Origin of the sequence: Mucilaginibacter sp. (assembly GCF_036568825.1) — a bacterium.
Classification (GTDB): domain Bacteria; phylum Bacteroidota; class Bacteroidia; order Sphingobacteriales; family Sphingobacteriaceae; genus Mucilaginibacter.
Genome location: NZ_DATCRU010000080.1, coordinates 1 through 57,671, shown reverse-complemented (window position 1 = coordinate 57,671; position 57,671 = coordinate 1). Strand labels below are relative to the sequence as shown.

The following is a 57,671-nucleotide window of genomic DNA, read 5'->3' as shown; positions in this document are numbered from 1 at the left end:
TCATTTTTTACGGCCCGTACACCCGCATATCAACTAACTATTGACCGTGAAAAGGCAAAAAAGCTAGGTGTCGCGATCTCGGATATAAATTCAGCCCTGCAAACCTATATGGGTAGTTATTTTGTAAATGATTTTACCGTTTACGGCCGTAACTTTCACGTAGTTGCACAGGCTGATACTAACTATCGTACTAATATTGAGAGTCTGGGACAATACTTTGTGCGTAACCAGGCCGGGCAAATGGTGCCTTTAAGTACGGTTACTTCTTACAAATTGATTGAAGCTGCACCGTTAATATCCCATTATAATCTCTTTAGGTCGGCTGAAATAGACGGTAACTCTGCAGAGGGATATAGTAGCGGTGATGCCATTAAAGCTTTGCAGGAAGTGGCGGCCAAGACCTTACCCGAAGGATATGGTTATGAATTCTCAGGCTTAAGTCGTGAGGAAATTTTATCAGGATCAAAAACGGTGTACATCTTTATGTTGTCAATTGGATTTGTGTTCCTGTTCCTTGCAGCCTTGTACGAAAGCTGGTCGGTTCCATTTTCCGTGTTATTGGCGGTACCATTGGGTGCATTTGGAGCGATATTGTTTTTGAGTTTACCTTTTAATAAAACGCTGGATAATAACATATACGCACAGATCGGTTTGATCACGCTGATCGGTTTGGCGGCAAAGAATGCGATCCTGATCGTTGAGTTTGCCAAAGAGCGTGTGGATAGGGGAATGGAGCTGGAAAAAGCGACCCTTGAAGCAGTACGCCTGCGTTTACGCCCGATCATAATGACGTCTATGGCATTTATACTGGGTGTTGGGCCATTGCTGGTGGCGTCGGGGGCTGGTGCGCAAGCAAGGCAAACTATCGGCTGGACAGTATTCGGAGGTATGCTTGCAGCAACCTCATTGGCCATATTTATTGTGCCAGTATTGTTTTACCTGATAACAAGAGCTGCATATGGTAAAAAGCAATTAGCCGAACTGCAGAAGAATTATCAGCCTGATCCTGACCGCGATAAAGAAGTATAACAAATTGCTGCAGCGATTTTTATATGTCATAAAAATGCATTTTATCTAGTTTGAAGGCCCTGTACAGGGCCTTTTTCATTTAGTGGCACTATTATAGGTTGAAAATATGCCTTGCAAATAGAACACAAAGCCTCTGAAATACTGTACAAAAGGCTTTTTCCATCATCTGTTTATAAAGAAATTATTAATCAGGCATTTAATTTTTTGTGATTTTATACTTGATCCGGCAAAAAACTGTCCTACAATATTTTAACATATTAACATTTGTTAATAATATATCTTAATAACTTTCGTTACTTTGCAATAGTATGCCCAAAAAGATCATAATGGCAAAATATTTGTAAAAGGGGCATTAACATAAACCATTTAGTTTAACCAAACACAACAACAACAATGAAAAAAGTAACTAAACTGATGGCTATCGCTGGAACAGCCATAGCTATATTTTTCGCATCGAATGTGAAAGCACAAACCGTAGACAAAAGCGCATGGCGTTTAGGAATCGGTGTTGAAGGCGGTTTGCCAACTGGCGATATTCATAACGCCTATGGTTGGGATTTAGGCGGTACTGCGCGCTTACAGTATGGAATAGATAAAAATGTAGCAGTAATGTTGACATCAGGATATTACAATTTCTTCGGCAAAAACATTACTACAGTGGTGCCTAGTGGAGCTACTGTTATAACAACTACTACTAAAGCGCCTAGTTTCGGTGTTATACCAGTTAAGGCAGGTGCTAAAGTGTTTTTTAATTCACCAATTTATGTGAGCGGTGAAGCTGGTGCCGGATTTGAAACTGGTAACGGCAGTGGAACGGCCAGACTTCTTTTATCACCAGGTTTGGGCTGGGCTAATCACTCATGGGATGTAGGTGCACGTTATGAAAATTTTTCAGGAGGTGGTGTAAACTACGGCCTTGTAAACTTACGTGTGGCTTACGGTTTCACACTGTAATCAGGAAAATGACTTTAACAAAAAGCCCTTTACGGTACCGTAAAGGGCTTTCTTATTTTCCAGCAAGCTGTTCTTAGCTTAGTTTCGCCAAAGCGGTTTTTATTCTTTTCATTGCTTCTACTAATTTATCTTCGGCAGCAGCGTAGGAAATGCGGATCGATTTAGGATCACCGAATGAATCGCCGCCTACAGTAGCTACATGTGCTTCTTCCAGCAGGAATATGCTTAGTTCGTCAGCATCTTTAATAGTTTTACCATTATAGCTTTTACCGAAGAACGAAGTTACATTAGGGAAGAAGTAAAACGCACCATCCGGCAGATTTACGTTAACGCCCGGGATATCTTTTAATAACCCGTATACCAGGTCACGGCGTTTTCTGAATTGCTCGCGCATTTTCAGGACGCTTTCCAAACCACCTTCGCTTGCGGCAACACCAGCTTTCTGGGTGATTGAGCAGGTGCCTGAAGTGACCTGGCCTTGCATTTTATCACAGGCAGCAGCGATTTCTTTATTTGAAGAAGTATAACCAATTCTCCAGCCGGTCATTGCAAATGCTTTAGAGAAACCGTTGATGATGATCACCCGGTCTTTAATGCTATCAAACTGAGCGATCGACTCATGTTTGTCAACAAAGTTGATGTGCTCATAGATCTCGTCAGACAGGATATAAACGTTTGGATGTTTTTCGAATACTTTGGCTAAGCCTTCCAGTTCTGCTTTACTGTAAACACTGCCGGTAGGGTTACAAGGCGATGAGAACATGAACAATTTGGTGTTAGGGGTAATAGCAGCTTCTAATTGCTCAGGAGTGATCTTGAAATCCTGTTCAACAGTAGTATCTATGAATACACTTTTACCTTCAGCTAATTTTACCACTTCAGAGTAAGATACCCAATAAGGAGTAGGGATAATTACTTCTTCGCCCGGGTTAACCAAGCAAAGTACAGCATTGGCAATAGCCTGTTTAGCGCCGGTAGAAACAACAATCTGGCTGAAATCATAATCAAGGCCGTTCTCGTTCTTAAGTTTAGCAGAGATCGCCTTTCGCAGCTCAGGATAACCTGAAACCGGTGTGTAATAGGTGAAATTTTCATCCATGGCCTTTTTAGCTGCTTCCTTTACGTACTCAGGGGTATGAAAATCAGGTTCGCCAAAACTAAGGCTGATCACATCAACACCTTTAGCAGCAAGCTCACGGCCCAATTTAGCCATTTTGATAGTTGCCGACTCAGCAAGATTGTTGATTCTGTTACTTAATGCGCTCATAATTAACTTATTTTTATTCCGGGCGCAAATATAGGAAATAAGGTGAAAGCTGAAAGGCGAAAGCAGAAAGCTATACAGGTTTTTTATAAAAAAAATGCTCAAAACACACATTATCATATTTCGATAAAAAGCTTTCCGCTTTCGCCTTTCAGCTTTCAGCTCCAAAACCTAACTTTGCCCGCAAATCCTGAATATTTTGCAAGAACAACGACGGATCATATTAATATCCCTGATTACAGGCACCGTCCTGATGATGGCAAAGTTCGGGGCCTATTTTCTGACAGCCTCCAATTTTGTACTGACCGATGCCGCTGAAAGCATCGTCAATGTGTTGGCCAGCTCATTTGCTTTTTTTAGTATTTATCTGGCTTCGCAGCCGCGCGACGCTAATCATCCTTATGGACACGGTAAGGTAGAGTATTTCTCCGTATTTATAGAAGGTGCATTGATAGGCATAGCGGCCATCACGATTATTATAAAGGCTGTTTACGGATTATTTTACCCTGGTAATATCCATTCGTTGGTGACGGGTGCTATCATAATTGGTGCGACCGGATTGATCAACGGATTATTAGGTTATTACATGATCCGTAAAGGCAAATCTCTGCCCTCTATGACTATAGAAGCTGACGGTCATCATCTCCTTACTGACATGTTTACCAGCGGGGCGTTAGTTGTTGGATTGTTACTGATTAATTTTACCAGGATCTTATGGCTGGATAGCGCGTTATCTATCGCAGTAGCGTTATATATTCTATTCAGCAGTTATAAATTGGTGCGTAGATCAGTTTCAGGACTGATGGACGAGGCCGATTTTGATATGGTAACCAAAGTGGTTAGTGTATTAAATAATAAAAGACGAGATCCCTGGATCGATATACATAATTTTCGTGCACAGAAGTACGGTAATGACCTGCATATTGATTGCCATTTAACTCTGCCTAATTACCTTGACCTGATACAAGTACATGACGAGGTGAAGAGGGTAGATGAGCTGATCAATAAACAGGTAACAAAAACGGAGTTGTTTATTCACACCGATCCCTGTGTGCCTCAATGCTGTCATTATTGCCGCATGCCGGATTGCCCGATACGGTCGGAAGCAAAAACTGAAGATATAACCTGGACACTTGAAAAGGTGATCCGCAATAAAAAACATTTCGAATAATGTATCCATTCAATGTACGCGTATATGGTTTGCTGATCAATGACCGTAATGAGATACTCATCAGTGATGAACAGGAGTATGGTATGCGTTTCTCAAAATTTCCGGGCGGGGGATTAGAACATGGCGAAGGGTTGATCGACGGTTTAAAAAGGGAGTTTGTTGAAGAATGTAATGTTGAAATAGAAGTACTGAGCCATTTTTACACGACCGATTTCTATGTTAAATCAGCTTTTAATGATTCGCAGATCATCAGTGTATACTATATGGTGAAAAATATCATCCCTCTGAATTTGGCATTTAAAACTACTGTGTTCGACTTTGATAGCGAAGGCGAAGTGCTGCAATCTTTTCGATGGGTGAGTATGAATGATATAACCCATGAAGACGTAACCTTTCCGATAGATCAACATGTAGTAAAACTTTTAATAAATAATAAATGAGTCTGGTAGAGAGAGATTTAAAAGTTATATGGCACCCATATACTCAAATGAAAACGGCTTTGCCACCTGTGCCAATAGTACGCGGTGAAGGAGCTTGTTTGTATGATGAAAATGGTAAACGCTACATCGATGCGGTATCATCATGGTGGGTAAATATACACGGGCATGCTCATCCTTATATTGCTAAGAAAGTAGCTGAACAGCTAAATAAATTGGAGCATGTAATATTTGCTGGCTTTACACATGAGCCTGCGATAGAATTGGCTGAACGGCTCTTAGCCATATTACCCTCTAACCAGCAAAAAGCATTTTATTCAGACAATGGATCAACTGCGGTTGAAGTCGCAATAAAAATGTGCTTGCAGTATTGGCATAATCAAGGTGTTAATAAAACTAAAATACTGGCCTTCAAAAACGCCTATCACGGCGATACATTTGGTGCAATGGCTGTGAGCGGTAGGAGTGCTTTTACTGCTGCTTTTGATAACTTATTATTTGAAGTTGAGTTTATCGATACGCCAAACGAATCAAATATTGAAGGTCTCAAATCTCACATCTCAAATCTCAAATCCGAACTAAGCTGTTTTATCTTCGAGCCCTTGGTTCAGGGATCTTCAGGCATGGTGATGTATGAGGCAAAGTACCTGGATGAATTGATGGCACATTGCCGAAAAGAGAATGTTCTATTAATTGCAGACGAGGTATTTACCGGCTTTGGCCGTACAGGAAAACGTTTCGCCTGCGATCATGTATTGGTTCAGCCGGATATTATGTGTTTTTCCAAAGGATTAACAGGTGGCACAATGGCCCTGGGTTTAACTACCTGTACCCAACAGATTTTTGATACCTTTTTGTCAGAGGATCGTTTAAAAACCCTGTTTCATGGCCATTCTTATACGGCAAACCCGGTAGCGTGTTCAGCGGGCTTGGCTAGTCTCGACTTGTTTTTAGATCCATCCACTCAGCAAAATATTGATCGCATTGCGAATTCACATAAACGGTTCGTTATAAAAATCAAAGATCATCCAAAGATCCGGGCAACACGACAAACAGGAACCATCCTGGCGATGGAATGGGAGACAGGATCAAATACATCATACTTTAGCTCATTGCGCGACCGTCTTTATCAATATTTTCTTGAAGCTGGCATTATACTCAGACCGTTGGGCAATATTATCTATATTTTACCTCCATATTGCATCACCGACGAGCAACTCAATTATATTTACGCCAAAATTGAAAGTGCACTTGACGAACTTTAGCAAATGGAATTCAATAAACTACTATCTGCCATAATTAATAACGACCAGCTTCACGCACGCTGGCTGAATACGCTCTCGCTAATGGAAAATACAGGCGCCCGCAAAATATCGGCCTGTGAAGATCCCGAAACGGTTACCTATATTATACTAAAACACGCGGCTGAAGAACATCGTCATGCTTTTTACCTGAAAAAGCAGATCGAAAAAGTGAAGTCGTATTGTCCGACATATAGGAGCGACTACCTGATCGCACCAAAAAGCAGCAAATATTACCTCAATCAATTAGATGTTGATGTTTGCAGATACTTGAAAAAAGAGTTAGGCTTATCCGGTAAAGAATTGCGTTTTGCAGCTTATCTGTTGGTTACTTATGCTATAGAAGTTCGGGCAGATGAGCTTTACCCGGTTTACCAGGAAGAATTGGATAAAACAGGCAGTAAAGTTAATGTAAAATCGATTATTCTGGAGGAAGAGGGCCACCTGGAGGAAATGATCAACCAGCTAAAAACCTTTTCACCCAATTGGCAATTACATGCTGATAAAGCAGTTGAAATGGAAACCCGGTTATTCAACCAATGGGTAGATCAATTAAATAAGGCAGTAGCTAACTGATCAATAGAGACCAATAAAAAAAGCGATCCGATTTTCGGATCGCTTTTTTTATGATAATGAGAAGGATTAATGGCCTCCACTCATAGCTTTTAAGTCATCCAGTGTGATCTTATCAAAATCCCCTGCTATCGCAAATGTACCCGCCGGAGCCTTAGTATCGGTAATACCTGTAACGGTCACATTTGAGGTTTGCCCCTGGCTAAAACTTGTATACTGAATTGGCACTCCTCCAATAGTCGAATAGAAGTCAGGTATAACACTAGGAGGCAGCGTTACATCATTGGTTATCCACACATCGTAAGTCTTATTGGTCTTGGTATCTGTTGCAACAATTTTCTTGCAATTGAAACCTGATATTTGCTTAGTTTCAGTAGTAGGAGCATAGGTGAATTTTGGCAATCCGGCCATCGCCTGTTCAATTTCATCCGGGTTAGCAATAGCCGCTTTCTTTATAGAAGCTACAGCTACATCAACTAGAACAGCGAAGTAAGTTCTTTTAGCATTTGACAATATTCTAATATTGGCTGGTCCAGCTGCGAATGTGTATGCAGAAGAATCAGGGGTGAAATAAATTTTACCATCAATTGGCTGACCTCGCATATCAGAGCTCAAGGAAATTGTACCTTCAGAGTAGGTTTTTTGCGCATTTGCGCTTAATGCTACTACCGATAGCGCGATACCAAGAGCTGCGCTTAAAAATTTAATGTTCATACTTTGGATTTTATTTAACACAATTTAGATATTAATTGTATTGGGTGCAAATGTTTTGTTAATTTCTCAATTAGATGATACCACCATTGATTTGTTACGCAATAATGTATTATAATTGACATGTTGCGTCTTTGCTTCTTCCTGCAGCTTGTTAATCAGGTAGCTTGAATTTGTATTATCGATAATTAAGGATTTATAGTCATAATTTTTATTAATAAAAGCAAGGCCGGCTGAGGCGGAAGAACCCGCAACGTACAGATAATCGGTCTTTAATTTTTGAGGCAGCTGCATTGCCGATAGTTGTTTATTAAAAAGCAATAATCGTTTATCTTGAAATTGCAGGTAGTTATTTTCTTTCAAAAAATAGGATAAGCGAATGTTTTTATCGGGAGATAGCAATTGAACACTTTCAATCTGACTGCTATCCAAATAAGGCTGGATAGAATAGTGAAAAGTTTTATCAGTGTCAGACAAATCTGTTAATACTACCGCATCATTTCCTTTCTTAAATGCAATTCCCGTGTGTTTTCTTAGGCTCAGAAAAGCGATTTGATTGGATTGAGAGTTATTCCATCTTTTATAACTAACGTTGATTGCCAATAAAAGCGTACATGTAAGGCTCAACCTGAGCGACCATATTTTGCGGTCATACAAAAAATAAAATACAGCGATGATAATAATATAAAGCAACAGATATTCCACAGGTGTGATCCATATTTTATTGATGCTGGAGTAGGGGAAATGCTCTATTGCCGATAACACTCTGTCCATTAATAATATTGATTTCTCCAATATCCATCCCAAAGCAGATGAAACAAACGGAATATCAGGCATAACCAGGTAAGCCAAGCCAGCGATCATAATGAGTTCAGAAGGGATAATGATAAACAGGTTGCTGATCAAAAAGTAAACCGGGAACTGGTGAAAATAGTAGGCACTCAACGGAAATGTAATTACCTGTGCAGCAATGGATATGGAACATGCTGCCCATAATTTGTCGAGCCATTTGTTATCAATATTTATCCATTTATAAACTATCGGCTGGAATATCACCAGTCCTGCTACTGCCAGATAGGATAATTGAAAACCGACATCGAGAATAAAATAAGGGTTGTATAGCAGTAAACCAAAAGCTGAAATAGCCAATATATTTAAAGTATTAATATACCGGCTATAAGTTTTGCCGATAATGATCATGGATATCATAACTGCAGCCCGGCAAACAGCAGGCGAGAAGCCTGTAAGCAATGAATAGTACCAGATAATGATGATTACCAGTACTGCTTTAATAGTTTTACCATACCTAAACCTATTGAGAAAACCCAGCATGAAATCCAGTACCAGGAAAAGAATAGCCACGTGAGCGCCTGAAACCGAAAGTACATGGATAGTGCCTGTCTTGGAATAGGCCTGCAATACATCGTTACTCAGATCGGCTTTGTAACCTAATATTAAGGTTGATGCCACGGTGACAGCTTCTGGAGTATACATATGCCGTTTAAATTTCTCCACCAGTCGCTGCCTTAACCCAAGCGAATAAGAAATCAATCCATTGCCTTTGCTTTTTGCGATGACATAATATTGATGTGCATTTAAAAATACCTGGTAATGAATGTTCTGATTGGCAAGGTATTGCTTATAATTAAACTCAGCCGGGTTATATGGCGGATCGACAGGATGATAATTGGCAGGTATTAATAATTCATCGCCATAATATAAGTTCCTGGCTGCGTTGTCTTTTATGGTGATCAGCAAATTGCCTGATGTTGAAGTTGCTTTTCTGTTTTGGAGATTATTTTCAACGGTTGCTGTAAATTTCAGCAGGTCGCTATTTAGTTTTGGCTCATTACTAATCTTCACTAAAAGGTAATCCGCGGGTTTTTTTGAGAAACGATCTTTGTCGTTTAGCTCGTTGTATTTTAAAGTGGCGGTCCAGCCTAAAAGGAATAGTATGCTGTAAATCAGCGCTCCTCCCGTCCATTTGAACTTATGGAGATTGAACTTTTTATAAAGCAGGTTCAGGCTGATAAATAAAACGATCAAGCCTGAGAGTATAATTGTAAGAGCTGTTGTAAAGGAAAATACAGGGAACCAAATGCCCGAACCGATTCCGGCTAAAAAAGGGAGAAGCAGTATTGCAAACGGGATTTCGCCTTTATGAGCGGCTATCATATCAATTTTACAGGTTCAGGTACAGACAAGGTCAGTACAGTATCCGGAAATAAAGATATGATTTCAAAGAGAAAACTCTTAAAATTAACGAGGATTTATTAAGTACCAGGAATTTTAAGTCCTCTCCCCTGGAGAGGATTTAGGTGAGGCTGACGGCTTTATAACTGTTCGCGAACTTCCAGCAGAAATTTCTTAATGCTCTCAAGCGAATCGATCACACGCTGATGGTCTTTAGACTCATCCATATTCTTTTTCAGATGTTCGCGTGCGCCGTTAATGGTATAGCCTTTATCTCTAACTAAATGGAAAATAATCCTTAGATGCTCGATATCTTCGGGAGTAAAATAGCGGTTGCCTTTTTTATTCTTTTTAGGCTGTAGTACGTCAAATTCTTTTTCGTAAAATCTGATCAATGACTGGTTTACATCAAAAATAGCAGCCACCTCACCCATGGTGTAGTACATTTTACTAATCTCGTGCTCTTTGTAAGGCATAGTCCAAAATTAATTTCAATTTTTCTTTTTAACGCATATTAACATTATAATGTTCCACAAATTGCAAAATGTGGAAAAGTTTTACTCTTGTTAACACCTGTAAAGTGCTCATTCTCATGATAAACTTGTTTCTGGCGCTGTTTTCGCACTTTGAAGCGAATAATTAACTTTGCGAACTATTTAACATTTCATGACTTCTTCAGAGATACGTAAGGCTTTTTTGGATTTTTTTGTTTCCAAAGGTCACACCATAGTGCCATCGGCTCCAATTGTTGTAAAAAACGACCCGACGCTGATGTTCACCAACGCCGGGATGAACCAGTTTAAGGACATTTTCCTGGGCGAAGCACCGGCCAAATACCCTCGTGTGGTTGATACGCAGCGTTGTTTGCGTGTTTCGGGCAAGCATAACGACCTGGAAGAAGTGGGTATCGATACTTACCATCATACCATGTTCGAGATGCTGGGTAACTGGAGCTTTGGCGACTATTTTAAAAAAGAAGCCATTGCCTGGAGCTGGGAATTGCTGACCGAAACATTAAAAATTGATAAAGAACGCCTTTATGTAACCATTTTTGAGGGCGACGAAAAAGAAGGACTGCCTAAAGACCAGGAAGCCTACGATTTTTGGGCATTGCATATTGCCCCAGAGCGCATCCTGATGGGTAACAAAAAGGATAACTTTTGGGAAATGGGCGAAACTGGTCCATGCGGTCCATGTTCGGAGATCCATTATGATAACCGTCCTGCAGATGAGCGTGCTAAAGTGCCCGGTGCAAGTTTAGTGAACGGCGACAGCGACCAGGTGATTGAGATTTGGAATAATGTATTCATGCAGTTTAACCGCTTGAAAGATGGTTCATTACAACCACTGCCTGCCAAACATGTGGATACAGGTATGGGCTTTGAGCGTTTGGTGCGCGTAATACAGGATAAAACCTCGAATTACGATACAGATGTTTTTCAGCACCTGATACAGTTTATCGCTGAAAAAAGCGGAAAGAAATACAATGCCGCAGCCAAACCGGGCGAAGAAGGCTGGAATGAAGCTGTGGCCATGCGTGTATTAGCTGACCACGTTCGTGCTGTGAGTTTTACGATTTCCGACGGACAGTTGCCATCTAATAATAAAGCCGGATATGTAATTCGCCGGATTCTGCGCCGGGCGGTAAGGTATCAATATCAATATTTGGGTCTAAAAGAGCCTTTTCTCAATACATTGGTGCCACTTTTGGCTGAACAGTTTAAAGGCGTGTTTGATGAGTTGTGGAACCAGAAGGATTTTGTACAGAAGGTCGTTTTGGAGGAAGAGGTTTCATTTTTGAGGACACTTGGGAATGGTTTGGAAATTTTTGAAAGTTATTTGCGCGGTGTTTTAGCATTTAATCAATCTAATATTCTTGAGTATCATAAAAAAGAACAAGATTTTAATATTGAGCCTCCTAAACGTCAGATTGATGGCGCAACAGCATTTAAGCTTCAAGATACTTATGGATTTCCCATTGATTTGACAGAATTAATGGCTAGAGAAAATGGCTTATCAGTCGATATGGAAGGATTTAATAAATCTCTTGAGGAGCAAAAGACCCGTTCCCGTGTCGCTACCGCAATCGATACTGGCGACTGGGTAATTGTAAAAGACGAAGATACTACCGAGTTCACTGGCTACGATGAAACAGAAACCATAGCCCATGTTGTAAAATACCGCAAGGTAATTGCAAAAGGTAAAGAGCAATACCAGATCATGCTGGATAAAACGCCATTCTATGCCGAAAGCGGTGGCCAGGTAGGAGATATCGGTGAGTTAGTTTTCCCGGATGGAGAAGTTATTAATGTAACAGATACCAAAAAAGAAAATGCGCTTATCGTGCATTTTGTAGATAAGCTGCCATCTGAAGATGCTATTGATGATGCACTGACTGCCATTGTTGATCCCGCGAGACGGGCCAATATCATGAGCAATCACTCGGCTACACACTTATTGCACGCAGCGTTGAAACAGGTATTAGGAAGTCATGTGAACCAGAAAGGCTCATTGGTAAACGATGAATACCTGCGTTTCGACTTCTCGCACTTTGCCAAAGTAACCGATCAGGAATTGGCGCAGATAGAGGCTATTGTGAATCAGAAGGTACGCGAGAATATTCCATTGAAAGAAGATCGCAACGTAGCTTACCAGATTGCCATCCAAAGCGGGGTAACAGCCTTATTTGGCGAAAAATATGGGGAGTATGTACGTGTGATCACGTTTGATGATAGTTTTTCAAAAGAGCTTTGCGGCGGAACGCATGTAAAGGCAACAGGCAATATTGGTTATTTCAAAATCATTGCTGAAAGTGCTGTAGCTGCCGGTGTTCGCCGTATTGAGGCAATTACCGGTATCGGCGCTGAAAATTATATTAATCAGCAAAGCATCCTTATCGATCAGCTGAAAGAATTGCTGAAGAATCCGAAGGATATCGGCAAAAGCATCGAAAGCCTGCTGGATGAAAACAGTAAGCTAAAAAAGGAGATCGAAAAATCGGTTCTTGAAAAATCAGCCGGATTAAAAAATGAGCTGGCTAAGAAAGTTCAGAATATAAACGGCATCAACTTTATTGCCGGAAAAGTTGCTCTGCCCAATGCCGATGCTGTTAAGAACCTGGCTTATCAATTAAAAGATATCGTCAATGATCTTTTCCTTGTTCTTGCAGCTGATTTTGATGGCAAGCCAAACATCACCGTAATGATCTCCGAAAACCTGGTGAAGGATAAAGGTCTGAATGCCGGCAACATTGTCCGCGAGCTCGCCAAAGAAATACAAGGCGGCGGTGGCGGTCAGCCATTCTTTGCAACAGCAGGCGGTAAGGATATCAGCGGATTAGATAAAGTATTGGAAAAGGCTAAGAGCTTTATTAAATAATTCCAGTATAAAGATTTGACAACTTTTTAAAAGTTGTCAAATCTCATTCTTGCAAATCTCACGCCTTAGATTTTGCTTCCAGCGTGAAAGAAATTGGCATAGTATACTGAACCCTTACTTTATGACCGTTTTGAATTCCCGGGTTCCATTTAGGTGATAGTTTCATTACCCTGACAGCCTCTGCTCCGCAGCCTGCTCCCGGATCACGCAGAATTTTAAATGTACTGAGAGAACCATCCTTCTCCACTATAAAGGAAAGAAAAACCTTGCCCTCTATTTTTTTATTCTTTGCTTCAGCAGGGTATTTGATGTTTTGTTGCAGAAATTTATAAAATTTATCTACTCCCCCCGGATAGTTTGGTACATGTTCAACCTCGCTAAATACCTTGTCATCCTTTTGCTGTGGGAAAAGAGTTGCCTTTTCTGATGGAGTTAGTGCTTCATTCTTAATTATACTGGCTGAAGAAAGCGTCAGCATTAAAGCAAACAAAGGCACAGCGAGCAGATATTTTAAAAGTGCACTTTTTTGCGATTTATTTTTTTGGATCATCATAATGCGTTGTTTTAATAATTTTTGATTAAAAAATGGGTTAACTAAATTGTTTATAGGTGTTTCAAACGTTTGACTAAATAAAAGCATAGCATACTCCTTTTTACCGCCCGAAAACTTGAGTGCGCCTTCGTCGGCAATAAATTCGTGTACATCCTTCAATTCTTTCCTGAACAGGTACACCAATGGGTTAAACCAGTTGAAAATGATTACGAGTTCCATCAATATCACATCAGCAGAATGCCATTGTGCAGCATGGATATTTTCATGCTCACAGATAAATTGATTGGTTGAATTACTCTCGCTGAGATATATTCTCTTAAAAAATGAATAGGAGGATTGATCACTGGAGTTAAATATGATCTTTTTAACTGCCAATAACCTGATGAGCAGATGTAAGGTCAGGATAATTATTCCAATCAAATACATGCATGAGAGAAATTGGAAAAATGTAAAATGTGATTCCCCTGTTTGTTTAGACGCGAATATGTCAATTGGTTTTGCTATCACCGAGTATTTGATTTGTTCTGCAATAACAGATTGTCCGAACCAATCGGTATGAATAACCGGCAGGATAAACGATAGTAGTAACGCCGACAATAAATAAACCCTATTTATCTGAAAAAATGTTTCTTTCTTCAACAGAAGAACATATAACCCAAAGAATGCACTAAGGAATAAGTTGGCTAAAACTATATATTGCAGTGTGTCCATAATCTCTAAGGTTTGTAATTAAGTTTTTAGTTATACTAAGTTAAGAAGTAGAAGTGATATTTTAAACTAAAAAATTAGTTAATAAGAGTACATTTTTATAATCAACTGTAAGTCAGATAAATTATTTCTTAAAGCTCGCCGTTTGATAGCAAATTTTCGCTCTGTCCGCTTTTCTTTAAAAGCTTAAAATGCGAATAAATAGCCTGATGCAGGGGATAGGAACGATAGTTCAGATCATATTCTTCTGCAAACCTTTTGATTAGGGGAGTAATATATGGATAATAGGTGTGGGCCACCGTTGGGAATAAATGGTGAGCGACATGATGATTAAAGCCGCCAAATATCAGGTTGGCAAAGCGACTGTGTGTACAAAAGTCCTTCGTTGCCGATACCTGGTAAGCCGCCCATGTGCTGTTGATCGCTCCCTGATCATCCAATTGAGGGAATTGTGCATCTTCATCGGCATGAGTTGATAGTAAAGCCATAACCCCAAAAGCACTGGCTGCAAAATGCATAGCGAAAAATGCCGTCAGGACAATATACCACGGCTGTTCCAAAATAATGACCGGCAGGCCGATCATCAGGAATAAGTTAAGCAATTTACAGGCAAACAGTTTAAAGTATTCAATTTTCGGTATGGTTGTCACCCGTTTGAGGTAGTTGTCCGCTTTGCAAAAAAAATCTTTAAAGTCACGTACAAACAGCCAGTTAAGGGTATAAAAGAAATAAAGCGGCCACATATAAATGTGCTGATAGCGGTGAAAGTTATACCATTTGCTTTGTGGAAATATCCTGACAAGATCGCTTTGTTTCACGTCAATATCCCAGTTTTGCACGTTAGGATAGGGGTGATGAAGGAGCAAGTGTCTTTTCTTCCATATATAACTGTTGCTGCCAAATAATTCCAGTACATATACAAACCATTCGTTATAAGCCTTTTTCTTGAAAACGGCCCCGTGCGCAGCATCATGAAAAGCATTCAGAAATACAAGGATCATGCTAATGCCTGTGGCCATATAAAAGAAAAAAAGCAGGTAGATGTTATCTCCGAAAAACAATATTGAACTATAGCACAGGAAATAAAGAGCAAGAAAAAGCACAGCTTTAAACACAATACGGTTTTGAATACCATGGTTGTTCACTATGGTTTTCTGAACTTGTTTGTTCAGTTCCTTAAAAAAATCTGTATTATCCGGTTTGCTAAATACGGGCTTAACCGGGTTATCTATATCGGTATACATTTGTTTGCGTTTTGTGATTACTCGTATAATAAAAACCGGGAAAATTCCATATGGTTTTTTGTGTCATTTAACATCAGCAGGAAAGAATGCTTTATTTCCTATCTATTTTATAGTTTTAACTATATTTGGCGCTCACCATCAATTTGGTGTTAAATATTGATCAAGAAACTCTATCGGGGAAGATGAAAGACAAATATGAGCTGGTGGTAGGATTGGAGGTGCACGCTCAGTTATCTACATTAAGCAAAGCCTTTTCTTCGGATTCAGCAGCATTTGGAGCCGGTCCTAATGAACATATCAGCGCTATTTCGCTGGGGCATCCGGGTACTTTGCCACGCATTAATAAGCGTATGGTGGAGTATGCTGTTAAAATGGGCCTGGCTTGTAATTGCACCATCAATCTGAATAATAGCTTCGCCCGCAAAAATTACTTTTATGCTGATCTGCCTAAAGGTTATCAGATCACCCAGGATCAGGCGCCGGTATGTTTGGGCGGATATGTGACTGTACGTCTGTCAGACGGTTCACAAAAAGAGATTGCCATTCATCATATTCATATGGAAGAAGATGCCGGCAAAAGTATGCACGACCAGCATCATGCAGATTCTCTCATCGACCTGAACAGGGCAGGGGTACCGTTGATTGAGATCGTATCGGAACCCGATATGCGCACCAGCGAAGAAGCTGGGCAATACCTGACCGAGATTCGCAAGTTACTTCGTTACCTTGATATCTGCGACGGAAATATGGAAGAAGGCAGCATGCGCTGCGACGCCAATATATCGGTGCGATTAAGAGGAAATATCGTTTATGGCAACCGTTGCGAGGTAAAAAACCTGAACTCTATCCGCAATGTTCAGCGCGCTATCGATCATGAGTTTGAACGTCAGGTCAAGATAATTGAAGCAGGCGGCCATATTGAGCAGAATACGCTAAACTTCAATGCAGATACCGGCGAGACTTCTGTTTTACGTTCAAAAGAAATGGCGAATGATTACCGCTATTTCCCAGAGCCGGATTTGCAGCCTTTATCCCTTGATATGGAATATGTAAATAGGATAAAGGAAAGCTTACCGGCATTGCCGAATGAACTGTATGATAAATATATAACAACACTTGGCCTGCCTGTTTATGACGCCTCAGTTATCACTGCCGAAAGAGATGTCGCTTTGTATTTCGAAGAATTGATAAAACATACTGAAAACTATAAAGTCGCCTCTAACTGGCTAATGGGGTCAGTAAAATCATACCTGAATGAAAATGGCATAACTATTACTGAATTCGCCATAAAACCTGCTAATTTAGCCGAACTAATAGCGTTGATTGAGACTGGTAAGATCAACAATTCAGTAGCATCGCAAAAGTTGTTCCCGGCTATGATTAATGACCCGGGGAAAGAACCGGAGCAGTTGGCTAAAGAACTAAACTTGTTGATCACTGCTGATGTTGATGATGTATATCAATTCATTAACGAAGCCATAGCTAAGTTCCCGGATAAAGTGATTGAATACCGGAAAGGCAAAAAAGGCGTTTTGGGATTGTTTATGGGCGAGATCATGAAGCGATCAAAGGGAAAGATCGATCCACAGAAGACCAACCAGTTATTGATAAAAGAATTAGAATCGAAATAAGGTAGATATGAGATATTAGATGTGAGATATGAGACAAGAAATAACAATTCTTGATCTAAGCATTATCTCAAATCTCATATCTCACGTCTCAAATCTAAAAAAGCATGAAAAGAAGCTTAATATATTGCGGTATTGTTGGATTGATTGTTGCAATCAGTTCTTGTAAGGATAAGTCTACATTTACGATTTCCGGCAATATTACTAATCCCGGACCTGTAAAGAAAGTGTACCTGTTCCAGGCTGATAGTGCGGGTTTGACAATGGTTGATTCCACTAACCTGAGCGAAAATGGCAAGTTTGAATTCAAACGTTCATCACCTTATCAAAACTTGTTTGATATCCGTACTGGAAAGACTGCAGTATTTGATGTGATCGCTAAAAATGGTGATGATATCGATTTCTCAACTGATCTGGCAGATACTTCCAGAAAATATACGATTAAAGGCTCTGATGATTCACAAAAGATCCAGCAGTTCAACCAGATAGATAATGTATATAACAAGCAAATTGCCATTTTAACAGAGCAATACCGTGAAGAAGCCCAAAAAATAGGTCATGAGTCGGATTCACTTATCAAAGTATATCGCCCGAGGCTTGAAAAGTTATTAGGAGATCAAAGCCAGGCAGTATTAAAATTTGCCAATGATAACAGCAGTTCGCTTGCCGGGTTCTTCGCTATCACTGGTGTTGACCCCAATAAATATGAGCAACAACTGGTTGCTTATGCGGATAACATCCAGGCAAAAAATCTTTTTGGCGATAATCCCGCCGTAAAACGTTTTGTGCGTAATATGATGGAAGTGAAGCCAATCTCGGTAGGTCATAAGGCTCCAGATTTTACTACAATGGGTCTTGATGGTAAACCGGTAAAGCTTTCTGATTATAAAGGCAAATATGTATTGGTTGATTTCTGGGCATCATGGTGCGCACCTTGCCGCCAGGAAAATCCAAATGTGGTAAAACAATATGCAGCCTATAAAAGCAAAGGCCTGAATATATTGGGTATCTCTCTGGATGTTGATAAAGACAAATGGCAACAAGCAATCAACCAGGATAAATTAACATGGAACCACGCCTCTGATTTAAAGAATTTTGAAGGTCCGACCGAAAGACTTTATCACGTAAATGCTATCCCGTCAAACTTTATGATCGATCCACAGGGAAACATTGTGGCAAAGAACATCACGGGCAGCGATCTTGAAGATTTTTTAAACAAAACGTTTAATAAGCCTCAATAATAAGTTAAGAAAAGGTAACACTTAACAATTTGTTAACAACTACGTAACCATTTGCTTTTTTTAAGCTTATATATTTATCCAAAATTTGTAATATGAGCACATCTACGAAGCAAAAGATTCTTATTGTTGATGACGAACCGGATATTTTAGAGCTGATAGAATATAATTTAAAGAAGGAAGGGTATCAGGTTTATACCGCAAGAAATGGCCAGGAAGCCGTTTCTGAGGCTAAAAAAGTACTTCCGGACTTAATTGTGCTGGATATTATGATGCCGAAAATGGATGGTATTGAAGCTTGCCGCATCATGCGTACCATGCCTGAATTCAAAAATACTTTCATGGTGTTTTTAACCGCCCGCAGCGAAGAATATTCAGAAATTGCCGGTTTTAACGTAGGTGCCGATGATTACATCGCAAAACCTATCAAGCCACGCGCTTTAGTTAGCCGTATAAATGCAATATTAAGAAGAAACGCTCCGGCTGAAGAAGTAACCGATAATAAACTGGAAATAGGCGGCCTGACCATCGACCGGGAAGCTTACCTGGTTTACCAGAAGGGTGATAAGGTTGTTCTGGCCAAGAAAGAGTTTGAATTATTATACCTACTGGCTTCAAAACCCGGAAAGGTTTACACACGCGAGGTAATATTGAAAAATATTTGGGAAGATTCGGTAGTGGTAACCAACCGTACTATCGATGTTCATATCCGTAAACTGCGCGAAAAACTGGGAGATGATATCGTCTCGACAGTAAAAGGCGTCGGATACAAATTCGAAGGATAACAAAAATGCCCCGGTTACGGGGCATTTTTGCTTTAATGTAATTTAAGCAACTGCTTTCTTGGTAGTAGCAGCTTTCTTTGCTGCGGATTTCTTCACAGCTGTGCTGGCTGCTTTTGCTTTCTTTTCTATCTGTTTAGTTTTATCTGCCGCTTTGGCTTTTACATCGGCTACAGCTTTTTTAGTTTTCGCGGTTTCATCGGCAGCTTTAGCTTTGATCTCTTTAACTTTGGTATTGGCTTTAGTCTTCACATCGGCTGTCGCGGCTGCCGCTTTAGTCTTTACAGTTTTTGCTTTGGCAATAACGTTACTTTTCGCTGCGGTTGTTTTCCTCGCAACCGTTTTCTTTTCGGCGGTAACTTTATCTTTTATATGTTCTATCGTGTCGGCAGTTTTATCTTTTACTTCTTCGGCTGTATCTTTCGTGCCTTCCCATAGGTGCTCGATTGTTTCTTTGACCTTTTCGAAAAATCCCTTTTCTTCAGGTCCGGTTGAATTTGTGTTCATGTTTTTGTAGTTAGATGTTAATGTTTTTCACTTAGTTAACCATTGGTTTGCCGTGTTTGTTTGGTTTAAGGTTATCAGTCACTGGTTAACCAGGCTATTGCCATTTTTTATAGGGTGTCGCTGATTAACTAATCACCGGTTAACTGATTAACTAACAAAACCGTATTTTTGCCCGCTATGAAGTTTCCGAAGTTTGCTGATTTGATATTGTTTGAGAATGAAGATGTGATCGTGGTAAATAAGCCGCCTTTTTTAAGTTCGCTGGATGAACGGGAAGGCGGAGAGATCAATTTGCTGCGTATGGCCAAAGCTTATTCGGACGATGCGCAGATTTGCCATCGTTTGGATAAGGAAACTTCAGGCGCACTGATCATCGCTAAAAACCCGGAAGCTTACCGCACGGTTTCCATACAGTTTGAAAAGCGTCAGGTTAAAAAGGTATATCACGCAATTATTGAAGGAACCCACGTGTTTGAAAATTTGCTGGTGGATTTGCCAATATTGAATGTCGGTAAGGGAAATGTAAGCATTAGCAGACAGGAAGGCAAACGTGCTGAAACCTGGTTTCAATCGTTAAAATATTTCAAACATTATACATTGGTTGAGTGCCGCCCGGTAACAGGCCGCATGCACCAGATTCGTATTCACCTGGCATCACAACGCGCTACTATTGCAGGTGATGAAATGTATCGCGGTAAACCTGTTTTCCTGTCGGAAATCAAGCGTAAATATCATTTAGGCAAAGATCAGGAAGAGCAACCTATTATGAAGCGTTTTGCTTTGCATGCTTACGAGGTAAGTTTTAAGCTGTTGGATGGCAAGGAAATAACCATTCATGCGCCTTATCCAAAGGATTTTGAGACGTTGTTGAAGTTGTTGGAGAAATTTGATGCCTAATATTTAAAAGCTTTGTCAGTCTGAGCTGGTCGAAGACTATGCGGGCAATGGCCTTTACGCACCGCACTTCGAGAGCCTCAGTGTGACACCCTTTGTTTAATCCTTTTCAAACAATAAATAATGCTGTATCGGCAAAAACTCACCATCTTCAACTAACCGGAAGCCATTCGCGCTCAATTCTTTATTAACCTGTTTCACGGTCATTTTATGCAGTGGTTTAATATCCACTTTGGGGTCTTCAGCTTTATATTCAAGTAACAATAGTTTGCCTTTGGGTTTTAATGATTTTCGGATACTTTGGAGCATTTCGTGCGGATAATTCAATTCGTGATAAACATCAACCATCAAGGCAAGATCGATACTATTTTCAGGTAACTCGGGTGATTTCTCATTGCCTTTCACTACGATCACGTTCATTGCAGCTAATTGTCCTGCTTTGTTTTTCAGGTAGTTAACCGCGTCATCCTGTATTTCTTCTGCGTAGATTTTTCCTTTAGTTATTCGATTATAGATTTTGAAGGTGTAATAGCCAGTCCCCGCCCCAATGTCAGCCACAACACTGTTCTCGTTTATCGGCATTTTGGATACAGCTAAGTCTGAGTTTTCATCAATCTGGCGACTGTTGCGATCCAGCCATGATGATCCGCTGAAATCCATAATGTGCGCTATCTCACGCCCATAATAACATTTACCAATACCACCCTCAGAGGCGGTTTTATAGGTATAAATGCTATCATTTTTCTGTTGCGGTTTTGGGGTTGAAACGGAACAGAGCAGGGGTATCAACAACAAAAAAGCCGATCCGATTTTAAGCATAATAGCTTAACATGGATCGGCTTAATAAGTTTATAAAATTATATCAGGTGGTGTAGCCTAACAGCTTCAGAACCTGTTTGCTGTTTTGTTCTTCTCCAAATACCTCAAAGTTAAATGTCTCATCCCTGTTACGGCGGACCAGTACATGCTTAGGCGATGGCAGTAAGCAATGGTGAATGCCACCATACCCGCTCAAAACTTCCTGGTAAGCGCCTGTATTAAAGAATCCCAAATATTGTACCTTACGGGTTTTTGGCATAAACACACTGTTCATGTGCGCTTCCTGGTTGTAGTAATCCTGGCCATCGCAGGTTATTCCGCCCAGGTTCACACGCTCATATTCTGAATCCCAGTTATTTACAGGTAACAAAACGTATTTTTGATTCAAGGCCCAAACGTCTGGTAAATTGGTGATAAATGAACCATCCAGCATCAGCCATTTCTCGCGATCATTTTGTTGTTTACGGCCAAGAACTTTATACAAAATGCCCGAGGCTTCGGCACAGGTATATTTTCCAAATTCGGTAATAATATCCGGCTCCTCCGTATCGTTATCGGCACAAATTTCTTTGATACGGCTTACGATCTCGTTGATCATGTATTCATAATCAAAATCGAATACAAGCGAGTCTTTAAAAGGCATACCACCGCCAATATCCAAAGTATCCAGATCAGGGTTGATCTTTTTGAACTTGCAGTACAGCGTCACATATTTCTCCAACTCATTCCAGTAATATGGCGTATCAGAAATACCAGAATTAATAAAGAAATGCAATAGCTTTACTTTAAAGTTCGGGTTTGGTTCGATCTTGTTATAATAGAAGTCGATAATATCTTCCAGACGGATGCCCAAACGCGAAGTATAAAACTGTGAGTTAGGTTGCTCTTCAGCCGCGATACGGATACCCAGGTTACAAGGTGTATCCATCTCGATCTCATCATCGTAAATGTTAAACTCTTCCTTGTTATCCAGTACCGGGATGATGTTTTTAAAACCATCATGCAGCATATCGACGATGTACGTTTTATATTGAAAGGTTTTAAAACCATTGCATATAACGGTGATATCTTTGGTTACAACGCCTTTTTTCTCAAGTGAGTCAATCATCGGCATATCAAATGCGGATGATGTTTCTAAGTGGATATCATTTTTTAAAGCTTCTTCAACGATATGCCTGAAGTGCGAGCTTTTGGTACAATAACAATATTTATAGCTGCCACGATAATTGTTTTTAACAATCGCCTGCTGAAATAACAGTTTAGCCTGCTGTATCTTTTTAGATACCATAGGCAAATAAGTGAAACGAAGCGGCGTGCCATACGTTTCGATCATCTCCATCAAATTCAGATCATTAAAGTATAATTCATCATCAATGATCTCGAAACCTTCCTGCGGGAAACCTACACTTAAATCAAGAAATTCCTGGTAACTCTGCATTCTTTAAAATTTTGCCAAAAATGTAATTTTTTAATGGAATATTGACATAATTTTAGCGTTTAAAATATTTTTAATAAATATTTTACTTTAACATCATATTCGGTTAAAAGTCTTATTAGTCGTGCGGTAAATGCACTTCGGCCATCATGCAGCGGGTGCTACCTCCGCCATTATTTTCTATAGTGCTGATATCGGAATAAACGGGGTTACTAAACGAACTTAGAATAGCCTTCTGCTCATAATTTAACGAGTCCCAGGCACTTTTTGACATCACCAGCAAACTCTCTTCATCTTTGTTTTGAACCTCAAGCATATTGCCTGCAAAATGGTTCATCTGCTCAAAGGAAATAGCAACAATTTGTTTTTGGGTTGATTGAAGGGAATTAATGACATTCTGCTTTTCGCTCTCATCTTTTATACTATCCAGACAAATAACAGCATAACTGCTACCAATGCACATTAAAACGTTGGTATGATAAATATCCATGCCATTCTGGTCGACTGCATGGAAAAGAACAGACCAGTAACCACTGTCTTTACAAAACGCCTCAAGGACATCCTTATCGGTTCGAGGTGACAAGCAAGCATAAGCTATTTTATTTTCACGATCCAAAACCATGCTGCCCGTTCCTTCCAGGAATTTGTTTTCATGCTCAAAATGGCTCAGGTCGATGACATGCTTTACCTTAAACTCATCTTCCAACTGCATAATAATATCCTCCCTGCGCTCCAATCTGCGATTTTCAGCCATCATCGGATAAAGGAAAACAGTACCGTCATTATGGAATGATACCCAGTTATTCGGGAAAATGGAATCAGGAGTATGAGGTTCAATGGTATCATCAATTACGATCACTTCAACGCCGTTCTCGCGCAGTATATTGACAAATCGATCAAATTCTTCTAAAGCTTTATCCTGTACACGTTGCTGTTCAGCATTACGGTTCTGAAAAGCATTGCTTCCGGCAGTTTGTTCGTTAAACACAAAGTTTACCGGGCGGATCATTAATATGGTGGAGGTGGTTTGTTGGTTCATAGTTCATAGATAATGGTTCATGGTTGATAGTTGCAGTTTCTATGAACTGTCAACCATGAACTATTTACTTATAATATTTTATCCCTCAACAGTGGCATACTCATACAATGGAAACCACCGCGGGCACGAGAAAGTTCTGACGAAGGCATTAATATTAAGGTATCTTTCATTTCATGCGGATCGATCTCGCCATTCTCAAACTTTTGCAGCAGATCAGCCACTTTTACAATCTCAAATCCTTTTTTGCGGAATGCTTCTACCGTTTTATCATTGCGGTCGTAGCCTAATACCACGCCTTCTTTTATGGCCAGTAAGTTGCATGAGTCGGTCCATTGTTCGCGGGCATCAAAAGGGAATTTATCATTGCCCGAATAAATGAACTTGGTTTTTTTGCCACTTTGCAGATCATTCTCGCTGATATCGCTCAATAACTCTTCAAGGCTTTTGAAAATTCTTGGTTTCGATTTCCCGTTTTCAAATTGAATAATGTCCGTCCTGGCTTTTTGCTTTTTCTCTGAGAACCATTTTACTACGTTAACATCTTCGTGTGTATCTTCCAAAGCTGAAAGCGAACCCAACATCACCCACACATGGCGTTTTACCTGCGTAAATATGGTATCGACGTGCATATAATCCCGCTTATGCGGAATTTTTACAATGGTTACTTTCTTCACTACATCGTTCTCAAAAAGCAGCTTCATCGCTTCGTTAGCACCGCTTACCGAGGTACGCTCGCTACAGCCGATCAGTAAATGATCCGGACTTACCATCATCACATCGCCGCCTTCAAGTGTTGTTTTTTCATCCTGTTCTTCACCAGGGCGCAGAAAATGGTGTACGGTTTCAGGTATTTCCAGAATGTTGTCTTTATATTTAGCAAATAGCGGGTGATTAAAGAAAATATATCGTGCTAGTAAGGTTTCTCTTGCACGGGCTTTTTTTGCAGGCTTGTTCAACAGCATATAGTCATTGATCGCTATGCCGATATCTCTTGAAAATATCAGGTTTGGGATGGGGGCAAAGATCATTTCATCATTACCTAAAGAGCCAGAGATAAATATTTTGGCCAGCTCAATAGGTTTAGTATTGATCAATTTTTGCTGTAGCCTATAAGTACAGCCCTCGATGGCACACACAGAAGCCACTAGCTTTTTACGGATATCATCTTCAATCAAAATATCAGCCAGCAAATTCTGTATTTCTACCACTTTGGTTGAGGCATGGAAACCTTCATTATCAGGTTTGAAAAAAGCACGATCATGCTCTTTTGAGTCGATTTCTTTCAATCTGCCTTTTATTTTATCAGGATCAAGGAAATACATCAGCAGCTTCACATAGTAATCATACTCGTTGCGGCGCATCGTATCGAGGTGCACAATGTCTTCAAATAGCCAGTCTTGTGCTTTTGATGGCACTACTTTTCCTAATCCACTGTCTGGGCTATGTATCAGCAGGCAACGGAGGTCGCCTATTTCGGATGTTACATCAATACGAAAATCGTTGTTCTTTTTGGTCATAAAAAATTATGAGAAGAGCAAAGCTATGCTTTTTCGCTCATACTTAATTGCGGATTGTTGGCGACCGGTAAAACCATGAATTATGAGCCATGAACTATGAGCCAATTTATTAATTTTGCCGGATGGATTTTATAATTGAAGCCGCTGTTAAAGCGGTTAAAACCCTATATCAAACAGAACTGAATGCAGCAGATGTGAATTTGCAGCCTACGCGAAAGGAATTTGAAGGGCAGGTTACTATAGTTACCTTCCCATTTACCAAGTTTTCCCGCAAATCACCCGAACAAACGGGTGCCGAAATAGGCGAGTTCCTAAAAAATGAAGCAAAGGAGATTGCCGGCTTCAATGTGATCAAAGGCTTTTTGAATATTTCATTGGCTGATGGCTATTGGCTCGATACGTTCTATAACGAGATTTTGCCGGATGATTTTGCCGGTTTTAAGTCGAATGGTAAAAAAGTGATGGTGGAGTATTCGTCGCCAAATACCAACAAACCGCTTCACCTTGGTCACGTACGTAATAATCTGTTAGGTTATTCTGTGGCAGAGATATTGAAAGCTGACGGCTACGAGGTGGTAAAAGCTAATCTTGTTAATGATAGGGGTATACACATTTGTAAATCCATGCTGGCCTGGCAGAAATGGGGTAATGGTGAAACGCCAGAGTCAACCGGGGAAAAGGGCGATCATTTGGTGGGTAAATATTATGTACTTTTTGAGAAAGAATTACAAAAGCAGCTGTCGCCAATTTTAAAGGACATTTTTGAAGACCATAACCTGTCAGTATTTAATGAGGATCAAAAAATCAGGGTTGAAGAGCATTTTAATAATATCGGAAGATTTGAAGATAAATTAAAAGATGCTAACTCTAAAGAATTTGACCTGCTTGAAGACAAGATCAGTGATGAAAAAGCTAAGATAAAAGAGCTGGCAAAAGGCCAGACACCTCTGATGATTGAAGCTCAAAAAATGCTGCAGCAATGGGAGGCCGGCAATGAAGAGGTGATCAGCTTGTGGAAAACGATGAACCTTTGGGTGTATGATGGCTTCGGCAAAACCTATGAATCTTTGGGTGTCAATTTTGATAAATTTTATTATGAATCCGAAACCTACTTGTTAGGAAAAGATATTGTGGAAGAAGGGCTTGAAAAAGGTGTTTTCTTTGAAAAGGGAGATGGCTCGGTTTGGATCGACCTGACTGCTGATGGTTTGGATCAGAAATTAGTTCGTCGTTCAGACGGTACCTCCGTATATATGACCCAGGATTTGGGTACTGCCCAGGAGAAATATAAAAACTTCCACATGGATGAATCTATTTATGTGGTGGGCAATGAACAGGATTATCACTTTAAAGTTTTATTCCTCATACTCGAAAAGCTGGGCAAATCATGGGCGAAGGGACTATATCATTTATCATATGGTATGGTCGATCTGCCATCCGGTAAAATGAAATCACGTGAAGGAACTGTAGTTGATGCCGATGATCTGATTGCCGAGATGGAGCAAACAGCCAAAGAGCAGACTGAGGCTTTAGGAAAAGTTGAAAATTACAGTGAAGCTGAAAAAGCAGAGCTTTATCATACCATAGGTATGGGCGCTTTGAAATATTTCCTGTTAAAAGTTGATCCCAAGAAACGTTTGCTGTTCGATCCTAACGAGTCGGTTGATTTCCAGGGGCATACCGGCCCGTTTATTCAATATACACATGCCCGCATTCGGTCGGTATTAAGCAGGGCAGAAGGCTTTGATAATGAAAGAATAGATATAGAATCATTGGATGCTGAAGAAAGAGATTTAATATTGATTTTAAGCCAATTCCCTGAAACGATATCGCAAGCTGCTGCCACGCATAGTCCGGCAGTTATTGCCAATTATGCGTATGAAGTGGCTAAGGCTTTCAATAAGTTTTATCATGAAAAGTCTATTCTGCAGGCAGAAGATGAGACGAGTAAACAATTCCGTTTGCAATTATCATCTGCGACAGCCAAAGTGATCAAAAGGTCGATGAAGCTGTTAGGAATCGAAGTTCCTGAGCGGATGTGATTCAGTTTGCAGTTAAAAGTTGGCAGTTTACACTAAAGAATTATGCATACTGCCAACACTTATTAAGTATTCTCGTGTGCCAACTGCAAGCTGCACACTGCCAACTGATTACTGCCAGTGGCCTCTGTGCCATTTATAACCGCGATTGTCATGATCCCAGTTACCTTTAACCCATGTGCGGCCAGAACGGCCTCTGGTCCAATGGCCACGGTTGTGTACGTAATGTCCGCCGCTATATACCCAGTCGCCTTCAATCCATACAGCACCTGAGTACGGTGGTGGCCCCGGGTCATACGTTACGTCGGCCGGTTGATCTGAAACATAATATTCTCCTGCACATGATGTCAGGAATAGGAATGATCCCAAAAAGGCTATCAACCCTAATTTTACTAAAGTTTTCATCTGTTTTTCGTTTATATAGGTGTAAGCTATAGACAAACGAATACAGAAAAGGTTTGATTATCAGCTATGATTTGAACTTGGGAGACACTACCAGTTCTTTATTTCCGGGCGTATAGATATAGAAACCATTACCCGATTTTACCCCCAAATATCCGGCAGTTACCATATTAACCAATAGCGGACAAGGGGCATATTTTTGGTTACCAAAGCCGTCATACAATACCTTTAAAATCGCCAGGCAAACATCCAAACCGATAAAATCAGCTAATTGCAGCGGTCCCATCGGATGCGCCATGCCCAATTTCATTACGGTATCAATCTCTGCTACTCCTGCAACGCCTTCAAATAAAGTATAAATTGCTTCGTTGATCATCGGCATCAGGATACGGTTAGCTACAAAACCAGGGTAATCATTTACCTCAACTGGATCTTTTCCCAAATCGCGTGAAAGCTGCATGATGGTATTTGTCGTTTCATCGCTTGTAGCATACCCGCGTATCACCTCAACCAGCTTCATAACAGGCACAGGGTTCATAAAATGCATCCCGATCACCTTATTTGGTCTGTTAGTAGCTGCAGCAATCTGTGTGATGGAAATAGAAGAAGTATTGGATGCCAGTATCGCGTTGGCTTTACAAAGCTCACTCAACTGCTTAAAGAGGTTTAGTTTGATCTCCTTGTTTTCAGTAGCGGCTTCAACTACCAAGTCTGCATTGATCGTACCTTCTTTCAAATCGGTATAAGTAGTGATATTAGAAAGGGTAGAAGCTTTTACCGATTCATCGATAGCGCCTTTTTTAATCTGGCGGTCAAGATTATTGCCTATGATTTGAAGCGATTTAGCTAATGATTCGCTGCTAATATCAACCAGTGAAACCTTGAAACCATTTTGAGCAAAGGTATGCGCAATGCCATTACCCATAGTCCCCGAACCGATAACCGTGACGTTTTGTATCATAATTGGTGTTTGAATCAACGCTAAGTTGAGGCAAATTCTTTACATCCCCAAATACCTGTCTTAATTACAAGTGAATATAGCTGCCGGCGTCAATTACGGTCTTTTTGTCGATCATATTATATTGAGGAATATGACCCAGCAACTCTACACCAGTGCTCTCCAGGATGAAATCTTTCGAGTAAATGTCCTTTATTCCATTAAAAATTATACCCCTGATCAGGATTTCGTAGCTTTTTAATGCATGAATAGAAAGCAACGTATGATTAATACTTCCCAGGTAGTTTTGGGATACTAAGACTACCTCAATATTCAATTTTTTGATCAGATCAATGATTAGGAACTCATTATTTAAAGGCACCATCAAACCACCGGCACCTTCTACAATCAGGGCATTGTTAGTTTTAGGTAGATGGATAGTTTCCGGATCGATCGTTATACCGTCAATAGCGGCAGATTTATGCGGAGAAAATGGTTGTGTAAGCTTGTAGCTCTCCGGGTGAATTTTAGTAACCGTATTTGATATCAAACTTTGTACAGATAGCGAATCGCTTTTGTCCAGATCGCCGGATTGAACGGGTTTCCAATAGTCGGCCTTTAGTTTTTCAACCAAAACCGCGGATACAAGGGTTTTGCCGATGCCGGTACCGATGCCGGTAACAAACAAAGGTTTTCTAGAAGTCATAAAGTAGTGTGTTGTTGTAAAATTTCCGACAGCAAAGTTATCTCATTATCGGAATTAAATGAATGTAGACATATCCGTAATCGTTCGCTGCCTTTAGCTACCGTAGGGCTTAAAATAGGACGGACATCCAGACCTGCGTTTTGTAAATTATTAGCCATTAATCCTGCTTTTTCATTACTGCCCACAACGAGGCATTGAATAGATGAGTCACTTGGCAATAGATTGCCTTCTATACCCGCTGTCAGCCGTTTAAATAATTCAATATTATTACGCAATTTTTCAATCTCATCATTCGCTTGTGGTAGCATTTTATAAGCCATTTTTACTGAAGCGATCTGATGAAAAGAAGCGGCTGTAGTGTAAATAAACGAACGTGAAAAATTAATCAGATATTCTCTCAGAGTTTTACTTCCTAATACAATAGCCCCATGACAGCCCAGAGCTTTACCGAAAGTTACTATTCGGGCAAAAACTTCGTTCTCTAAGCCAATTTGATTTATTAATCCATTGTTATACAATCCAATAGCATGTGCTTCATCAACTATTAGTTCAGCTTTGTATTTCTTGGTAATAATCAGAATTTCCTTGATTGGAGGCGTATCACCATCCATTGAATACACGCTTTCAATCACTACATAACAGTTGCCTTTGGCGTGTTTTAACTTTTCTTCTAAGCTTTCCAGATCATTATGCCTGAAGGTATAGCGATTAGCATAACTCAGCCGTGCGCCGTCTATAATAGAAGCGTGAGCCAGCTCATCCAGAATAATCGTATCACCCCGTTGAGGTAAGGATGAGAATAAACCAACATTGGCATCATAACCGGAATTATAAATTAGTCCAGCTTCCGCTTTATGGTAATCCGCAATTTGTTGTTCTAATTTTTCAGTGTAGGAGAGATTGCCTGATAACAGCCTTGAACCTGTAGAACCGTTTACATGTTGAGTAGTTGCAATCTCACTGTCTATCCATTGTTTTAGGGTAGATGAACGGGCAAAACCCAGGTAATCATTAGAGCAAAAATCAACCAGGTCATTTTCTGGTTTTAAAGTTCTGTAAGAACCGTTTTCCCTTCTTTCGTCAAGCCTTTCCCGGATGAATTTGTCTGCGCTCAAGATTAAAAATTTATGCTAAAATAGAGAAAGCCTCCCGTTAAACCGGAAGGCTTTCACAAAAAATGATTTGCGTGGGGTTAATTACCGCCACCACCGCCGCCGCCATTTCTCATCCGGTCCATGCGTTCCTGCATAATTTTATCATATGCAGTAGCCTGGTCGGGAGTTAAGATAGCTTTGATCTTATCATTGGTATCTTTCATTAATGGCATCATAGCCGAACGCATAGCTTGTCTGTCGCCGTTGGCAGCAGTTCTTACGCTATCCATTTTTGTAGCTTGAGCTTTATATATCGCTGTGACTTTGGTTGTCTGGTCGTCAGTCAATTTTAACTGCGTTTGCAGGTCTTTCGCCCTGTCTTCAGGACTTCTTCGCATACCGCCACCTTGTGCACGGCATACTGCTGTAATTCCAACAAGGAAACAGCACATTAACAGGAATTTCTTCATTTTTCTAGTTTTTTAACAATTGATCTTTGGATAAAGTTAGCTGCTAATAGTTTAATAACTATCGTGTAACTTAATTGTTGCCTTGGGGTTGGTTGTAATGGTTGAAGTGGTTGTAGAAGTTGTAGTGGTTATAATTGCGAAACAACAAGTCTCTCAGCTTAATCCATATAATAAACTATTTCAACCTTTACAACCAATACAACCATTTCAACTAATAATCAATTATTCTGCTGAAGCTTGGAAATTGAACGCTGCATTTGTGCCATCATGCTGGTCAGGCTTTCCATGGTTGGTTCAGGGGTTGGTTCAGGAAGATGGGTAGAGATGTAAGCTTTTGCTTTCCATATCTCCAGGATATCTTCTCCATTGATTTCGTATGGTTCATAAACTGGGTTATCTGATACTAATTTTAGTTTTTTCTGTTCTTTAAATTTCCCGTTTACACGTTTATATACTACACCTTCAGATTTTGATACTATAACATATGTGTCTCCTGATTTGATGTCGCCCCAGTTTTCAAGGTATTCGCCAACGATGATTGTACCGGATACCAGCGGAAGCATTGAATCACCTTTGATCTCAAAAGCACGGTAGGTGCCTTGTTTAAACATCGGCAGGTAGAATTTTGGCAAAGCTGCTACATATTCCGGATCAGCATATCCATTTAAATACCCCGCGCTTGCCTTTAATGGCACCATTTCAATATTTTCGTTGTCATCCTTATCCACTGATATACTCAATATACGCAGATTGGCCGGGTCGCCTTTGGGTTTTGGCGCCCATTTCTCGTTTATGGTTTCATTAATAAAGTCATCTACGGTGACGTCAAAAAATGCTGCTATTATTTTTAGCAAATCATATTTTGGTTCTGCTCTTTCTTCCTCATAGGCGCCTACAAGCGACCTTTTTATACCGATCTGGTCTGCAAACTGTTGTTGTGTGAGGCCCTTCTTTTTTCTGAGAAATTTAATATTTGATGAAATTATTGACATAAAATTTGCAATTGCTAAAATTATTAGTATTTTTATGCTCATAAAATTAGTAAATATTTTTTAACCCGCAAATTTTTATTTAGATGAAACGCTTTATTTATATCATAACTGACAGAAACAGAAACAATTTGCATGTTGGATTATGTTCAGATATTTTGAAAACGCTGAATTTTTACCGCGAAATGCCAACCTTATTTTTCGATACAGCACAACAGCTAAATCGTTTAGTATACTTTGAAGAGATCAATACGGAGGAGCAGGCAATGGAACGTTTTAAATATGTGAGCACATTTACCCGCCCGCAAAAAGAAAAAATGATCAGATCTGTAAACCCTGATTGGGTAGACCTGACCATCGGATTAAATTTTGAACACAATACCCGCTCAAGATCAATGATCCGCCCGTCTATCAGTGCTGCGCGTAAGATGGTTACTTTTTAATGAATTTGAGTGCGCCGGAGTTCATGCAATAGCGTTTACCACCCCGATCTGCAGGACCGTCATCGAAAACATGACCCAGGTGTAATCCTGTGCTTTTTTCGATCACTTCGTCGCGTACCATACCAAAGCTGTTATCCTTAACGATCTCAACTTTGTTGGGATCAATCGGTTTTACAAAGCTTGGCCAGCCGGTATGGCTGTCATATTTATCATCCGAGCTGAATAAAACTTCACCGGTAGCAGCGCTGACGTAAACACCTTTTTCGTGGTTGTTCCAATAAGCATTTTTATAAGGTATTTCGGTGCCGCTTTCCACCATAATTTCGTATTGGTTGGGCGTAAGGACCTTTTTCCATTCTGAGGCAGGTTTGCTTAATTTTCTTTTAGCCTGGGACATGCCGTTTTGAGTGCCGAATAGAAATAAAGCACTGGCTGTAATTGCAAGCAGGATTATCTTTTTCATACTCAGAATTACGAAAACAACTTTACTGCGGTTTGCCGCACCCCTGTAATTACTGTGTAAACTTAGGCAGTAGCACCTGCGTCACTACAAAAAGTATCCCGTTGCTTTGCTGAACATCTAAGCGGCTTACTATACTTTGCCCGCCATTCTCATCGGTTAACACAATATTCCGGTTTTCATTGATCTTTGCTGTTAATGTCCGTCCGGATAAAGTTGTGAAGGTGGCTTGTCCGTTTCCAACCTTTATCTGTCTTTCTATATCCTTTGAGGTGATCTTTCCGGCAACAGCATGATATTTTAGAAGAAGAAGCAAGTCGGATTTATGGGTTGGTAATAATAATGTATCGATTGTTCCGACAGGTAGTTTGCCAAATGCTTTATTATCGGGTGCGAAAACGGTAATAGAATTGCCATTAAAGGTATTGGTTGTATCCGCAAGAACTATAGAAGTTAGCGTTGAGAAATTAGGCGACGCAGAAATATTCTCTTGTATAGTCTTCGATGGATTCATTATTGATCCATCTACGTTTCTTGCTTTACCAGGTTTGCTAGCCGCTGAGTCAGCTTTCTGAGCAAATACGACCGAACTGCTGAAGACTAAAAGAAGAGATAGAAGTAACTTATTCATTATAATTTTTGTAAGCTTAACTATTGAGACTAAAATAGGTTTTAAATTAAAAACGTCCCGATAATTATCAGGACGTTTTCTGTAATATATCTTCAGTTACCAACCAGGAGTAAATCCTAAACCGAATACCGGTTTGCTAATGTCGCTGCGGTTAAATGGCCATGCAAAGTAAGGTTCCAATACGAAGTAACCAAACAAATTGACACGCATAGAAACACCCGCACTTAGAGCAGGCACTTTTGAATAAATCGGAGTAGTTTCAGGATTACCATTAGCATCTAATACCGGAGCTCCGTTCCCGTCTATTACGGGTTTATAACCTAAGATACTCGGGTTAGTTTTAAATTCAATTTTATCGCCCGAATTCCATGCAAGCCCTGCGTCAAAGAACAGGTTCAATTCAGTAAATAAAAACTTTGATTTGATCTGAGACAATTTTTCAGGCCCGGTAAATGGCAGGCGAATTTCAAAATTTGCTAAAGCCATTCTGTCACCAGATAGATCATCAATAGTAAAATTGTTAGTTGTTTGTTTGCTGTTGTTATAAAAAGTTTGCGCTTCGTAACCTCGTATATAGAACGGATAGCCGATATACAACGGATAAAGCCCGTCAACACCTCCGAAGCGTCCGTAACCATATAATCTTGCTGCAAATGTGACCGGTTGCACCCGCAGATATTCACGTAAATCGATAGTTGGTGCAAAGAAATGATAAGTGCCAAAGTCATATTCAGCTTGCAACCGGTAACGGAAGCCTGTGAGTGGGGACGCAACACCAAAATATGAATTATCACCTACCAAAGCTGTATTTACCTGAAGTAAGGTAAATGGTGTTAATTTACCTGTCAAGCTGGTATTATTTACGTCCTGGTTGTAGACAGAATTGGAAATGTGCTCATGCTGGTAACCATTATACGCTTGCCCTGAGCTATCATAATTTGTGAGGTAACGATCGACACGATAACTATAGTGAGATATACCCGTACCGAATTCTATCCTGTTAACTTTAGATAGCGGATATGATGTAAAAACATTTGCCTGGTCTTCAAAAATGCGGATAATATCATACCTTTCCTGGAAGCCGTTAATTGAAACCGGTTTGTTTGATGAATTATTTACTGTGAATGTACTAGGTACTATACTATAATTAGCAAACTGGTAGGGAATATGTGATACGCCCACACCAAAGTTCCAGCGGCCTTGCTGATTGATATAAATAAACTGCCCGCCAAAATCATATACCTGGCCGTTAATGTCCAAGCCACCATAGATCAGGTTATGGCCTAATATGTCACTGAACACACCCTGAACACCACTCGAAAAACCTGCACCAAATTGGCTTACTGATGCACCCACACCGCTGCTGGCTAAATAATCCAATTTGAACATCGGTTTATACGGAACCTGCTTAATAGAATCGGTAGGGATTTTCTTATAAGCCAGGTAATTATTCAGGTTTGAATTGATCAGATCGACACCTACTGAACCAAATGGGGGGAGCATTGCCGCATCGAAGTTCAGCGCCTGCTTGTCTACCTCTTTTGGTGTAAAATCTGAGGCTTTGGCATTGTATAAAATGTATTTCTGTGCGAAATAGTAAGAGTAAACAATATCGTCGTTATTAGATATGCTGATTGCCGGTGAATATTCAGTAATACCACAAATACCGGTAAAAAGATCGGTCATTTGCTCTACTTGCCCTGTCGCTAGTGTATAACGATACATATTGCGGAAGCCATCTCTGTTTGATAAGAAATAGATTTTCTTACCGTCAGCAGAATACTGAGGGTCTAAATTATTAGCGCCGTCGAATACATTGATGTTGGCAATTTGCCCGGTAGCAAGGTCCAATTCAGCCAGGTTAAAGGTGATATCCTGTGATAGTGATTTATCATAAGTAGTGCGGTCGCTGGTAAAAATGATCCGTTTTCCATCTCTTGAAAATGATGGTTGGTAGTCGGAAAATTTATCATTTGTAAGCTGCCTGACTTTCTTCGTATCAAAATTATACAAGTACAAGTCACTTTGTCCGTCCGACATTCCCTGGACAACGATGTTTTTTCCGTCGGGCGACCAGCTCAGGTTACTGAACTGTTCCGCTTTTTCCATCGAAATATTGTCCAAAACACTTCCACTTGGAATATCTACCACAAGCATCCGGTTCCGGCCATGACTAAATACACTGAACGCAAATTTCTTACTATCCGGCGACCAGGCTCCTGCTGATTCAATAAAGTTAAACTCATCAATATGGGTGTTGGATATTTTACTTGTCAACTTTTTTATTACTCGCCCCGTATGCGCATCTGCGAGATAGAGATCGACCGTGAACAGATCCTTTTCAGATAGAAATGCCAGGTAATTGCCATCAGGGCTAATAGCCGGTGCCACATTCAGCTCACCGGAATTTTTATTGTCGATCAATTTTATACCCACCGGCTTTTGCACCGTATCTTTTAATAATGGCTTGTATGCTGTTTCGATAGCGTTTTTCCAAAGGTTGGATAATGTTTTATCATCATAACCAAACGTTCGACGGATGCCATATTCTAATCCGAATCTGGCTGTATTTTTAAAGAATGGTACAATGATGGTATCACCATAAGTAGAACCAATGTATGACCAGAATGCCTCGCCATAACGATAAGGGAAATACTTGTTGGTTTCTGTCAGATCGCGTATAGTTGGTATGTTTTTGTTCAGATAAGCATCCCTGATCCACATTGCGGTGTACGCATCCTTTTTACCAATGGAAAGATACTCAGCCATACCTTCAATCATCCACAGTGGTATATTATTGATGTTTTCATACATCGCAGAATCGCGGCTCAGTAATGCATGATACTGAAATGCGTGCACCAACTCGTGACCGATAACGTGACGGGTTGTTTGGTTGGTTTCCATCATTGGCATCACTACGCGGTTCTTTAAACCTTCAGTTACACCACCCGTACCTACACCAATTTCGCCATCAATAGCTGTGGTTTGCTGGAAATCGGGGTGATCGGCATAAAGAATAATGGGGTTAGGCTTTCTAAACGTATCCCTGAAAACCTGCTGGTGAATAGTATACCACAATTCACTTTCCTGCGCAAAACGTTTGATAGTGCTATCATTTTTGATGTAGTAATAGATCTCGAAATGCGGGGTCTTATATACCTTAAATTTCAGGTTCTTATAGCGAACTTTGTTCTGTCCGAAATATTGTGCTCGGGCATCCTGACTGATCATTAAAGTTCCGGCAATACATAATAAGGCCAAAGCATATCTTTTGAACCAGGCAAAGGTTGGGTATAGTTTATTCATAGATTCATTTATAAAGAATAAATCTGCAGATGAATTTTGATTTTCTTTTATATAAACAGTTCAATATAGAAAAAATTATTCTACGCTGACACTGGCGTTAAATTATCTGTTTTGCTGATCAGGCGTTTTGTTTTCAGGGTTTTCCTCAACCTTATGCATATCATCCAATTGTGTTGAATCAATCTTAGGGCCACTCAGGCTATCAGTTTGCAAAGTGTCCACCTCTATGCGTGGCGAAGGGCAGTTATACTCCTTGGTGATCTTGGTCCATGGTTTCGGGAATGGTCCATAAGTATATCCCGATTTAGGATCAGCGTATACCTTCTCCATAAACCTTGCAAAGATCGGTAATGCCGTATGCGAACCTTCCCCGGTCTCAGAACTGGTAAAATGTACGCTGCGGTCATCGCAACCAACCCAAACACCCGTCACCAGGTCCTTTGTGATACCCATATACCACCCATCAACATATTTTGATGAGGTGCCTGTTTTGCCGCCAATCTGGTTGTTGTCCTTCTTCCATAAACCCGGATACTCCCACAAAGCCTGCGAAGTGCCACCCGGTTCTTCCATACCACCTCTGAACATGTATAGCATCAGCCAGGCTGTTTCATCACTCAATACCTTCTCCGTTTTTGGCTTAAATTCAGCCAGTGTGTTATTATCCTGATCAGTTATTTTACTTACGAGGATAGGGTCAATACGGTTGCCCTTGTTTAAAAAGGTGCTATACGCACGCACCATTTCATATACCGAAACATCATTTGTTCCCAATGAAACCGAAGGAACTGATTTTAAAGGACTCTCGATGCCGATTTTGTGTGCGTACTGCACAATTTTATCCCAACCCACTTTCTCGGTCAATTGAGCTGTAATAGAGTTTACCGATTTACCCATGGCCCAGCGCAGCGACATCTCCATATAAGTAAAATGGAAGTCGGCATTTTGCGGTGCCCAAACATCTGGTTTGCCATTATCCATAAAGTTGATGGATACAGGCTTGTCAGTAAATTTATCGCATGGTGTAAAGCCATTATCCAAAGCAGTTACATAAGCAAAAGGCTTAAATGTAGAGCCTGCCTGGCGCTTGGCCTGGTTTACGTGATCATAGTTAAAGTAACGGTGGTTGATGCCGCCAACCCACACTTTTATTTTCCCTGACGATGGCTCGATGGTCATCATGCCGGTATTCAATATTTTGGCGTAGTATTTTATTGAATCGACGCTGGAGAATGTTGTGTCCTTATCTCCACTCCACGAGAAGATGGTCATTCTCTTTTTCTTCCCGAAGTATTGATTTATACGGGTGGTATCGCCATGATATTGCTGCTGAAGCACTTTGTAAATGGGTAAACGCTGCTCCGATTTCTGAACGAAATCAGGAATGATATTGCCATCCAGATCGCGCCATGGTATTTTGTTTCCCCATAGATTGTAGAAACGCTTTTGCAGCATCTTCATTTTTTCTTCTACTGCTTCCTCTGCATATTGCTGCAAGCGAGAATCGATGGTAGTATAGATTTTCAGGCCGTCTTCATATAAGTTATAGCCATTATCCTTGCACCATTTATCCAGCCATTTTTCTACTGCACGACGTATGTAAGAATCACCCTGCCATTCGTTGTCAATATAGCTCAGGTCAATATTTAAAGGCTGTTTAATATCAGCATCATACTCGGCTTTGGTGATGTATTCGTATTTCTCCATCTGCCCTAAAACCGTATTACGCCTTTCCAGGCTTTTTGCTGGGTTCTTGATCGGGTTGTAGGTGGATGTTGCCTTAAGCATTCCAATCAATACACCTGCTTGTGGTGCATTTATTTTATCAGGAGTGACATTAAAGTATTTAAGTGACGCCGCCTGTATGCCAAAAGTATTGTTACCAAACGGAACGGTGTTGAAATAAAGTGTCAATATATCCTCTTTACTATAATTGCGCTCGATCTGGAAAGCGGTAAACCATTCTTTCACTTTGGCCACTATGGTGCGGATAACCGGTATATGACTGGCAACGCCCTGCGATTTCTTTTTACGGGTCGAGAACAGGTTTTTAGCCAGTTGCTGTGTAATGGTACTGCCACCGCGTTTATCGCCTTTGGCTGTTGACACCATACTGGTAAAAAAAGAATAAAAATCGACACCGCTATGCTTGTAAAAGCGCACATCCTCAGTAGCGATCAGTGCATTTACCAGGCTGGGGGAGATGGCTTTGAAATTGACCGGGGTTCGGTTTTCCTTTGAATAACGGCCAATTAGCTTACCATCAGAGTAATACACTTCCGATGAAATGGATAATTCGGGGTTTTTTATATCGTGGATGGTGGGCGAATAACCAAAAAGCCAGAGGAAATTCAGTTCAATTGCACAGAAGAAGATGATAACAAAATAGATAAATATAACGAAGTACCTGAGGAACCTGTTTTTTATACGTCTGAACATTCGGTAAAGATGGTAAAATTATGGCGCTTAATCAGTGAGTGCCGGGCAAATATAACTAACGCAAGTTTAACGGTTAAATTTTAAACTAACTTAACGGAAATACGGTTATTAAGGTTATATTTCTAAATATGAAACAGATCATTGATAAATTTAAGGTTTCTGACGGGCGGAAATTTTCTCTAAACGATTATGACTCCGGCTATGCCAACGGATATAAGAAGGATGATGCAGATAAGATATTGGCAGACTTAATTAAAAAAACCGCCACCCTGCAAGAGGAATTATATGCCGACAAGAAATACTCATTACTCATCATCTTCCAGGCGATGGATGCGGCGGGTAAGGATAGCGCAATAGACCATACTATGTCGGGGCTTAACCCGCAGGGCTGCGAGGTTTTTAGCTTTAAGCAACCAAGCAGCGAGGAATATGCCCATGATTTTTTATGGAGACATTATAAGGCGCTGCCTGAGCGCGGACGCATAGGTATTCACAACCGGTCGCATTATGAAAATGTGCTGGTCGCAAAAGTTCATCCCGAGCTGGTTTTGAAGGAGAATATACCCGGCATTAACAATATAAAAAGGCTCACCGATGATTTTTGGGACGAGCGGTATCAAAGCATAAGGAACTTTGAGAAGCATTTGCACAATAATGGCACTGTGATCATTAAATTCTTTCTGAACGTCTCAAAAGATGAGCAAAAAGAGCGCTTTATAAAGCGCATTGATGATCCGGAAAAAAACTGGAAATTCTCTGCCGGCGACGTTAAGGAAAGAGAATTTTGGGATGATTATATGAAAGCCTATGAAAAGGCCATAAAAGAAACAGCCACCCCCGAAAACCCCTGGTATGTTATCCCTGCTGATAAAAAATGGTTCACCCGCATCGCCATCTCAGAGATCATACTGCATACCATTGAGGAGTTGAAATTAAAATACCCTGTGTTGCCCAAAGCTGAGAAGGATGAATTGCAGAAGATGAAGGCGGTTTTGGAAAAGGGGTGAAATTGTCAGAATCGGAATTTACAGAATTTAAGAATGAACTGAATCCTGAAAATTTAATAATCCTGGAAATTCTAATTCAGACAACAAAGGCGCCCTGATATTCAGACCGCCTTTATTATCATGTATTGAATATTTTAACTCAAATACCTTTAAACAAGGTTTGTGCTTTTTCGCCGATAATTGGAATAGGTTTCTTTTCGCCGTTAATTGCGCCGATAAAGCCAATAAGCCAAAGGATAATGAATACTATCCTTATGATCCAGTTTAAACCAACAAGTCCAAACCAGCCACCTGCAAAACCGCCACTTGTAACAGTTGAAAAGAATATGGCTGCGAAGATCATTCCCAATATCCACGAAACCAGGAATGAAACGATGTGTAATAATAGCGTTTGTCTGAGTTGATAGCTGCCCAATTCAGTTTTGTTACTTTGATGCATGCCAAAATAAGCGATCAGCCAACCAATAATGGTGATGTAACTGATAATGCCGACATTTTTCCCGTTGTCGGTAGTTGAGATGTTGTTGTTTGGTTCCATTTGATAACGAGTTCTTTAGGTTTGTTTACTTATAGTAAAATTAAACTAATTACCATGAGATATCCAAATTATTCTTTGAGGTGAAAGCTTAAAGGTGAAAGGCAAAAGGTTTTGCCACCACATAGAGGGTATTCCCTTTCGCCTTTGACCTTTCGCCTTTAACCTTCTTATTCGATAGTTATCTCATCCGCAAATATATAAGATGGCTCTCCCTTGCTTTCATGCCAGTCGGGTAGCGGGCCATATTGCTTAGCTACAACCTTAATATATCTGGCTTTCACGTTCAGATCGGCTTTAAACTCCTGTGTCTGCGCCTTCGTATCTTTAACATCGATTTTGTTGTTTACTGTAGCTGCCAGTTTGAAATTTTTGTTGTCGTCAGACACCCAGTATTCCACAGTTTTTGGAAACACGATCCATGAGCCCACATCCTGCAAAGTGCCCAGTGATGCCGATTTGATGTCTTTCAGCTGCCCCATATTAACTACAGCAATCAGGTCATTACCCTGAAACCCTTGCCAGTGACCAGTTTTCCAGTTGGCTGTACCTCTCAGACCATCGATCAAGCTTTCATCACCCTCGGCAGAATAGGCAGGCAAATATTTAGTCAGCAGTGATAACTTGATGTCATCCCGTATTTTGTGGAATGTGCCTTCATCAACAAAGCTTTGCTTATCACCTTTTACAGCAATGGCTTTAACGGTGGTGGTAGTTGATATATTAATGGGCTTGGTGTATAAAGTAGAAGAAGTCGTTGGAGTTGAGCCATCTAGTGTGTAATATATTTTTGCATCCTTGTCATAGCATTTAATGGTGATATCAAAAGGCTTTTTGAAAGTCGGCTGTGTATTTAAAAAGTATGGGTTTGAGACAATAAGGTTATCAGCAATTTTTGATACCGGTCTTTCCAGGCTTTGAACGAAGAGCTTATTCGCAAGTCGGCCTGTATAAACATCAAACTGGCCGCCGTTTTGAATATCCTTATCATCTATGAAAAGTTTGTTGTAGGTCTTTTTATTCAAAAGCATGCCTTGCAGGTAAGTATTTTGAAGGCTGACACCAGAGCCAGAATTGGTGATGGTGAATTTCTTGCCATTCTCCAAATTGATCACCGCTTTATCAAACTGCGGTATGCCGATCTGATATTCAGTTTGCCCCGGCTGAATGGTATAAATACCCAACGCACTCATCACATACCAGGCTGACATCTGCCCGCAATCTTCATTACCGGACAAGCCATCAGGCGAATTACTATATTCCTCTTTCAAAATGCGGTTAACCCACATCTGCGTTTTATCAGGTGAGTCAGTAAAATTATACAGATAAGCCATGTGGTGGCTTGGCTCATTGCCATGTGCATACTGACCGATCAGGCCTGACACATCATCCACCTGTTTACCGCTTAGCTTAGATGTTGTAGTAAATAATTCATCCAATTTCGCTTCAAATTTATCTTTACCGCCCATACGGCTGATTAATCCGTCTAAATCCTGCGGAGCAAGGAAGGTGTATTGCCATGCATTGCCTTCGGTGTAGTTGTTGTTGAGATCTGTCGGATCAAATGGCTCATACCAACCACCATCAACCCGGGCCTGCATAAAGCCGGTCTGATCGTTATACAAATTCTTCCAGTATTGTGCACGTTGAATGAATTCAGCATAATCCTGCGGCTTATTCAGCATTTTGGCAAATTGGGCGATGCACCAGTCGTCATAAGCATATTCCAATGTTTTTGATACCGATTCGTGCTCGTCATCAGCCAGTACAGCCCCGTTTTTGCGATAACTATCCAAGCCGAATTGATTACGGTTTACAGCAGCTTTCATGGCTGTAAATGCCTCTTCTGTATTAAAGTCCCTGATTCCTTTTGCATAAGCGTCTACAATTACTGGTATAGAGTGATTACCCACCATGCAATAAGTCTCATTTGAAGCCAAAGGCCAGATAGGCAGTAAACCGCCCTGCTCATACATCGCCAGGAATGATTTGATAAAATCCAATGTGCGTTTGCGGTTAATGATTGTAAACAGCGGGTCCTCTGCACGGTAGGTATCCCATAAAGAGAATACAGTATAATAATCAAAGCCCTCGGCCTTATGTATCTTTTGATCCATACCCCGATATTGCCCATCAACATCGCTATAAATATTAGGAGCAAGCATGGAGTGATATAGCGATGTGTAGAATACCGTTTGCTTTGTTTTTGCCCAATCAATAACCGGTTGTGTCTTTTTCTGCTGAGGACGATTGTGAGCTGATGGACTATAGCCGCTATTCTGATACTGCTGGCGCTGAGCATCTTGTGATGTTTCAGGGGCGCCACCTTCGACCTGTATTTTGTTCAGCTCGGTGTTCCAGTCAGCCTTTGCAGCTTTTTCAACTTTTTTAAAATCAAAATCTGGCACTTCGGAGTCGAGGTTTTTCAGCGCACCTTCGTCGCTTACTGAGGATATACCCACTTTGGCAATCACTTCGCCCGGATTGTCAAATTGGATATACATTTTGATGTTAGTGCCCTGCAATTTGTTTTTGCCTGGTTGTAGGGTATCGTTTGATGCTATACCATAAGTTTTAAACGGCTTAGAGAATTTAGCATAGAAATAGATGTACTGGTCAGCGGCCCATGAGCTTGAACGACGGAAACCTTTTATTTCATGATCATTCACCACTTCAATCCATGAATCCAGTACTTTATCGCGATGCTGCAGGTCGATTATAATGTTGGCTTCCTTAGTACTTGGGAAATCATAACGGTGTACGCCAACACGTTTGGTAGCGGTCAGCTCTACACCGATTTTATATTTATCTAATATGGTTTTATAATATCCCGGAGACGCTGATTCATTCTTTTTCTTAAAGCCTGAGCGGTACTCAGTATTCTTAAATTGAGGTTGACCGGTTGTCGGCATAAACAGGATATCGCAATAATCGGCTATGCCAGTGCCGCTCAAATGGGTATGCGAGAAACCGTAAACTACCGTATCGGTATAATAATATCCGGAACAGCCATCCCAACCCTCCAAACGCGTATCAGGACTGAGTTGAACCATACCAAACGGCACTACAGCGCCTGGGTAGGTGTGGCCGTGACCACCGGTACCGATAAATGGGTTGACGAGTTTAGTGTAATCGTTTTTCTTTTGTGCGAATGATGCTGATGCAATAAATACCGTGCAGGAAACTAAAAAAGCAGCACGAAGGGAATACTTCATTAGGGCTTAATTATAGATTGATGAATTGTGTACTAAATCAATCAACAAATTAAACGCTTTGAATTGATATTTTGAAGGTTAATGTTCCTTTATAACCAGCGATTCCACATCATTTATCGTAAAGTCATCGGCATCCCGTAAGAATGGGAGTGTACGCCGTGTTTTGGTAACCTCGTCGGGTATGATGGAAAATGTATATACATCTTCTTCGTCGCGTTTGTAATAAATTGCATTGCCGTTAGGGGTGATGCAGGTTGAATCACCCGAATGATAGATTTCATTTCCATCGTGGCCAACACGGTTAACCCCAATTACATACGACTGGTTTTCTACAGCCCGAGCCGGCAGCAGTGTACGCCAGTGCGAAGCCCTACGCTCAGGCCAGTTTGCGACTACAATTAATACATCGTAAGTTTCGTGTACATTCCGCAGCCATACAGGGAAGCGCAGGTCGTAGCATACCACCGGGCAAATCTTCCAGCCTTTAAGCTCAACTATCAGCTTTTTGTGACCTGGCGTATAAGTAAGGTGCTCTTTGCCCAATTTAAACAGATGGCGTTTATCGTAGCATTGATATTTGCCATCGGGGCGCATCCATATCAGGCGGTTATAATAATGATCGCCTTCTTTAATAATAAGGCTGCCGGTTACAACGCAATCGTATTCTTTGGATATTTTGTGCATCCAAAGCATAGTTTTTCCGTTCATGGGTTCTGCCAGTGCCTCAGCATTCATGGTAAAACCGGTATTGAACATTTCGGGCAAAATGATCAGATCGGTTTTTTCCCGGATATTGGCTAAACGCAGTGCAATATTCTGCAAGTTTTTGTCAATATTTTCCCAAAACAGATAGCCCTGAAATAGTGTAATCTTTAGATTTTCCATGCAACTAATTTAGATCGGTTAATTTTCTTTTGGAGAAAATGCAACTCCAAAATTTAAACTTTAATTAATCTATCAACGGCTTTATCCAAAGTTTCTTGTCTTTTGGCAAAACAAAATCTCAAAACATGATGGTCCGTCCCCATATTATAGAATGCCGAAACAGGTATAGAAGCTACTCCGATCTCCTTTGTAAGCCTGATAGCAAGATCCGCATCTTTTTCATCACTTATGCGTCCGTACCTAACTGATTGAAAGTAAGATCCGGAACATGGCAGCAATTCAAACCGGCTGCTTTTTAATGCATCACGGAAATAATCTCTTTTTTGCTGAAAGAAACCTTTTAAGCTTAAATAATGTTCTTCGTTTTTTAAATATTCGGCAATACCTACCTGCATAGGTGCATTTACGCAAAAGACCAAAAACTGGTGCACTTTCCTGAACTCATTCATTAAATGAGCAGGGGCCATGCAGTAGCCCACTTTCCAGCCGGTTGCATGAAATGGTTTACCAAATGATGCCACGATAAAACTGCGCTGCCTTAATTCAGGATAACGCGCCATACTCAAATGACTTTGCCCGTCATAGACCAAATGCTCATAAACTTCATCACTTAGTATCAGAATATCCTGGTTTTTTACAATTGCAGATAATTCTTCAATATCCTCCTTTTGTAATATGGTTGCAGTTGGATTATGCGGCGAATTCAGAATGATCATCCGGGTGCGGTTGTTAATGAGCCGTTTTACCATCTCCCAGTTTATTTTGTAATCAGGCGGTTCCAACTCAAGCGACTTCACAATTCCACCGGCTACCTTAATAGCGGGAGCATAGCAATCAAAAGCAGGCTCAAAAATGATCACCTCATCATTGGGGTGAATTACTGTTGTAATGGCAGTATAAATAGCCTGCGTACCGCCCGCGGTAATGGTTATCTCGGTATCTGGGTTGTAATAGGCGCGGTAGAGTTTTTCTGTTTTCTTACTGATCTCCTCGCGCAGCGACATCACACCGGCCATCGGAGCATATTGATTATAGCCATTCTTCATAGCCTGGTTCACCAATTTGATCAACTCAGGTGAAGTTTCGTAATCAGGAAAACCTTGCGAAAGATTAACCGCACCCAGCTCACTTGCCAGTGCCGACATCACGGTAAAAATAGTGGTGCCCACCTGGGGCAGTTTTGAAACAATAGGTATCATCTGAAGGCTAAAGTACTGAAATTATCTTAACCGAATGCTTTCTGATCAAACTCAAATTTTAACTAAGAAAACAGTTTTGAAATAATGATTATTTGACTTTAAAATTTTGATTATTAGCAATTTATATTCTACATTTAATGTAACGAACTAGTTACAAACTATTAAAACCTAAAGACATGAAAAAATTGATTTTGACTGCTTTAGCGGTCATTTCGTTTGCCTGCTTATGCAAGGCACAAGACGCCCAAGCACCTTACAAGGCTGAGTACTCGTCCAATTTTACAATTGCCGATCAGTCGTATGTCAACAAAATTTTAACACTATGGAAGGATTATGAAGAAAACGCGCTCGACAGGCATCTCGACTGGTTTGCTGATACAGTTTCCATGAGCTGGATGAATGGTCAAACGGTGAAAGGTAAAGCAGAAAACCTGTCGGGAGCAAAAGCATTCAGGGGGTCGCAAAGCAATTTGAAAGTTTCGCTCGATGCTTCAGTAAGTTTAAAAAGTGACAGAGGGGACAACGTAGTATGTGTATGGGGTACAGAAGAATATACTGATAAAGACGGGAAGAAAGTGGTTAACCATTTACAGGAAGTATGGGGCTTTAATAAAGATGGTAAAATTGATATGATGCTCCAATACGGGCGAACCGGTGGCAGTATGTAGATACTATAGATATGAAATTTGTTCATGAATAGTTTTAAGAAGGCCGTTTATAATCCGGCCTTCTTGCTGTTAGCAAGAATTATTTCCAGAACGCCGGTGTTTTATTTGTTCCCCTTGTAGTACAATCTGCACAGGCTGGGGTTGAGTAAGTGTAGCCGACTATAGTACTCCCACTATAAAGAACATCAAGCGGTATGCCAGATACAGGTGGTTTAATCAACAGGTCTTCTACCTCGTTGCCATTTATACCAGAATAAAAAGCATAATCTGCCTCGCATTTAGTTGAATACGGATAATCAATAGTTGTGAATGGTGGTACTATGCTATTGAGAAAATACACTCTTTTTGATTGCGGACTAGTTACTGAAACGAACCCCATAACAGGCTCACTGGCATCTTTTGTGTTATGGATATTGCCTGCAAACTGCGACGGTTGCGCATCAAAAATACTACCTAATGATTCACTGTTTTTTTTCAGGTTCTGATAAAATTCAAACTCCTCATTCGTAAGCGCATATTGAGTTACCAATATGGAATATTTGGTTTCTATCCTTTCTGAATGTATCGAAAATGCCGTAATGGGTACTTGATATACTACATCCTGAGCTAAATTAGTAGTGGACTGTAGTACAATGTCAGAAGAGTTGTTATTACCAAAACAATGAAATACCATATCCTGTGGCGGCCTGGGCACAATAGTAGAATGGGTCAGCGAATCTACCATGTATACAGAGTATTCCTGAACAGTAAATTGCCAGGTTTCCTGGTACGACCAGCGATAATAACGCGTTTGATTAGCCGGGTCATGCGTATTCAAATAGATGTTCACCGTGCTGTCCTTTAGCACATAACCGATGCTATCAATAGGAGGGGTTTGTTTTACCGCCATAAAGTCTGAAGCGTACACCTTTCCATCGCTGGTTACGATATGCAAACGATATTTATTATTAGCAGGCAGATTCAATCCGGGATTGCTGTAAACACCGGTTTGCAATTGATCGGTTAATGTATAGGATGATCCGTTATCACTTTCAACTTGTACTATCGCATTTATTAATGGACTATGTGTATTTTTTGCATTGAGGTTGACAGTTTTTGCTAACCTGATTATAGTAGAATCATTTCCGGGATTAATTATACCTTCTACTACCAGGTAACCAGGCTGTTTGCTTATTACCGGAGGGCTATAAGCCTTGCGGCATGAGAATAGCAACATGACAAACATTATGTATAAGCTGTACTTCATTGCAGCTAAGGTTTGGTGGTTTAATATGGCTTAACCAAATATACTGAATGATAATTAATAATTTAGTTATATAACTAAATTATTAATTATGCGATTTTAGCTGCCGCTTTCCTAATTACTTTTAAACTATTATCACAATGCGTAATTTAGCCAGATGAACCTCTCAAAATATCTGATCCTAATATTCGCTCTGATTTTTTTCGCATCCTGTAATTCACAAAAAAGCAATGTTCCGGTTGTTGGTTTTGTAGATGCTCTTGAGGACGCAACCATCTCACAGGCGCGTACCGGTTTTACCGATGCCCTGAAAAAGAACGGCTTTAGTGAAGATCAGAAAAATATCAAAATAGAATATCGCAATGCACAAGGGGATATCCCTACATTGACCCAGATTGTCAATTATTTTATTTCGGAAAAGGTTGATTTATTGGCGACCTGTACAACTTTGTCCACTATCACAGCAATTCAGAAAACCAAAACAATACCTGTTTTTGCCATGGTTTCACCAACTCCTGAGCGAATGAATGTGATCAGCTCGACTGGTGCTGCGCCAGCTAACCTGTTTGGTGCGGTAGAGGAACTGGCTTATATTGATACGTCATTCTCATTAATCCCCAAATTGCTAAAACCAAAAAGTGGTAAACTGGTGGTTGGTATGATCTATAATCAATCAGAACCACAGTCTGCCGATGCGATGAACCGTATTAAAGGGCTTGCAAATAAATTGAATGTTGAATTAATTGCTTTGCCTTTAAATTCATCTGCCGATGCGCAATTGATTACGAAATCTCTTTTGAGTAAAAATATAGATGCCTTTTTTGCTAATCCGGATAACACCGTATTTGCTTCTTTTGCAACGATTTTGAAAAGCTGTAACCAGGCTAATGTACCTATTTTTACCAGCGAAGCGGGCTTGGTACAGCGTGGCGCAGTTGCGGCATTCGGCGCCGATATTTACCAATGGGGCTACCAGGCAGGGGAGCAGGCTGCACAATATTTAAAGACACATAAAACAGATGGGTTAAAACCAGAAATGGTAAAGATTCGCAAACGGGTATACAATCCGGCTGCTGCCAAAAAATATAACATTACTATTCCGCCAAACTTTGAAGCTGTGAAATAATGGATTTCTATCTCACCGCATTATTACAGGGATTTTGCTTTTCGGCTATTGCATTGGGTATTTATATCTCGATGAAGATATTCAATATACCCGATATTACCACCGATGGCAGCTATACGTTTGGTGCAACAGTAACAGCCGTATTATTGACGCATCATTTGCCTGCCTTTCTTATTTTACCGATCGTTATAGCTGCAGGTGCTCTGGCAGGTTCAATTACAGGAATCATCCACACCAAACTAAACATAAACCCTTTATTGGCAGGTATATTGGTGATGACCGCGCTTTATTCAGTTAATCTAACTTTGATGGGGCGGTCAAACATTCCGTTGCTCAATGTCTCATCCATATTTTCTTTGATCAATATTTCGGGTGATCCCAATCAGAATACCTTCTGGATACTATTGTTTTTTGTAGTGATCGTTACGTTGATCATCGGTTACCTGCTTAAAACAGATTTTGGCATTGCTATGCGTGCTACCGGAAACAGTGAATCGATGGTTCGTGCTTTGGGTGTGAATACAGACCGGATGAAGATCATCGGTTTAGCCTTAGCGAATGCACTTACTGCAACCAGCGGTTATTTGATGACCCAGTTTCAGGGCTTTGCTGATATCAACATGGGAATTGGAATTGTGATAGTAGGTTTAGGTTCGGTTATCATTGCCGAATCGTTAATTAATTGGTTTAAGATTACATCGGTTTGGTTAAGCCTTATCCTTGTACTTTCCGGAGCAGTTATTTTTCAGATCATATTGGCTGTGACATTAAGTATCGGAGTCGACGCCAATTTGCTCAAACTGGTAACCGCGGCATTTGTACTGCTGATTGTTAGCCTTCCCCGTCTATCTTTCAAAAGCTCCTCATGATCGATCTGAAAAATATTCATAAAACTTTTAATAAAGGTAAAGCCAACCAGGTTGATGCCATCAGGGGAGTGGACCTGTCTATCTCCGAAAAAGAGTTCCTGGTGATCGTCGGCTCAAATGGTTCTGGAAAGACCACATTATTAAACCTCATTGCTGGTGCCATATTACCCAGTTCTGGCACTGTTCATATTGATGGTAATGACGTAACCAAACTGCCTGATTATAAAAGGAGCGAGTGGATTGCGCGGGTTTTTCAAAATCCATTAAGCGGCACGGCACCTGATTTAAGTATCCTGGATAATTTCCGCCTGGCAGCTATTCGCACCAAATCAAAAGGCTTGTCAATTGGTATTAATGAGCCCTTTAAAAAGTCAGTTAAGGAAAAGATTGCTATGCTGGGCATGGGGCTGGAGAACAAGATAGAACAACCAATGGGTACTTTGTCGGGCGGTCAGCGGCAGGCACTGACTTTGCTGATGAGCGTTATGGACACCTGCAAAGTTTTGTTGCTGGATGAACCTACCGCTGCGCTCGACCCCCGCTCTGCTGACATAGTAATGCGAACAGCCGATAAATTAACAGCAGAATTCGGACTAACCACCATACTCATCACCCATAATTTAAAGGAAGCTTTTACTTACGGCAACCGCATTATCCAGATGGCTGAAGGAAAAATTATCAAAGATCTGAATAAGCAAGAAAAAGCCGGTCTAAAACAGAACGATATTTTTGATTGGTTTAGCTAAAACACGATTTTGGGATTTTCTCTGATTGTCCATTACTCAAGTTTTAGAAATAGTCTTAAAAGCGTTATATTTGTAAAAATATATATAAAGCAAATGCTACGTCTAAATCACCTCCAACTTAAACAATCTGTGCGGCCTATGGGCTCGCAGCAGGAGGGCTATGCATTTGCCGGTCTCTTCTGCTTCCCGGTGTAGTCTGTATTCAGGCACATCAAATAATTATCAGTCTATTTTTTATTGAATTCGGTTTTGCCGGGTGTTTTACATTTTGTTTATGGACATATATTTGACTATAGAAGAGAAATATTTGCAGGCTCTTGATGAATTGTGGTATGGCGAACCTTCAAAGGCTTTACAGTTGCTGAACGAGATCATCGTGAATGACCCGCTTTATGCAAGGGCACATTACCAGTTGGGGAAGTTGTATTATGATAAGATCGGCGATTACCAGTCAGCCGGATATCACTTTAAAATCTGTGCTGAACTTGAGCCGAAGTTTCCGGATGTATATTATCACTACCTGCGTTTGTTGGTTTTCCTGAATATGGAAAAGCAGTTCAAATTGGTTAGTGAGAAGGCCTTACAGATTCCGGGCGTAAACTATGCATCTGTTTATAACCTGATCGGCTTATTTGCCGAGAAGAAAAGAGAGTGGGCTGAAGCAATAGAGGCTTATCGTAACGCATTGCTGGAAACTACCTGTAAAGATGAAAAGGATGATATCCAGGAAAGTATTGAAAGAGTGAAAGAGAAAAAGCGCCAGGTGAAGAAATACAATTACGAGTTATCCAATTAAAAAGGCCCCGGTTCCGGGGCCTTTTGGTTTATAATCTGTTTGCTTATTTTTTATAAGTTATCTTATAAATTGTTCCTTTACTGTCATCGCTTACATATAAAGCACCGTCTGGCCCCTGTGCTAAACCACATGGACGATGTTGTGCAGCGCCTTTGGCTTTATCCGCGGCGCTGCCTGCAAAACCATCAGCAAATACTTCCCATTTGCCGGATGGCTTTCCATCTTTAAATGGCTGAAACACCACGAAGAAACCGGCTTGTGGCTCTGGTGCCCTGTTCCATGAACCATGGAAAGCGATGAATGCACCGTTTTTATATTTTGCCGGAAATTGGTTACCGGTATAAAACAATAAACCGTTTGGAGCCAGGTGACCCGGATAAGCAGCTACAGGATTAATCGCATTTTGCCCACCTTCTTTTTTACCGTCGCCGCCATACTCAGGCATTAATATTTTTTTATGTGTTTGCCAATCGTAGTACATATAAGGCCAGCCCGCGTTGTCGCCTTTTTTCAAAGCATACATACATTCTGCAGGTAGTTCAGCAGATTGTTTTTCGGTAAAATATTGAGGGTATAGATCATGCAATTGATCACGGCCATGCTGCATCACAAAAAGCTGGTTATCCTGCGTGTTCCAGGTAAGGCCTACTACGTTTCTTAAACCTGTTGCATAGCGTACGCCATCACCATAATGCTGGTTTGGTTTGCTTGCGCTGAATTGCCAGATACCACCGGCTGAATCAAGAATAGGACAGCCCTTTCGGCCCGGAGAGCCTTTTTGACGGTCTTTTACCTGGCAGGCATTTGAATACGCACCGATATTTACATACAAGTGTCCTGCATTATCCAATGTAATCGCTTTTGCTTCGTGCTCTCCACGGCTTAGCAAACCGGTAACAATTTTTTCAGGTTTATTAGGATCGATTACTTCATTGTTAGCGTTCAATTTAAAACGGAACACTTCTTCATCGGATGAAGCATATAGGTACCCACTTTTTACTGCGATGCCTGTACCACCAAAGCTGCCAAACGAAGCTTTTACATCAGCCTTGTCGCCATTTTGATGCAGGAGTAAAATGCCTTTGCCTTTTTCAAGCCCTTTAAGTTTTACATAGATCTCATTCTGCGGTGTAACGGCGATGTGCCTTGCACCACCCAGGTTATCAGCAATAATGTTGGCGCTGAAACCGGCCGGTAAAGTAAGTCCGGCACTCTCCGGGGCATTGAAATTATGGTGTTTGGCCCGGATATCATTTTTTAATGCGAGCAACGTAATGACGCCTGCAGTGGCCAGTACAGGCAGCAAGATGGTTCCCCATGCTTTTCTTTTCATGATAGTTTGTGATTTGGTACCAAATTTATAAGATTATACAATAAATAGTAAAATGTGTTTGTATCAATGCAATGACAGTGATAGGGATCTTAAGCTGTTTTTGCCGGGCAAATCTTCATCTTAATTTCACCTTCCCGAAAATTATATTTTGAATTTATTATAATATAAAAAATATAATATCAATTTAAGTATAGTCATGTCCTTGTTCTATTGCGGAATTAAACCTTTTCAGTTTGCTATTGTCCTAGTTATATAAAATTTAATATTTAATATTATGAAAAAGATAGCACTCATATCAGCAATAGCACTAAGCGGTTTATTATTTAATAATAAAGCTGATGCCCAGATAAGAATTCATTTAGGTTTGAATTTTGCTCCACGACCAGTGGTAATTTCAGAACCAGTTCAGTCTGATTACTGTGAGCCAACCAACTATAATGGTGATGAGGATTATTACTATTTGCCAGACGTAGATGCGTACTACAGTGTACCCGATCAGTGTTACTATTACAATAACGGTGGTGCATGGGTTTCAGCAACCTATCTGCCAGGTGCTTACAGGGATTATGACTGGCGCTCTGCCCGCAGGTACGAAGTTCGTGCACCACGTCCGTTCATGCACGCCGATTACTATCGTGCAAGATACAATGGTGTAAGCTTTAACGGTCACTGGGATCGTCCTTATAACCGTGCGTATGCAAACAACTATCATTATAACAATGATAACAGGGTTAATAACCATGGCTGGAATAATGATAACCGCCGTAACGACTGGAACCATGAACAACATTTTGATAACAGAGTTCAACAAAACCGCGGTTTTGACAGGGGTGACCACGGCCACAGGGAAGGCAGATTTTAAACCCGATATAGATTGTTAATTGAAAAAACCACCGTGTAGATCCGGTGGTTTTTTTGTTAATAGCGACTTGCTTCGGTAAGTAGCTGAATAGCTTCCTCACTCAAATTCAGTTCAAGCGCCCTTGTGGTTTCACGCAGTTGTTTTACACTGGTAGCGCTGGCAATAGGGGCAACGATACCCGGTTGAGCAATCACCCATGCAATAGCTGCACCCGGTGGAGTCGTATGATACTCTTTTGCAATTTTATCCAAAGCATCCAATATCCGGAAACCACGTTCATTCATATACTTTTTCACGCCTCCTCCGCGCGGGCTTTTTGATAGATCATCTGCCGAGCGATACTTCCCAGTTAAAAACCCACTTGCAAGTGAATAATAACTGATCACTCCAACATTATTTTCGAGACAAACAGGCTGTAAGTCCTTTTCAAAATCTTCACGATCATATAAATTATACTCCGGCTGTAGTGTTTGATAGGACTCCAATTTGTTGTCATTACTGACTTTCAATGCTTCCTTAAAGCGATCGGCACTATAGTTTGACGCGCCGATAGCTCTTACTTTACCTTGCTTTACCAGATCGGTAAAAGTCTCCATGGTTTCTTCCAAAGGAGTGCTCCTATCATCTTCATGCGATTGGTACAAATCGATATAATCGGTTTGCAGACGTTTTAAAGAGTCTTCAACTGCACGAGTAATGTAAGCCTTTGATAATCCCTTTTTATCTGGCCCCATCGGTTTACCCCCTTTGGTAGCAATGATCACTTTATCCCGGTTGCCGGATTTCTTTAACCAATTCCCGATTATCATCTCTGATTCTCCGCCTTTATTTCCCGACACCCATTTGGAATAGACATCGGCTGTATCAATAAAATCAAGGCCCGAATCAACAAACGTGTCCAATAAAGTGAAAGAGGTCTTTTCGTCGGCCGTCCAACCAAACACATTGCCACCAAAGCAAAAGGGATGTACCCAGATGCCTGATTTGCCCAATTCGCGTTTTTCCATATTGAAGTAAAGTAAGTTATTTTGTAACTGTCACCTGTTCAGCTAGTTCATCCACCCAACCCGAAAGATAGGGCTCTGTGCCGTCAATCCTTTGCCATCTGTGTTTATTATCCATAGCGATCACCAAATGCAAGGTATCATCCAGCGATTTAAACTCATATGCCTGTGAATAATTTTTCAGGCTAAGCGGATTAACTATTCCATCCACTGGGCCGTCTGTGCCGGTTAAAGTTGCTTCAAATTGTTCTTTCATAGTGTTCAAGTTTATTAATAAAACGCCCGCCATATGTATGTGTTTTATATTTTTACATTGACTGAACATTAAACGCTAATGCTAATTTTACATCGTGGAAAACATTACACCCGATCCGAAAATATTAAATGACCTTGTGAAAACTAAAATGCCCTTTGGCAAACATAAAGGTACCCTATTGTGCGATTTGCCTGTGTATTATCTTGAATGGTTGAAGAACAAAGAGTTTCCTCCGGGAAAAATGGGAATGTTATTATCAAGCGTTTATGAGATAAAGATCAACGGGCTTGGCAATATATTTTACCTGGTTAAGGCGGCAAATCAAAAACAGGTGTAAGGGATATGACTTATTTACGACAAATGGAGACAACCGGGCATTTTACGGTTGCGTATGTTGATTAAAGTAACAACCATAAATTCTATTGTAAATGAAAAAGATTGCATTATATCTGGCATCCGTTCTTTTATTCTGCGGATGTGTAAACGGACAGAGCAGGAATGATTTTGCCACAGTCCCTCAACCCAAAGCAGGCGAAAGCGTAGCCACATTTGGCGGCGGCTGTTTCTGGAGCATGAGCGAAGCAATGTCCGAATTAAAAGGAGTAAATAAAGTAGTATCAGGTTATGCTGGCGGTACCAAAGTCAACCCAAGCTATGAAGAAGTTGGCACACAGACGACAGGCCATGCTGAGGTAGTTCAGATCTATTACGATCCCAAAGTGATCAGCTATGCTACATTAGCCAAATCCTTCTTTTTTGCTCATGATCCGACAGAACTGAACCGCCAGGGACCTGATGAAGGAACTGACTACCGTTCAATAGCATTTTATCGAACTCCCGAAGAACACGAAATACTTTTGAATATGATAAAGGAAGTAAATGCCACCAAGCATTACAGCGACCCGATAGTTACCCAGGTTGTTCCTTTTAAAGCATTTTATCCTGCTGAAAAATATCACCAGGGATATTATCGCCTGCATGGTGACAATCCATACATCATCAATGTATCCGAACCTAAAGTAATGAAGTTCAGAAAAGTAATGCACGCTGAGTTGAAGCCGGAGTACCAGAAGTAAGTTGTATTAGTTGTATTGGTTGGAGTAGTTGTATTGGTTTGCACTATTTCAACCAATACAACCTTTTTAACATTTACAACTAATACAACCAAACTACAACTTACTAAACCATCCTTTTTTCCAGAAAACTACCACTTGTATCACCGCAATGATCAGCATCCCCAGCAGGGCATACATATATCCATGCGGTGAATATAACTCAGGCATATTGCCGGGCATTACTTTGTTGGTAACTGGATCTACACGGGAAAAGTTCATTCCATAAATGCCGGCAACGAAGGTTAACGGAATAAATATTACTGAAATGATGGTTAGCACCTTCATGATCTCGTTCATGCGGTTGCTCACCATGGAAAGGTACAGATCGATAATGCTGGAGGTGATTTCCTTATAGCTTTCTACCAGGTCCATTATCTGGATGCAGTGGTCGTAGGCATCGCGCAGGTACATTTTTACTTCAGATGAGATCAGCGGACTTTCTGTACGGATCATATCATTGATCTTATCACGCTCGGGCCAGGTAGCACGCCGCATAATGATCAATATCCTTTTCATAGCCTGTGAGTTGTACATAACGGTTTTGTCAGGACTGGTATACAAGTGATCTTCGATCTCATCCAGCATATCACCGGCTTTGCCTAACAGCACGAAGTAATTATCCAGGATGGTATCGATCAATGCATAGCACATATAACCCGGACCTGCTGTACGTATAGCGCCTTTGCCGGCCTTTAACCGTGCTTTAACCGCTTCAAAATATTCTTCATGTGTCTCTTCAAAGCTGATGATAATATTTTCTTTGACCAGGGCCGAAAATTGGCAGTTGACCAGCTCATGGTCTTTATTAAAGTTGATGATACGACTTGTTGTGAAGACATAATCATCGTATTCATCAAATTTGGGGCGTTGGTGGGTATTAACGATATCTTCCAGTGCTAATGGATTAATGCCTAAATATTCGCCGATTTCCTCCATCAGCTTTAAATCGCCTAATCCTTTTATCTGTATCCAATGGGTATGTTCACAGCATTTTTTAAACTGCGACAGGATCACCTGCATGCTCTTACCTTCGGAGCTCACCAACTCACGCTCATTATAGCTGTAAACCATAATGATAGGCTTCAGCGCTCCTTCGGGAATGATGATAGAGCCCGGTTTAGCGCCGACATCTACAGGCTGTCTTTTTACTTTATACCGGATGCGTTTGATCGGAGTATTCATCATAAATAATTTATGGATTGAGGCCCCTGGTTAAATAGCAGGTCGACTATGCTGAGGTTTCTCATGAATCCGTGCCTTTCCTCAAAAACCTGGAAGTATGGTTTCTGCTGAAAATCAGATACTTTTTTTGAATTAATGGTGTGCCTTAAATCCGTTAATGCAGGATATTCAGGTTCATAGGTTTCAGTATAATTAACGGTGGCTTTTATCTTTAATAGCTTCAGAATTAGTTGAACCAGCTGATCGTTATAATCGAACAAAAACGTTTCTTTCTTTTCATAAAATGGAGCAAACTCATCTTCATAATACTCAAAATAAGCAGAACGACGATAACAACCC

The 57,671-nt window shown here is 40.5% G+C and carries 53 protein-coding genes (1 of these 53 running past the window's edge); 22 read left to right on the top strand and 31 right to left on the bottom strand.

All coding sequences use genetic code 11. The annotated features are described in order from the left end of the window. A protein-coding gene (locus VIM89_RS18005) for an efflux RND transporter permease subunit (protein WP_488157571.1) crosses the window boundary here: on the top strand, nucleotides 1–1,029 show its final stretch. It extends 2,148 nt beyond the left edge of the window; the window shows 1,029 of its 3,177 coding nt (coding positions 2,149–3,177); its start codon lies off the left edge, out of view; its stop codon occupies nucleotides 1,027–1,029. A gap of 393 nt (nucleotides 1,030–1,422) precedes the next feature. Next, nucleotides 1,423–1,983: a hypothetical protein gene (locus VIM89_RS18000; protein ID WP_488157570.1), complete on the top strand. Its 561-nt coding sequence runs from the start codon at nucleotides 1,423–1,425 to the stop codon at nucleotides 1,981–1,983. A gap of 73 nt (nucleotides 1,984–2,056) precedes the next feature. Here VIM89_RS18000 and VIM89_RS17995 read toward each other — a convergent pair whose 3' ends face one another. Beyond that, nucleotides 2,057–3,250: a pyridoxal phosphate-dependent aminotransferase gene (locus VIM89_RS17995; RefSeq protein WP_488157569.1), complete on the bottom strand. Its 1,194-nt coding sequence runs from the start codon at nucleotides 3,248–3,250 to the stop codon at nucleotides 2,057–2,059. A gap of 196 nt (nucleotides 3,251–3,446) precedes the next feature. Between VIM89_RS17995 and VIM89_RS17990 the strand changes: the two genes are divergently transcribed. The 4 genes from VIM89_RS17990 to VIM89_RS17975 are packed head-to-tail and all read left to right on the top strand — an operon-like array spanning nucleotide 3,447 to nucleotide 6,732. Then, complete coding sequence (locus tag VIM89_RS17990) at nucleotides 3,447–4,418, top strand: cation diffusion facilitator family transporter (RefSeq protein WP_488157568.1); 972 nt, start codon at nucleotides 3,447–3,449, stop codon at nucleotides 4,416–4,418. Continuing rightward, the gene (locus VIM89_RS17985; RefSeq protein WP_488157567.1) at nucleotides 4,418–4,858 is read left to right on the top strand and encodes an NUDIX domain-containing protein; all 441 of its coding nucleotides are present in this window, start codon (nucleotides 4,418–4,420) and stop codon (nucleotides 4,856–4,858) included. The genes VIM89_RS17990 and VIM89_RS17985 overlap by 1 nt, the downstream gene beginning before the upstream one ends. Continuing rightward, nucleotides 4,855–6,120, top strand: coding sequence for an adenosylmethionine--8-amino-7-oxononanoate transaminase (gene bioA / locus VIM89_RS17980; protein ID WP_488157566.1), 1,266 nt, complete (start codon nucleotides 4,855–4,857; stop codon nucleotides 6,118–6,120). Before VIM89_RS17985 ends, bioA begins: the two co-directional genes overlap by 4 nt. 3 nt (nucleotides 6,121–6,123) lie before the next feature. Then, nucleotides 6,124–6,732, top strand: coding sequence for a hypothetical protein (locus VIM89_RS17975; protein WP_488157565.1), 609 nt, complete (start codon nucleotides 6,124–6,126; stop codon nucleotides 6,730–6,732). Nucleotides 6,733–6,798: 66 nt separating this feature from the next. On the opposite strand, the gene VIM89_RS17970 is transcribed toward VIM89_RS17975, so the two are convergent. From VIM89_RS17970 to VIM89_RS17960, 3 genes are all read right to left on the bottom strand, one after another. Then, a complete protein-coding gene (locus VIM89_RS17970) occupies nucleotides 6,799–7,443 on the bottom strand; it encodes a hypothetical protein (RefSeq protein ID WP_488157564.1) in 645 nt (214 codons plus the stop codon). A gap of 66 nt (nucleotides 7,444–7,509) precedes the next feature. After that, a complete protein-coding gene (locus tag VIM89_RS17965; RefSeq protein WP_488157563.1) occupies nucleotides 7,510–9,615 on the bottom strand; it encodes a ComEC/Rec2 family competence protein in 2,106 nt (701 codons plus the stop codon). A 158-nt stretch (nucleotides 9,616–9,773) separates the two neighbouring features. Next, nucleotides 9,774–10,109, bottom strand: a complete 336-nt coding sequence (locus VIM89_RS17960) for a MerR family transcriptional regulator (protein ID WP_488157562.1) — start codon at nucleotides 10,107–10,109, stop codon at nucleotides 9,774–9,776. A gap of 190 nt (nucleotides 10,110–10,299) precedes the next feature. On the opposite strand from VIM89_RS17960, the gene alaS reads away from it, so the two are divergent. After that, complete coding sequence (gene alaS, locus VIM89_RS17955; RefSeq protein ID WP_488157561.1) at nucleotides 10,300–13,011, top strand: alanine--tRNA ligase; 2,712 nt, start codon at nucleotides 10,300–10,302, stop codon at nucleotides 13,009–13,011. Between the two features lie 58 nt (nucleotides 13,012–13,069). Here the strand turns inward: alaS and VIM89_RS17950 are convergent, their stop codons facing one another. Both VIM89_RS17950 and VIM89_RS17945 read right to left on the bottom strand, forming a co-directional pair. After that, complete coding sequence (locus VIM89_RS17950) at nucleotides 13,070–14,275, bottom strand: TonB family protein (RefSeq protein ID WP_488157560.1); 1,206 nt, start codon at nucleotides 14,273–14,275, stop codon at nucleotides 13,070–13,072. 128 nt (nucleotides 14,276–14,403) lie between these two features. Then, nucleotides 14,404–15,516 (bottom strand): fatty acid desaturase family protein, encoded by a 1,113-nt coding sequence (locus VIM89_RS17945; protein WP_488157559.1) that lies wholly within the window; start codon nucleotides 15,514–15,516, stop codon nucleotides 14,404–14,406. Nucleotides 15,517–15,698: 182 nt separating this feature from the next. Here VIM89_RS17945 and gatB point away from each other — a divergent pair, with 182 nt between their 5' ends. The 3 genes from gatB (at nucleotide 15,699) to VIM89_RS17930 (ending at nucleotide 19,167) form a co-directional block, all read left to right on the top strand. Continuing rightward, nucleotides 15,699–17,147, top strand: coding sequence for an Asp-tRNA(Asn)/Glu-tRNA(Gln) amidotransferase subunit GatB (gene gatB, locus VIM89_RS17940; protein ID WP_488157558.1), 1,449 nt, complete (start codon nucleotides 15,699–15,701; stop codon nucleotides 17,145–17,147). Between the two features lie 104 nt (nucleotides 17,148–17,251). Next, nucleotides 17,252–18,385 carry a redoxin domain-containing protein gene (locus tag VIM89_RS17935; RefSeq protein WP_488157557.1) on the top strand — a complete coding sequence of 378 codons (1,134 nt, stop codon included), beginning with the start codon at nucleotides 17,252–17,254 and terminating at the stop codon, nucleotides 18,383–18,385. A 92-nt stretch (nucleotides 18,386–18,477) separates the two neighbouring features. Next, nucleotides 18,478–19,167, top strand: a complete 690-nt coding sequence (locus tag VIM89_RS17930; RefSeq protein ID WP_488157556.1) for a response regulator transcription factor — start codon at nucleotides 18,478–18,480, stop codon at nucleotides 19,165–19,167. Nucleotides 19,168–19,209: 42 nt separating this feature from the next. On the opposite strand, the gene VIM89_RS17925 is transcribed toward VIM89_RS17930, so the two are convergent. Beyond that, the gene (locus tag VIM89_RS17925; RefSeq protein ID WP_488157555.1) at nucleotides 19,210–19,671 is read right to left on the bottom strand and encodes a hypothetical protein; all 462 of its coding nucleotides are present in this window, start codon (nucleotides 19,669–19,671) and stop codon (nucleotides 19,210–19,212) included. Between the two features lie 177 nt (nucleotides 19,672–19,848). On the opposite strand from VIM89_RS17925, the gene VIM89_RS17920 reads away from it, so the two are divergent. Then, nucleotides 19,849–20,568 carry an RluA family pseudouridine synthase gene (locus VIM89_RS17920; RefSeq protein ID WP_488157554.1) on the top strand — a complete coding sequence of 240 codons (720 nt, stop codon included), beginning with the start codon at nucleotides 19,849–19,851 and terminating at the stop codon, nucleotides 20,566–20,568. A gap of 96 nt (nucleotides 20,569–20,664) precedes the next feature. On the opposite strand, the gene VIM89_RS17915 is transcribed toward VIM89_RS17920, so the two are convergent. The 4 genes from VIM89_RS17915 to VIM89_RS17900 form a co-directional block, all read right to left on the bottom strand. Then, entirely contained in the window at nucleotides 20,665–21,384 is a 720-nt protein-coding gene (locus VIM89_RS17915) for a class I SAM-dependent methyltransferase (RefSeq protein ID WP_488157553.1), read from the bottom strand. A 43-nt stretch (nucleotides 21,385–21,427) separates the two neighbouring features. Next, nucleotides 21,428–22,822, bottom strand: a complete 1,395-nt coding sequence (locus VIM89_RS17910) for a type III PLP-dependent enzyme domain-containing protein (protein WP_488157552.1) — start codon at nucleotides 22,820–22,822, stop codon at nucleotides 21,428–21,430. A 115-nt stretch (nucleotides 22,823–22,937) separates the two neighbouring features. After that, nucleotides 22,938–23,858: a citrulline utilization hydrolase CtlX gene (gene ctlX, locus VIM89_RS17905; RefSeq protein ID WP_488157551.1), complete on the bottom strand. Its 921-nt coding sequence runs from the start codon at nucleotides 23,856–23,858 to the stop codon at nucleotides 22,938–22,940. 68 nt (nucleotides 23,859–23,926) lie between these two features. Continuing rightward, nucleotides 23,927–25,375 (bottom strand): arginine deiminase family protein, encoded by a 1,449-nt coding sequence (locus VIM89_RS17900; protein WP_488157550.1) that lies wholly within the window; start codon nucleotides 25,373–25,375, stop codon nucleotides 23,927–23,929. A 122-nt stretch (nucleotides 25,376–25,497) separates the two neighbouring features. Here VIM89_RS17900 and argS point away from each other — a divergent pair, with 122 nt between their 5' ends. After that, nucleotides 25,498–27,417: an arginine--tRNA ligase gene (argS, locus tag VIM89_RS17895; protein WP_488157549.1), complete on the top strand. Its 1,920-nt coding sequence runs from the start codon at nucleotides 25,498–25,500 to the stop codon at nucleotides 27,415–27,417. A 108-nt stretch (nucleotides 27,418–27,525) separates the two neighbouring features. Here argS and VIM89_RS17890 read toward each other — a convergent pair whose 3' ends face one another. The 6 genes from VIM89_RS17890 to VIM89_RS17865 all read right to left on the bottom strand — a co-directional run bounded on the left by VIM89_RS17890 (nucleotide 27,526) and on the right by VIM89_RS17865 (nucleotide 32,015). Further along, entirely contained in the window at nucleotides 27,526–27,819 is a 294-nt protein-coding gene (locus tag VIM89_RS17890; protein ID WP_488157548.1) for a hypothetical protein, read from the bottom strand. Between the two features lie 64 nt (nucleotides 27,820–27,883). Next, nucleotides 27,884–28,777 (bottom strand): 3-hydroxybutyryl-CoA dehydrogenase, encoded by an 894-nt coding sequence (locus VIM89_RS17885; RefSeq protein WP_488157547.1) that lies wholly within the window; start codon nucleotides 28,775–28,777, stop codon nucleotides 27,884–27,886. 64 nt (nucleotides 28,778–28,841) lie between these two features. After that, nucleotides 28,842–29,459, bottom strand: coding sequence for a dethiobiotin synthase (gene bioD / locus VIM89_RS17880; protein WP_488157546.1), 618 nt, complete (start codon nucleotides 29,457–29,459; stop codon nucleotides 28,842–28,844). Then, nucleotides 29,456–30,574, bottom strand: a complete 1,119-nt coding sequence (locus tag VIM89_RS17875; RefSeq protein ID WP_488157545.1) for an aminotransferase class I/II-fold pyridoxal phosphate-dependent enzyme — start codon at nucleotides 30,572–30,574, stop codon at nucleotides 29,456–29,458. Before VIM89_RS17875 ends, bioD begins: the two co-directional genes overlap by 4 nt. 77 nt (nucleotides 30,575–30,651) lie before the next feature. Continuing rightward, the gene (locus VIM89_RS17870; protein ID WP_488157544.1) at nucleotides 30,652–31,023 is read right to left on the bottom strand and encodes a Spy/CpxP family protein refolding chaperone; all 372 of its coding nucleotides are present in this window, start codon (nucleotides 31,021–31,023) and stop codon (nucleotides 30,652–30,654) included. Nucleotides 31,024–31,241: 218 nt separating this feature from the next. Continuing rightward, nucleotides 31,242–32,015 (bottom strand): XRE family transcriptional regulator, encoded by a 774-nt coding sequence (locus VIM89_RS17865; RefSeq protein WP_488157543.1) that lies wholly within the window; start codon nucleotides 32,013–32,015, stop codon nucleotides 31,242–31,244. A gap of 83 nt (nucleotides 32,016–32,098) precedes the next feature. Between VIM89_RS17865 and VIM89_RS17860 the strand changes: the two genes are divergently transcribed. Next, nucleotides 32,099–32,455, top strand: coding sequence for a GIY-YIG nuclease family protein (locus VIM89_RS17860; RefSeq protein WP_488157542.1), 357 nt, complete (start codon nucleotides 32,099–32,101; stop codon nucleotides 32,453–32,455). On the opposite strand, the gene msrB is transcribed toward VIM89_RS17860, so the two are convergent. From msrB to VIM89_RS17840, 4 genes are all read right to left on the bottom strand, one after another. Beyond that, nucleotides 32,445–32,918 carry a peptide-methionine (R)-S-oxide reductase MsrB gene (gene msrB / locus VIM89_RS17855; RefSeq protein ID WP_488157541.1) on the bottom strand — a complete coding sequence of 158 codons (474 nt, stop codon included), beginning with the start codon at nucleotides 32,916–32,918 and terminating at the stop codon, nucleotides 32,445–32,447. The genes VIM89_RS17860 and msrB overlap by 11 nt on opposite strands. A gap of 49 nt (nucleotides 32,919–32,967) precedes the next feature. Then, nucleotides 32,968–33,546, bottom strand: a complete 579-nt coding sequence (locus tag VIM89_RS17850; RefSeq protein WP_488157540.1) for a fasciclin domain-containing protein — start codon at nucleotides 33,544–33,546, stop codon at nucleotides 32,968–32,970. 96 nt (nucleotides 33,547–33,642) lie between these two features. Then, the gene (locus VIM89_RS17845; RefSeq protein ID WP_488157539.1) at nucleotides 33,643–36,852 is read right to left on the bottom strand and encodes a tolB protein precursor; all 3,210 of its coding nucleotides are present in this window, start codon (nucleotides 36,850–36,852) and stop codon (nucleotides 33,643–33,645) included. A 102-nt stretch (nucleotides 36,853–36,954) separates the two neighbouring features. Further along, nucleotides 36,955–39,291: a transglycosylase domain-containing protein gene (locus VIM89_RS17840; protein ID WP_488157538.1), complete on the bottom strand. Its 2,337-nt coding sequence runs from the start codon at nucleotides 39,289–39,291 to the stop codon at nucleotides 36,955–36,957. Between the two features lie 128 nt (nucleotides 39,292–39,419). On the opposite strand from VIM89_RS17840, the gene VIM89_RS17835 reads away from it, so the two are divergent. Further along, complete coding sequence (locus tag VIM89_RS17835) at nucleotides 39,420–40,298, top strand: polyphosphate kinase 2 family protein (RefSeq protein WP_488157537.1); 879 nt, start codon at nucleotides 39,420–39,422, stop codon at nucleotides 40,296–40,298. A gap of 139 nt (nucleotides 40,299–40,437) precedes the next feature. On the opposite strand, the gene VIM89_RS17830 is transcribed toward VIM89_RS17835, so the two are convergent. The 4 genes from VIM89_RS17830 to VIM89_RS17815 form a co-directional block, all read right to left on the bottom strand. Next, complete coding sequence (locus VIM89_RS17830; protein ID WP_488157536.1) at nucleotides 40,438–40,836, bottom strand: hypothetical protein; 399 nt, start codon at nucleotides 40,834–40,836, stop codon at nucleotides 40,438–40,440. Nucleotides 40,837–41,003: 167 nt separating this feature from the next. Beyond that, nucleotides 41,004–44,048 (bottom strand): GH92 family glycosyl hydrolase, encoded by a 3,045-nt coding sequence (locus tag VIM89_RS17825; RefSeq protein WP_488157535.1) that lies wholly within the window; start codon nucleotides 44,046–44,048, stop codon nucleotides 41,004–41,006. 78 nt (nucleotides 44,049–44,126) lie between these two features. Next, nucleotides 44,127–44,933: an amidohydrolase gene (locus VIM89_RS17820; RefSeq protein WP_488157534.1), complete on the bottom strand. Its 807-nt coding sequence runs from the start codon at nucleotides 44,931–44,933 to the stop codon at nucleotides 44,127–44,129. 53 nt (nucleotides 44,934–44,986) lie between these two features. Then, nucleotides 44,987–46,132: a methionine aminotransferase gene (locus tag VIM89_RS17815; RefSeq protein ID WP_488157533.1), complete on the bottom strand. Its 1,146-nt coding sequence runs from the start codon at nucleotides 46,130–46,132 to the stop codon at nucleotides 44,987–44,989. Nucleotides 46,133–46,308: 176 nt separating this feature from the next. Between VIM89_RS17815 and VIM89_RS17810 the strand changes: the two genes are divergently transcribed. Then, a complete protein-coding gene (locus tag VIM89_RS17810) occupies nucleotides 46,309–46,800 on the top strand; it encodes a hypothetical protein (protein ID WP_488157532.1) in 492 nt (163 codons plus the stop codon). Between the two features lie 79 nt (nucleotides 46,801–46,879). Here VIM89_RS17810 and VIM89_RS17805 read toward each other — a convergent pair whose 3' ends face one another. Further along, a complete protein-coding gene (locus VIM89_RS17805; RefSeq protein WP_488157531.1) occupies nucleotides 46,880–48,046 on the bottom strand; it encodes a DUF4249 domain-containing protein in 1,167 nt (388 codons plus the stop codon). Between the two features lie 154 nt (nucleotides 48,047–48,200). Here VIM89_RS17805 and VIM89_RS17800 point away from each other — a divergent pair, with 154 nt between their 5' ends. The 4 genes from VIM89_RS17800 (at nucleotide 48,201) to VIM89_RS17785 (ending at nucleotide 51,580) form a co-directional block, all read left to right on the top strand. After that, nucleotides 48,201–49,169: an ABC transporter substrate-binding protein gene (locus VIM89_RS17800; RefSeq protein ID WP_488157530.1), complete on the top strand. Its 969-nt coding sequence runs from the start codon at nucleotides 48,201–48,203 to the stop codon at nucleotides 49,167–49,169. Next, nucleotides 49,169–50,038 (top strand): ABC transporter permease, encoded by an 870-nt coding sequence (locus VIM89_RS17795; RefSeq protein ID WP_488157529.1) that lies wholly within the window; start codon nucleotides 49,169–49,171, stop codon nucleotides 50,036–50,038. Before VIM89_RS17800 ends, VIM89_RS17795 begins: the two co-directional genes overlap by 1 nt. Further along, on the top strand, nucleotides 50,035–50,784 hold the full coding sequence (locus VIM89_RS17790; RefSeq protein ID WP_488157528.1) for an ABC transporter ATP-binding protein: 750 nt from the start codon (nucleotides 50,035–50,037) through the stop codon (nucleotides 50,782–50,784). Before VIM89_RS17795 ends, VIM89_RS17790 begins: the two co-directional genes overlap by 4 nt. Nucleotides 50,785–51,058: 274 nt before the next feature. Further along, complete coding sequence (locus VIM89_RS17785) at nucleotides 51,059–51,580, top strand: hypothetical protein (RefSeq protein ID WP_488157527.1); 522 nt, start codon at nucleotides 51,059–51,061, stop codon at nucleotides 51,578–51,580. 43 nt (nucleotides 51,581–51,623) lie between these two features. Here VIM89_RS17785 and VIM89_RS17780 read toward each other — a convergent pair whose 3' ends face one another. Then, a complete protein-coding gene (locus VIM89_RS17780) occupies nucleotides 51,624–52,913 on the bottom strand; it encodes a PQQ-dependent sugar dehydrogenase (protein WP_488157526.1) in 1,290 nt (429 codons plus the stop codon). A gap of 274 nt (nucleotides 52,914–53,187) precedes the next feature. Here VIM89_RS17780 and VIM89_RS17775 point away from each other — a divergent pair, with 274 nt between their 5' ends. After that, nucleotides 53,188–53,775 carry a hypothetical protein gene (locus VIM89_RS17775; RefSeq protein WP_488157525.1) on the top strand — a complete coding sequence of 196 codons (588 nt, stop codon included), beginning with the start codon at nucleotides 53,188–53,190 and terminating at the stop codon, nucleotides 53,773–53,775. Nucleotides 53,776–53,831: 56 nt separating this feature from the next. On the opposite strand, the gene VIM89_RS17770 is transcribed toward VIM89_RS17775, so the two are convergent. Then, nucleotides 53,832–54,782, bottom strand: coding sequence for an aldo/keto reductase (locus VIM89_RS17770; RefSeq protein ID WP_488157524.1), 951 nt, complete (start codon nucleotides 54,780–54,782; stop codon nucleotides 53,832–53,834). Nucleotides 54,783–54,798: 16 nt separating this feature from the next. Beyond that, the gene (locus tag VIM89_RS17765; protein ID WP_488157523.1) at nucleotides 54,799–55,035 is read right to left on the bottom strand and encodes a hypothetical protein; all 237 of its coding nucleotides are present in this window, start codon (nucleotides 55,033–55,035) and stop codon (nucleotides 54,799–54,801) included. Between the two features lie 94 nt (nucleotides 55,036–55,129). Here VIM89_RS17765 and VIM89_RS17760 point away from each other — a divergent pair, with 94 nt between their 5' ends. Next, nucleotides 55,130–55,372 carry a DUF3820 family protein gene (locus tag VIM89_RS17760; RefSeq protein WP_488157522.1) on the top strand — a complete coding sequence of 81 codons (243 nt, stop codon included), beginning with the start codon at nucleotides 55,130–55,132 and terminating at the stop codon, nucleotides 55,370–55,372. Nucleotides 55,373–55,463: 91 nt separating this feature from the next. Then, nucleotides 55,464–56,111 carry a peptide-methionine (S)-S-oxide reductase MsrA gene (gene msrA, locus VIM89_RS17755; RefSeq protein WP_488157521.1) on the top strand — a complete coding sequence of 216 codons (648 nt, stop codon included), beginning with the start codon at nucleotides 55,464–55,466 and terminating at the stop codon, nucleotides 56,109–56,111. A gap of 93 nt (nucleotides 56,112–56,204) precedes the next feature. Here msrA and corA read toward each other — a convergent pair whose 3' ends face one another. Together corA and VIM89_RS17745 are read right to left on the bottom strand one after the other, a co-directional pair. Next, on the bottom strand, nucleotides 56,205–57,335 hold the full coding sequence (gene corA / locus VIM89_RS17750) for a magnesium/cobalt transporter CorA (protein ID WP_488157520.1): 1,131 nt from the start codon (nucleotides 57,333–57,335) through the stop codon (nucleotides 56,205–56,207). Beyond that, nucleotides 57,332–57,671: WbqC family protein (locus VIM89_RS17745; protein ID WP_488157519.1), on the bottom strand; the 340-nt coding region annotated here is incomplete at its 5' end. The genes VIM89_RS17745 and corA, both read right to left, overlap by 4 nt.

Coding starts and splice junctions, on each gene's coding strand:
- VIM89_RS18000 (WP_488157570.1), top strand. CDS start 1,423: ATGAAAAAAGTAACTAAACTGATGGCTATCGCTGGAACAGCCATAGCT.
- VIM89_RS17995 (WP_488157569.1), bottom strand. CDS start 3,250: ATGAGCGCATTAAGTAACAGAATCAACAATCTTGCTGAGTCGGCAACT.
- VIM89_RS17985 (WP_488157567.1), top strand. CDS start 4,418: ATGTATCCATTCAATGTACGCGTATATGGTTTGCTGATCAATGACCGT.
- bioA (WP_488157566.1), top strand. CDS start 4,855: ATGAGTCTGGTAGAGAGAGATTTAAAAGTTATATGGCACCCATATACT.
- VIM89_RS17975 (WP_488157565.1), top strand. CDS start 6,124: ATGGAATTCAATAAACTACTATCTGCCATAATTAATAACGACCAGCTT.
- VIM89_RS17970 (WP_488157564.1), bottom strand. CDS start 7,443: ATGAACATTAAATTTTTAAGCGCAGCTCTTGGTATCGCGCTATCGGTA.
- VIM89_RS17965 (WP_488157563.1), bottom strand. CDS start 9,615: ATGATAGCCGCTCATAAAGGCGAAATCCCGTTTGCAATACTGCTTCTC.
- VIM89_RS17960 (WP_488157562.1), bottom strand. CDS start 10,109: ATGCCTTACAAAGAGCACGAGATTAGTAAAATGTACTACACCATGGGT.
- alaS (WP_488157561.1), top strand. CDS start 10,300: ATGACTTCTTCAGAGATACGTAAGGCTTTTTTGGATTTTTTTGTTTCC.
- VIM89_RS17950 (WP_488157560.1), bottom strand. CDS start 14,275: ATGGACACACTGCAATATATAGTTTTAGCCAACTTATTCCTTAGTGCA.
- VIM89_RS17945 (WP_488157559.1), bottom strand. CDS start 15,516: ATGTATACCGATATAGATAACCCGGTTAAGCCCGTATTTAGCAAACCG.
- gatB (WP_488157558.1), top strand. CDS start 15,699: ATGAAAGACAAATATGAGCTGGTGGTAGGATTGGAGGTGCACGCTCAG.
- VIM89_RS17935 (WP_488157557.1), top strand. CDS start 17,252: ATGAAAAGAAGCTTAATATATTGCGGTATTGTTGGATTGATTGTTGCA.
- VIM89_RS17930 (WP_488157556.1), top strand. CDS start 18,478: ATGAGCACATCTACGAAGCAAAAGATTCTTATTGTTGATGACGAACCG.
- VIM89_RS17925 (WP_488157555.1), bottom strand. CDS start 19,671: ATGAACACAAATTCAACCGGACCTGAAGAAAAGGGATTTTTCGAAAAG.
- VIM89_RS17920 (WP_488157554.1), top strand. CDS start 19,849: ATGAAGTTTCCGAAGTTTGCTGATTTGATATTGTTTGAGAATGAAGAT.
- VIM89_RS17915 (WP_488157553.1), bottom strand. CDS start 21,384: ATGCTTAAAATCGGATCGGCTTTTTTGTTGTTGATACCCCTGCTCTGT.
- VIM89_RS17910 (WP_488157552.1), bottom strand. CDS start 22,822: ATGCAGAGTTACCAGGAATTTCTTGATTTAAGTGTAGGTTTCCCGCAG.
- ctlX (WP_488157551.1), bottom strand. CDS start 23,858: ATGAACCAACAAACCACCTCCACCATATTAATGATCCGCCCGGTAAAC.
- VIM89_RS17900 (WP_488157550.1), bottom strand. CDS start 25,375: ATGACCAAAAAGAACAACGATTTTCGTATTGATGTAACATCCGAAATA.
- argS (WP_488157549.1), top strand. CDS start 25,498: ATGGATTTTATAATTGAAGCCGCTGTTAAAGCGGTTAAAACCCTATAT.
- VIM89_RS17890 (WP_488157548.1), bottom strand. CDS start 27,819: ATGAAAACTTTAGTAAAATTAGGGTTGATAGCCTTTTTGGGATCATTC.
- VIM89_RS17885 (WP_488157547.1), bottom strand. CDS start 28,777: ATGATACAAAACGTCACGGTTATCGGTTCGGGGACTATGGGTAATGGC.
- bioD (WP_488157546.1), bottom strand. CDS start 29,459: ATGACTTCTAGAAAACCTTTGTTTGTTACCGGCATCGGTACCGGCATC.
- VIM89_RS17870 (WP_488157544.1), bottom strand. CDS start 31,023: ATGAAGAAATTCCTGTTAATGTGCTGTTTCCTTGTTGGAATTACAGCA.
- VIM89_RS17865 (WP_488157543.1), bottom strand. CDS start 32,015: ATGTCAATAATTTCATCAAATATTAAATTTCTCAGAAAAAAGAAGGGC.
- VIM89_RS17860 (WP_488157542.1), top strand. CDS start 32,099: ATGAAACGCTTTATTTATATCATAACTGACAGAAACAGAAACAATTTG.
- msrB (WP_488157541.1), bottom strand. CDS start 32,918: ATGAAAAAGATAATCCTGCTTGCAATTACAGCCAGTGCTTTATTTCTA.
- VIM89_RS17850 (WP_488157540.1), bottom strand. CDS start 33,546: ATGAATAAGTTACTTCTATCTCTTCTTTTAGTCTTCAGCAGTTCGGTC.
- VIM89_RS17845 (WP_488157539.1), bottom strand. CDS start 36,852: ATGAATAAACTATACCCAACCTTTGCCTGGTTCAAAAGATATGCTTTG.
- VIM89_RS17840 (WP_488157538.1), bottom strand. CDS start 39,291: ATGTTCAGACGTATAAAAAACAGGTTCCTCAGGTACTTCGTTATATTT.
- VIM89_RS17835 (WP_488157537.1), top strand. CDS start 39,420: ATGAAACAGATCATTGATAAATTTAAGGTTTCTGACGGGCGGAAATTT.
- VIM89_RS17830 (WP_488157536.1), bottom strand. CDS start 40,836: ATGGAACCAAACAACAACATCTCAACTACCGACAACGGGAAAAATGTC.
- VIM89_RS17825 (WP_488157535.1), bottom strand. CDS start 44,048: ATGAAGTATTCCCTTCGTGCTGCTTTTTTAGTTTCCTGCACGGTATTT.
- VIM89_RS17820 (WP_488157534.1), bottom strand. CDS start 44,933: ATGGAAAATCTAAAGATTACACTATTTCAGGGCTATCTGTTTTGGGAA.
- VIM89_RS17815 (WP_488157533.1), bottom strand. CDS start 46,132: ATGATACCTATTGTTTCAAAACTGCCCCAGGTGGGCACCACTATTTTT.
- VIM89_RS17810 (WP_488157532.1), top strand. CDS start 46,309: ATGAAAAAATTGATTTTGACTGCTTTAGCGGTCATTTCGTTTGCCTGC.
- VIM89_RS17805 (WP_488157531.1), bottom strand. CDS start 48,046: ATGAAGTACAGCTTATACATAATGTTTGTCATGTTGCTATTCTCATGC.
- VIM89_RS17800 (WP_488157530.1), top strand. CDS start 48,201: ATGAACCTCTCAAAATATCTGATCCTAATATTCGCTCTGATTTTTTTC.
- VIM89_RS17795 (WP_488157529.1), top strand. CDS start 49,169: ATGGATTTCTATCTCACCGCATTATTACAGGGATTTTGCTTTTCGGCT.
- VIM89_RS17790 (WP_488157528.1), top strand. CDS start 50,035: ATGATCGATCTGAAAAATATTCATAAAACTTTTAATAAAGGTAAAGCC.
- VIM89_RS17785 (WP_488157527.1), top strand. CDS start 51,059: ATGGACATATATTTGACTATAGAAGAGAAATATTTGCAGGCTCTTGAT.
- VIM89_RS17780 (WP_488157526.1), bottom strand. CDS start 52,913: ATGAAAAGAAAAGCATGGGGAACCATCTTGCTGCCTGTACTGGCCACT.
- VIM89_RS17775 (WP_488157525.1), top strand. CDS start 53,188: ATGAAAAAGATAGCACTCATATCAGCAATAGCACTAAGCGGTTTATTA.
- VIM89_RS17770 (WP_488157524.1), bottom strand. CDS start 54,782: ATGGAAAAACGCGAATTGGGCAAATCAGGCATCTGGGTACATCCCTTT.
- VIM89_RS17765 (WP_488157523.1), bottom strand. CDS start 55,035: ATGAAAGAACAATTTGAAGCAACTTTAACCGGCACAGACGGCCCAGTG.
- msrA (WP_488157521.1), top strand. CDS start 55,464: ATGAAAAAGATTGCATTATATCTGGCATCCGTTCTTTTATTCTGCGGA.
- corA (WP_488157520.1), bottom strand. CDS start 57,335: ATGATGAATACTCCGATCAAACGCATCCGGTATAAAGTAAAAAGACAG.